The 57,671-nt window shown below is 70.5% G+C and carries 39 protein-coding genes, 5 pseudogenes and 1 riboswitch (2 of these 45 running past the window's edge); of the genes and pseudogenes, 32 read left to right on the top strand and 12 right to left on the bottom strand.

Translation table 11 applies throughout. The features are described from left to right. Positions 1-1,338 carry the 5' portion of a Re/Si-specific NAD(P)(+) transhydrogenase subunit alpha gene (locus ATK36_RS02685; RefSeq protein WP_245914230.1) on the bottom strand. The gene continues 201 nt to the left of window position 1, outside the view, so the window shows 1,338 of its 1,539 coding nt (coding positions 1-1,338); its start codon is at positions 1,336-1,338; the stop codon falls past the left edge of the window. Positions 1,339-1,614: 276 nt separating this feature from the next. On the opposite strand from ATK36_RS02685, the pseudogene ATK36_RS34545 reads away from it, so the two are divergent. The 14 genes and pseudogenes from ATK36_RS34545 to ATK36_RS02615 all read left to right on the top strand — a co-directional run. Then, a pseudogene (locus tag ATK36_RS34545) lies at positions 1,615-1,824 on the top strand (VOC family protein); the annotation flags it as partial. 40 nt (positions 1,825-1,864) lie between these two features. Further along, entirely contained in the window at positions 1,865-2,032 is a 168-nt protein-coding gene (locus ATK36_RS33195; protein WP_245914228.1) for a hypothetical protein, read from the top strand. A 588-nt stretch (positions 2,033-2,620) separates the two neighbouring features. Beyond that, on the top strand, positions 2,621-4,273 hold the full coding sequence (locus ATK36_RS02675; RefSeq protein WP_245914227.1) for an ABC transporter substrate-binding protein: 1,653 nt from the start codon (positions 2,621-2,623) through the stop codon (positions 4,271-4,273). A gap of 5 nt (positions 4,274-4,278) precedes the next feature. Next, positions 4,279-5,259, top strand: coding sequence for an ABC transporter permease (locus ATK36_RS02670; protein WP_098509660.1), 981 nt, complete (start codon positions 4,279-4,281; stop codon positions 5,257-5,259). Continuing rightward, positions 5,256-6,113, top strand: coding sequence for an ABC transporter permease (locus tag ATK36_RS02665; protein ID WP_098509659.1), 858 nt, complete (start codon positions 5,256-5,258; stop codon positions 6,111-6,113). Before ATK36_RS02670 ends, ATK36_RS02665 begins: the two co-directional genes overlap by 4 nt. Next, positions 6,110-7,783, top strand: a complete 1,674-nt coding sequence (locus ATK36_RS02660; RefSeq protein WP_098509658.1) for a dipeptide ABC transporter ATP-binding protein — start codon at positions 6,110-6,112, stop codon at positions 7,781-7,783. Before ATK36_RS02665 ends, ATK36_RS02660 begins: the two co-directional genes overlap by 4 nt. A gap of 8 nt (positions 7,784-7,791) precedes the next feature. Continuing rightward, complete coding sequence (locus ATK36_RS33190) at positions 7,792-9,990, top strand: LLM class flavin-dependent oxidoreductase (protein WP_245914225.1); 2,199 nt, start codon at positions 7,792-7,794, stop codon at positions 9,988-9,990. Further along, the gene (locus ATK36_RS02645) at positions 9,987-11,168 is read left to right on the top strand and encodes an acyl-CoA dehydrogenase family protein (protein WP_098509657.1); all 1,182 of its coding nucleotides are present in this window, start codon (positions 9,987-9,989) and stop codon (positions 11,166-11,168) included. The genes ATK36_RS33190 and ATK36_RS02645 overlap by 4 nt, the downstream gene beginning before the upstream one ends. 46 nt (positions 11,169-11,214) lie before the next feature. Beyond that, positions 11,215-12,240, top strand: coding sequence for an aldo/keto reductase (locus ATK36_RS02640; RefSeq protein WP_098509656.1), 1,026 nt, complete (start codon positions 11,215-11,217; stop codon positions 12,238-12,240). Between the two features lie 17 nt (positions 12,241-12,257). Beyond that, the gene (locus ATK36_RS02635) at positions 12,258-13,277 is read left to right on the top strand and encodes an aldo/keto reductase (protein ID WP_098509655.1); all 1,020 of its coding nucleotides are present in this window, start codon (positions 12,258-12,260) and stop codon (positions 13,275-13,277) included. Next, complete coding sequence (locus tag ATK36_RS02630; RefSeq protein ID WP_098509654.1) at positions 13,274-14,338, top strand: LLM class flavin-dependent oxidoreductase; 1,065 nt, start codon at positions 13,274-13,276, stop codon at positions 14,336-14,338. The genes ATK36_RS02635 and ATK36_RS02630 overlap by 4 nt, the downstream gene beginning before the upstream one ends. A 5-nt stretch (positions 14,339-14,343) precedes the next feature. Next, a complete protein-coding gene (locus tag ATK36_RS02625) occupies positions 14,344-15,660 on the top strand; it encodes an NtaA/DmoA family FMN-dependent monooxygenase (RefSeq protein WP_211291805.1) in 1,317 nt (438 codons plus the stop codon). After that, on the top strand, positions 15,657-16,745 hold the full coding sequence (locus tag ATK36_RS02620) for an LLM class flavin-dependent oxidoreductase (RefSeq protein ID WP_098509652.1): 1,089 nt from the start codon (positions 15,657-15,659) through the stop codon (positions 16,743-16,745). The genes ATK36_RS02625 and ATK36_RS02620 overlap by 4 nt, the downstream gene beginning before the upstream one ends. 75 nt (positions 16,746-16,820) lie before the next feature. Continuing rightward, a complete protein-coding gene (locus ATK36_RS02615) occupies positions 16,821-17,573 on the top strand; it encodes a hypothetical protein (RefSeq protein ID WP_141544348.1) in 753 nt (250 codons plus the stop codon). On the opposite strand, the gene ATK36_RS02610 is transcribed toward ATK36_RS02615, so the two are convergent. From ATK36_RS02610 to ATK36_RS33185, 3 genes are all read right to left on the bottom strand, one after another. Beyond that, positions 17,570-19,177 carry an aldehyde dehydrogenase family protein gene (locus ATK36_RS02610; RefSeq protein ID WP_141544347.1) on the bottom strand — a complete coding sequence of 536 codons (1,608 nt, stop codon included), beginning with the start codon at positions 19,175-19,177 and terminating at the stop codon, positions 17,570-17,572. The two genes, ATK36_RS02615 and ATK36_RS02610, sit on opposite strands and share 4 nt — an antisense overlap. A 5-nt stretch (positions 19,178-19,182) precedes the next feature. Further along, positions 19,183-26,445 carry a type I polyketide synthase gene (locus ATK36_RS02605; RefSeq protein ID WP_170069559.1) on the bottom strand — a complete coding sequence of 2,421 codons (7,263 nt, stop codon included), beginning with the start codon at positions 26,443-26,445 and terminating at the stop codon, positions 19,183-19,185. A gap of 328 nt (positions 26,446-26,773) precedes the next feature. After that, positions 26,774-27,157, bottom strand: a complete 384-nt coding sequence (locus ATK36_RS33185) for a hypothetical protein (RefSeq protein ID WP_245914223.1) — start codon at positions 27,155-27,157, stop codon at positions 26,774-26,776. Between the two features lie 461 nt (positions 27,158-27,618). Here ATK36_RS33185 and ATK36_RS02595 point away from each other — a divergent pair, with 461 nt between their 5' ends. Then, a complete protein-coding gene (locus ATK36_RS02595) occupies positions 27,619-29,337 on the top strand; it encodes a SulP family inorganic anion transporter (RefSeq protein WP_098509648.1) in 1,719 nt (572 codons plus the stop codon). Between the two features lie 68 nt (positions 29,338-29,405). Beyond that, on the top strand, positions 29,406-31,616 hold the full coding sequence (locus ATK36_RS02590) for a protein kinase domain-containing protein (RefSeq protein ID WP_098509647.1): 2,211 nt from the start codon (positions 29,406-29,408) through the stop codon (positions 31,614-31,616). A gap of 236 nt (positions 31,617-31,852) precedes the next feature. Here the strand turns inward: ATK36_RS02590 and ATK36_RS02585 are convergent, their stop codons facing one another. Beyond that, positions 31,853-33,181: an outer membrane protein assembly factor BamB family protein gene (locus ATK36_RS02585; RefSeq protein WP_170069558.1), complete on the bottom strand. Its 1,329-nt coding sequence runs from the start codon at positions 33,179-33,181 to the stop codon at positions 31,853-31,855. Positions 33,182-33,577: 396 nt separating this feature from the next. On the opposite strand from ATK36_RS02585, the gene ATK36_RS02575 reads away from it, so the two are divergent. The 5 genes and pseudogenes from ATK36_RS02575 to ATK36_RS02555 all read left to right on the top strand — a co-directional run bounded on the left by ATK36_RS02575 (position 33,578) and on the right by ATK36_RS02555 (position 39,277). Next, positions 33,578-36,535 (top strand): AfsR/SARP family transcriptional regulator, encoded by a 2,958-nt coding sequence (locus tag ATK36_RS02575; RefSeq protein WP_098509644.1) that lies wholly within the window; start codon positions 33,578-33,580, stop codon positions 36,533-36,535. A 350-nt stretch (positions 36,536-36,885) separates the two neighbouring features. Continuing rightward, complete coding sequence (locus ATK36_RS02570) at positions 36,886-37,713, top strand: class I SAM-dependent methyltransferase (RefSeq protein WP_098510290.1); 828 nt, start codon at positions 36,886-36,888, stop codon at positions 37,711-37,713. Between the two features lie 51 nt (positions 37,714-37,764). Beyond that, positions 37,765-38,394: pseudogene (locus tag ATK36_RS31195) on the top strand (alpha/beta hydrolase); the annotation flags it as partial. 38 nt (positions 38,395-38,432) lie between these two features. Next, positions 38,433-38,606: pseudogene (locus ATK36_RS02560) on the top strand (IS5/IS1182 family transposase); the annotation flags it as partial. A 146-nt stretch (positions 38,607-38,752) separates the two neighbouring features. Further along, positions 38,753-39,277: a hypothetical protein gene (locus ATK36_RS02555; RefSeq protein ID WP_098509642.1), complete on the top strand. Its 525-nt coding sequence runs from the start codon at positions 38,753-38,755 to the stop codon at positions 39,275-39,277. A gap of 47 nt (positions 39,278-39,324) precedes the next feature. Here the strand turns inward: ATK36_RS02555 and ATK36_RS02550 are convergent. Beyond that, a pseudogene (locus tag ATK36_RS02550) lies at positions 39,325-40,124 on the bottom strand (transposase family protein). A 356-nt stretch (positions 40,125-40,480) separates the two neighbouring features. Beyond that, complete coding sequence (locus ATK36_RS02545) at positions 40,481-41,020, bottom strand: FkbM family methyltransferase (RefSeq protein ID WP_281258993.1); 540 nt, start codon at positions 41,018-41,020, stop codon at positions 40,481-40,483. Positions 41,021-41,709: 689 nt separating this feature from the next. Here ATK36_RS02545 and ATK36_RS31190 point away from each other — a divergent pair. Then, on the top strand, positions 41,710-42,264 hold the full coding sequence (locus tag ATK36_RS31190) for a hypothetical protein (RefSeq protein WP_141544345.1): 555 nt from the start codon (positions 41,710-41,712) through the stop codon (positions 42,262-42,264). Between the two features lie 604 nt (positions 42,265-42,868). Here ATK36_RS31190 and ATK36_RS02540 read toward each other — a convergent pair. From ATK36_RS02540 to ATK36_RS02525, 4 genes are all read right to left on the bottom strand, one after another. Beyond that, positions 42,869-43,762 (bottom strand): L-tyrosine/L-tryptophan isonitrile synthase family protein, encoded by an 894-nt coding sequence (locus tag ATK36_RS02540; RefSeq protein WP_098509640.1) that lies wholly within the window; start codon positions 43,760-43,762, stop codon positions 42,869-42,871. 71 nt (positions 43,763-43,833) lie between these two features. Continuing rightward, entirely contained in the window at positions 43,834-45,054 is a 1,221-nt protein-coding gene (locus ATK36_RS02535) for a cytochrome P450 family protein (RefSeq protein ID WP_098509639.1), read from the bottom strand. Positions 45,055-45,071: 17 nt separating this feature from the next. Then, complete coding sequence (gene asnB, locus ATK36_RS02530) at positions 45,072-46,889, bottom strand: asparagine synthase (glutamine-hydrolyzing) (protein WP_098509638.1); 1,818 nt, start codon at positions 46,887-46,889, stop codon at positions 45,072-45,074. Between the two features lie 11 nt (positions 46,890-46,900). Next, positions 46,901-48,247, bottom strand: a complete 1,347-nt coding sequence (locus ATK36_RS02525; protein ID WP_170069557.1) for an MFS transporter — start codon at positions 48,245-48,247, stop codon at positions 46,901-46,903. A 188-nt stretch (positions 48,248-48,435) separates the two neighbouring features. On the opposite strand from ATK36_RS02525, the gene ATK36_RS02515 reads away from it, so the two are divergent. The 3 genes from ATK36_RS02515 to ATK36_RS02505 are packed head-to-tail and all read left to right on the top strand — an operon-like array spanning position 48,436 to position 51,280. Continuing rightward, the gene (locus ATK36_RS02515) at positions 48,436-49,443 is read left to right on the top strand and encodes an ABC transporter substrate-binding protein (protein ID WP_245914221.1); all 1,008 of its coding nucleotides are present in this window, start codon (positions 48,436-48,438) and stop codon (positions 49,441-49,443) included. Continuing rightward, positions 49,440-50,513, top strand: coding sequence for a FecCD family ABC transporter permease (locus ATK36_RS02510; RefSeq protein ID WP_098509635.1), 1,074 nt, complete (start codon positions 49,440-49,442; stop codon positions 50,511-50,513). Before ATK36_RS02515 ends, ATK36_RS02510 begins: the two co-directional genes overlap by 4 nt. Beyond that, positions 50,510-51,280, top strand: a complete 771-nt coding sequence (locus ATK36_RS02505; RefSeq protein ID WP_098509634.1) for an ABC transporter ATP-binding protein — start codon at positions 50,510-50,512, stop codon at positions 51,278-51,280. Before ATK36_RS02510 ends, ATK36_RS02505 begins: the two co-directional genes overlap by 4 nt. Before the next feature lie 367 nt (positions 51,281-51,647). Here the strand turns inward: ATK36_RS02505 and ATK36_RS02500 are convergent, their stop codons facing one another. Next, positions 51,648-52,214: a sigma-70 family RNA polymerase sigma factor gene (locus ATK36_RS02500; protein ID WP_098510288.1), complete on the bottom strand. Its 567-nt coding sequence runs from the start codon at positions 52,212-52,214 to the stop codon at positions 51,648-51,650. Positions 52,215-52,392: 178 nt separating this feature from the next. On the opposite strand from ATK36_RS02500, the gene ATK36_RS02495 reads away from it, so the two are divergent. From ATK36_RS02495 to ATK36_RS02460, 7 genes and pseudogenes are all read left to right on the top strand, one after another. Continuing rightward, positions 52,393-52,779 carry a hypothetical protein gene (locus ATK36_RS02495; protein WP_141544344.1) on the top strand — a complete coding sequence of 129 codons (387 nt, stop codon included), beginning with the start codon at positions 52,393-52,395 and terminating at the stop codon, positions 52,777-52,779. 27 nt (positions 52,780-52,806) lie between these two features. Next, positions 52,807-53,028, top strand: a pseudogene (locus ATK36_RS34540) (ATP-binding cassette domain-containing protein); the annotation flags it as partial. 591 nt (positions 53,029-53,619) lie between these two features. After that, positions 53,620-53,736, top strand: a riboswitch (cobalamin riboswitch). Between the two features lie 24 nt (positions 53,737-53,760). Next, positions 53,761-54,453 carry an energy-coupling factor ABC transporter permease gene (locus ATK36_RS02485; protein WP_098510287.1) on the top strand — a complete coding sequence of 231 codons (693 nt, stop codon included), beginning with the start codon at positions 53,761-53,763 and terminating at the stop codon, positions 54,451-54,453. Continuing rightward, entirely contained in the window at positions 54,446-54,775 is a 330-nt protein-coding gene (locus ATK36_RS02480) for an energy-coupling factor ABC transporter substrate-binding protein (protein WP_098509632.1), read from the top strand. Before ATK36_RS02485 ends, ATK36_RS02480 begins: the two co-directional genes overlap by 8 nt. Position 54,776: 1 nt before the next feature. Then, complete coding sequence (cbiQ, locus tag ATK36_RS02475) at positions 54,777-55,556, top strand: cobalt ECF transporter T component CbiQ (RefSeq protein ID WP_098509631.1); 780 nt, start codon at positions 54,777-54,779, stop codon at positions 55,554-55,556. Further along, the gene (locus ATK36_RS02470; protein WP_245914212.1) at positions 55,541-56,401 is read left to right on the top strand and encodes an energy-coupling factor ABC transporter ATP-binding protein; all 861 of its coding nucleotides are present in this window, start codon (positions 55,541-55,543) and stop codon (positions 56,399-56,401) included. Before cbiQ ends, ATK36_RS02470 begins: the two co-directional genes overlap by 16 nt. Before the next feature lie 443 nt (positions 56,402-56,844). Beyond that, positions 56,845-57,671, top strand: the 5' portion of a protein-coding gene (locus ATK36_RS02460; protein WP_098509630.1) for a tyrosine-type recombinase/integrase. Its footprint extends 304 nt past the window's final position; 827 of the gene's 1,131 nt are visible here — the first part of the coding sequence; its start codon is at positions 56,845-56,847; its stop codon lies beyond the right edge, outside the window.

Here is a 57,671-nt window from a genome sequence, read left to right as displayed (position 1 = left end):
CACGTGCCCGATCACGTAGAACCCGATCACCACGGCCAGCGCGAACACCGTCAGGTGCCCCTGCAACGCCGCGGGTGAAGCGGCGACCAGCAGGAACAGCAGTGCTCCCGCCACCCCGATCAGCCCGATCCGGGCCGCGGCAGGCAACGTCTTCTTCGGCTCCGGCTCGGCTGCCGCGGCCGGCTCGGCTGCCTTCGGGGCCGCCGAAACCTGCGCCGGCGGTGGCGGCCACAGCAGTTCCCCGTCGCGCACGACCGTCATCGACCGGATGACGACGTCTTCGAGATCGAACACCGGAGCGCCGTTCTTCTCCGGTGTCACCAGCTTCATGAGATTGACCAGGTTCGTACCGTAGAGCTGCGACGCCTGGGCCGGCAGCCGTCCGGCGAGGTCGGTGTAGCCGATGATCGTCACGCCGTTACCGGTCGTGACCACCTGCCCGGCCACCGAACCCGCGACGTTGCCGCCGTTCGCCGCGGCCATGTCGACGATCACGCTGCCCGGCCGCATCGAGGCGACCATCTCGGCGGTGATGATCCGCGGCGCCGGGCGGCCGGGGATCAGCGCGGTCGTGATGATGATGTCGGTCTCGCGGCACTGGTCGGCGTACAGCCGGGCCTCGCGCGCCTTGTAGTCGTCGCTCATCTCCTTGGCGTAGCCGGTCGAGGACACCGCGACGTCCGCCGCCTCGATCGACAGGTACTCCCCGCCCAGGGACTTGATCTGGTCGGCCACCTCCGGGCGGGGATCGGTCGCGCGCACCACCGCACCCAGCGAGCCGGCCGCGCCGATCGCCGCGAGCCCGGCCACGCCCGCGCCCACGACCAGCACCTTCGCCGGCGGCACCTTCCCGGCGGCGGTCACCTGCCCGGTGAAGAACCGGCCGAAGGCGTGCGCGGCCTCGACGACCGCCCGGTACCCGGCGATGTTGGCCATCGAGGAGAGCACGTCCAGCGACTGCGCCCGCGAGATCCGCGGCACCGCGTCCATCGCCAGCGCGGTGATCGGCCGGCGCGCCAGGTCCGCGACCAGATCCTTGTTCAGCGCCGGGCTCAGCAGACTGATCACGGTCGCGCCCGGCGCCATCGCGTCCAGCTGCGCAGCCGTCGGCGCGTTGACCCCGAACACGAGATCCGCTCCGGTCGCGTCCCCGATCGACGCGCCCGCTTCGGCATACGCCTCGTCGGAAAAACTCGCCGCCACACCGGCGCCGGGTTCGACCACCACCCGGTAACCCAGCTTGAGCAGCTGGGCCACCGTCGCAGGTGTCGCGGCTACCCGGGTCTCCCCCGGGACGGCCTCCTTCAGCACCCCGATGGCGCGTTCATCGTCAGCCACGAAAACCTCCTCGTCGCCCGGCGCGACGGCCGGGACCCTGCATCTCACCATCCTGGTGAACGCACGTGCGAACGCCAGTGTGAACTCAGCCATCTCGACCGGTTACTCAATCGGTTCAGTCCCGTTGACCACGGGAATATTCCCACCGATCGGCGATACTGGTCGTTCTCGGCTTCCGTTCGGCTCGGTTCGGTTCGAGGCCGCTCTCGCGCAGGCGCACGGCACAGGGTGTCGGCAAAGTCGGTGTGAGGTGCCCAGCGCCGACTGTGGAGGTCCGTGAAGGACCCCTTCACAGACTCGAAACCGGTCCGGCGCTATCGCGGACAGCCCGGCACGTATTCGATGCGGCTCGCTTTGGCCGGCAGTGCTCCACAGATCGAATTCATCCAGCCACTCGAAGGCCCCAGCATTTGTCACGACTGGATCAGCGAACGCGGATACGGACCACACCACGTCGGAGTGCGCGTGAAGCCGGCCCAGGACACCGCCGCATCCGCCCGCAGCCGCCCGCGATGCCGGAATCACCGTGCTGCAAAAGGGATTCGGCTACGGCCTCGGCGGCGACGGCGATTTCGTCTATCTCGACACGCTCGACAGGTACGGAGTGATCGTCGAAGCCATCGAAGTACCGGCGGTCCGGCGGCCGTCCGAGGTCCTTCGTCACGAAGGAGTCACCCTGGCGACGGCCGGCTGAGACCCGGTGCCCTGAGCCGAGTTCCGGGCATGGCGGCCCTCGGTCCGTCCGGCCGCTCCCCAAAAGGACTCACCCTGGCGACGGCCGGCTGAGACCCGGTGCCCTGAGCCGAGTTCCGGACATGGCGGCCCTCGGTCTGTCCGGCCGCTCCCGCATGCTGTGAAGGGGCCCTTCACGGACTCAGAGTCCGTGAAGGGCCCCTTCACGGACTTGTGCCGTCGGCGGGCAGCGGGCAGCGGGCAGCGGGCGGATTCGAGCACGCAGGGCACAAAAAGGCGGTCGTCCCGGCGTCCGGGATTCCTTGGACCTGCCCCGGACCCGACCTATAGTCCGATTCGTGAGCAGGTCCTCTTCGATCCGGATGCGGCGGCAGGCGCCGCGCGGGATCTGCGCGTTCTGTCGCCGCTGAGCGAACCCCTTTCCCCCGGATCCGTGCCCGCACAGGCGAGGCGCGGGCCGCTGCTTCGACGTGCCCGTTGCCCGCCCGGGGCAACGGGGACGCCGCCGACCCCGAACGCGAGAGCAGACATGTCCGATCTTCGCAGTGTTGTCGAGAATTCCGTGCCCCCACGGAGAAAATGGCCCTGGGTGGCCGCCGGCCTGGTGGCCGTCCTGATCGCCGCCGTCGTGGTCGCGCTGGTGCGCGGTGGAGGTGCCGATGCCGAGGCCGGCGCGAGCACGCCCGTGCGCGGTGGCACGCTCCGGTTCGCGCTCATCGACTACCAGCGCAGCCCCGATCCGCAGTGGGGCACGAACTACGCGGAATCCCTCATCGGCAACAACATCACCGACAAGCTCACCTGGCAGGACCCCGCGACCGGGGCGATCACACCGTGGCTCGCGCAGTCGTGGGAGTACACCAAGGATCTCACCGAGTTCACCTTCCACCTGCGTCCCGATGTGACCTTCAGCGACGGCACGCCGTTCGACGCCCAGGCCGTGAAAGCCAACTTCGACCAGTACGTGCACGGCGACCCGGCGCTCGGCATCCTGCCCAACGGGGCGCCGCTGCTGGCCGGGTACCAGGAGACGAAGGTCGTCGACGAGCACACCGTGACAGTGCGCTTTGCCAAGCCCAGCGCCAGTTTCCTGCAGGCATCGTCGTTCACGGCGAACGCGCAGCCGGGGTTTCTCTCCCTGTCGACGCTGAAGCTGAGCGCACAGCAGCGGACCGACCCGAAGAAGATCATCGGCACCGGGCCGTTCGTGTACGAATCGTGGGAGCCCCAGGTGAAGACCGTGCTGGCCCGGCGCCAGGGTTATCACTGGGCGCCGCCCGCGCTGCACCACGACGGTGAAGCCTACCTCGACAAGGTCGTGTTCAACACCGTCCCCGAGGCGAGCGTCCGCACGGGATCGCTGGCCTCGGGCGCGATCGACGCCACGCTCGACGTCAGCACGACCGACGAGAAGCCGTTGGCGGATCAGGGTTTCCAGATCATCCACCGGGGCGTTTCCGGTACCGCGATCCACTTCGCCTTCAATTCCTCGCTCTTCCCCACCGACGATCTCGCGGTGCGCAAGGCGATCCAGCTCGGCTGGAACCGGCAGACGATCGAGAAGACCGTGCTCACCCCGTCGTACTCGATCGCCAAGTCCATCCTCGAACCCTCGGTGCCCGGCTACGCCGACTACAGCGGCTCGGCGCTGAAGTACGACCCGGACCAGGCGAAGCGGCTGCTCGACCAGGCAGGCTGGGTGCCCGGTCCCGACGGCATCCGGGTCCGGGACGGCCGGAAGCTGACGGTCAAGCTGCTCGGCATCAACAACCTCGTGGCGAACAAGCCCGCCTACGAATCCGTCCAGCAGGACCTGCGCGCGATCGGCATCGACCTGCAGCTGACCGTGGTCCCCATTCCCGACTACGCGGCCCAGCAGGCCAAGGCGAAGGACAGCTGGAACATCACCGCCGCCAACCGCTCGCGCAACGACCCCGCCGTGCTCAAACTTCAGTTCAGCCCTGCGAGCGGCAACACCTCGTACCTGTCGCAGGCGTCCCCCGGCGTCGACCTGAACGAGGTCACCCAGACGCTGGGCAAGCTGGAGACCACGCTCGACCCGGCGCAGCGGGCGCAGTACACCAAAGCCGCGCAGGACCTCGTCGTGGACAAGTACGCACTGGTCAACCCGGTCTACAACCCGTCACAGGTGATCGCGCAGGCGCCGTACGTGCACGGCATCCTCTTCGACGCCCAGTCGCGCAACCACTTCGTGGACGCGTGGAAGAGCGACGGGAAGTAGGGCCGGTGCTGCGCTACGTCCTGCTCAAGCTCGGCCGCGCGGTGTTCGTCGTGTGGGCGGCGTTCACCCTCACCTTCATCCTGCTGTTCGTGCTGCCCGCCAACCCGGTGGACCTGCTCTTCGACCCGGCCGAGCTCAACTCGGTGCCGCCCGAGGTCCGCGCACAGGTGGCCGACGGCTACGGGTTCGGCGAGCCCGTGGTGGTGCAGTATCTCGACCGGCTCGGGCACGCGCTGCGCGGCGACTTCGGTACGTCCGTCCAATCCGGACGGTCGGTGAGCGCGTCGATCGCCGACGTGCTGCCCTACACTCTGCTGCTCGCCGCCGGGGCGCTCGTCCTTGCCGTGCTGATCGCGTTCGGCGTCGCCGTGGTGGCTACGTCGGCGCGGCGGCGGTGGCTGCGCACCCTGGTGGAGTCGCTGCCGACCGCGGCGGTGTCGATCCCGGTGTTCCTGTCGGGAATCCTGCTGCTGCAGGTGTTCTCCTTCCGGCTCGGCTGGCTCCCGCCGTTCGGCGACGCCGGGTGGCAGAGCCTGGTGCTGCCGCTGGTCACGCTGGCCGTCCCGGTCGCCGGGCCGATCGCGCAACTGCTGGTGCGGTCGTTCGCGACCGAGTTCCGGGCGGGGTATGTCACCACGGGCCGGGCCAAGGGCGCCACGCGCGGCCGCATCCTCACCGGGGAGGTGTTCCGCAACGCGAGCCTGCCCGCGCTCACCATCGCGGGGGTCACGTTCGGCAACCTCGTCGCCGGTTCGGTGATCACGGAGACGGTGTTCGCACGCAAGGGGCTGGGCCGCATGACGCAGAACGCGATCAGCACCCTGGATTTGCCGCTGGTGCAAGGGATCGTCGTGTTCGTCGCCGCGTCGTTCGCCGTGCTCAACCTCGTTGTCGACCTCGCCTACCCGCTGCTGGATCCGCGGCTGCGGGCCGCGCTCACCACCGGCCGGACCACGGCCGTGGCGGCGGAGAGGAGCATCGCATGACCGTCGCGGCCCTGCCCGGGGCGCGCCACCCGGCCGTCCTCGCCCGCCTAGCCGGCTTTGCGCGCACGCCAAGCCTGGTGCTGGCGTGGGTGATCGTGCTGATCGCGATCGGCTGGGCGCTGTTCCCCGCGCTGTTCACCGCCTACAGCCCGGTTGTCGGCAACCCCGATGAGGGGTTCGCCGCACCGGGCGCCGCGCACTGGTTCGGCACGGACCGGCTCGGCCGGGACCTGTTCGCCCGCAGCGTCTACGGCGCGGGCACCACGCTCACCGCCACGCTGTTCGCCGTGCTGACCGGGTTCGGCTTCGGCTCGCTGATCGGGCTGGCCGCCGGATTCACCGGGGGCTGGGCGGACACCGTCATCATGCGCGTGGCCGACGTGTTCCTCGCGATCCCGAACCTGCTGCTGGCCATGGTCCTGGTGTCGGTGCTCGGCTACTCGACGAACAACATCGCGCTCGCGGTCGGGATCTCGTCGATCGCCTCGTTCGCGCGGGTGATGCGTGCGGAAGTGCTCGCGGTGTCCGGCCGCGACTACGTCCGCGCGGCCTACGGCCTCGGCGTGCGGCGGTGGGGTGTGGTGCTGCGCCACATCGTGCCGAACGCGGTCAGCCCGGTGCTGGCACTCGCCGCGCTGGAGATCGGCAGCGCGATCCTCGCCGTGGCCGGGCTCGGTTTCCTCGGCTACGGCGCACCGCCGCCGACGCCCGAGTGGGGTCTGCTCGTGGCGGAGGGCCGGGACTACGTGGCCGTGCACCCGTGGATCTCGCTACTGCCGGGCGCCGCGCTCGCGGCGGTCGTGCTCGCCGCGCACCGCATCAGCACCTCGTTCAGGAAGGACCACGGCCGATGACCCTCACCTCAGCCGAAGCGGCCGCGGCCGGCGCGGCGGAACACGACGAGCCACTGCTGCGGATCAGCGGCCTCACCGTGGACTACCCGGCCGCGCGCCGCGGCCGGGCCACCGCGGTGCGCGAGGCCACGCTGCACGTCGAGCCCGGCGAATTCGTCGCGCTGGTCGGCGAGTCCGGATCCGGCAAGACGACCGTCGTGCAGAGCGCGCTCGGCCTGCTGCCGGACAGCGCGCGGGTGCGGGCCGGATCGATCGCCTACACCGGCGTCGACGTCACCGGGTGGGACGACCGCCGGATGGCGCTGGTGCGCGGGAACTACGTCGGGTTCGTGCCGCAGGACCCGAACACCTCGCTCAACCCGGCGAAGAAGATCGGCAGGCAGGTCGTGGAGGCGGTGCGGTTCAACGCACCGGGCAGGCAGTCCGCGCAGCGGCACCGCGAAGCGGCGCTGGAAAGCCTGCGCCACGCCGGGCTCGCCGACGCCGAGCGCGCGGCCGGGCAGTACCCGCACGAGCTGTCCGGCGGGATGAAGCAGCGGGCGCTGATCGCGATCGCGCTGGCCGGGAAGCCACAGCTGATCGTCGCGGACGAGCCGACGTCGGCACTCGACGTGACGGTGCAGAAGGTCATCCTGGACCACCTCGCCCGGCTGCGTACGGAGCTGGGCATCGGCATCCTGCTCGTCACGCACGACCTGGGAATCGCACTCGACCGGGCGGACCGGATCGTGGTGATGCAGGGCGGCCGGATCGTCGAGGACGGCCCCGTCGCCCGGCTGCGGGAGCACCCGGCACACGAGTACACGCGGCAGCTGCTCGACGCCGCGCCGGCCCGGCACAGCGAACGGCTGGAGCCCTCGTCCGGGCCGCGTCCTGATCCTGTAGCGGCACCGGCCGCGATGCGCGCCGAAGGGCTGGCGAAGACCTACCGGCTCCGCAGCGCACGGCGGGAGCTGCGGGCGCTCGACGACGTGGACTTGGTGGTCCGGGAGGGCACCACGCACGCGATCGTCGGCGAGTCCGGAGCGGGCAAGTCGACACTCGCGGGCATCCTCGCCGCGTTCACCACGGCGGACCGGGGCACCGCCCACCTCGGCGACCGGGTGCTGACCGGGCTGCGCCGCCGCGAGCTGCGCGAGGCGCGACGTGAGCTGCAGTTCGTGTTCCAGAACCCGTTCACCTCGCTCGACCCGCGTTTCACCGTGCGGCGGCTGATCGCCGAACCGTTGCGCGCCTTCGGATTGGCCCGCGACGAGCGGAAGCGGGTCGTGGAGCTGCTGCACGCGGTCGCGCTCGACGAGAGCCACCTCGACCGGCTGCCGGGACAGCTCTCCGGCGGGCAGCGGCAGCGGGTCGCGATCGCCCGTGCCCTCGCGCCGAGCCCTCGGGTACTGGTGCTCGACGAGGCCGTGAGCGCGCTGGATGTCGTGGCGCAGGCCCAGATCCTGCAGCTGCTCGTCGATCTGCAGGCCGAGTTCGGGCTGAGCTACGTGTTCGTCACCCACGACCTCGGCGTGGTCCGGCTGATCGCCCACGACGTCACGGTGATGAAGGACGGCGCCGTGGTCGAGACCGGTCCCGCCGGGCGGATCCTGCGCTCCCCCGGCCACGACTACACCCGCAGCCTCCTGGCCGCTGTTCCCGGGGCGATCCTCGCCCCCGCACCCTGAGGAGTCTCATGCCCCGCCAGCTGCACCTCAACGTCAACATCCTCAACGCCGGCGTGTTCGGCGGGTCGTGGCGCTTCCCCGGCACGGATCCGACCGCCGCGTACCGGATCGAGCACTACACGGACATCGCGAAGAAGGCGGAGCAGGCCCGGCTCGACGCCGTGTTCCTCGCCGACGGCCCCTCGCTGGACCCCAACGCCGAACACCGCACCGGCAACAACCTGGAGCCCACCACCGTCCTGGCGCGGATCGCCGCGCAGACCGAGCGGATCGGCCTCATCGGCACGCTATCCTCGACCTACAACGACGCGGACGAGCTGGCCCGGCGGCTCGGCGATCTCGACCACCTCTCCGGCGGACGGTTCGGCTGGAACGTCGTGACCACCGCCGGGTCCGCGGCGGCGCGCAACTTCGGGCGCGCCGGGGAACCCGAGCACAGCTCCCGGTACCGGCGAGCAGCGGCGTTCACCGGGCAGGTGGTGCAGGCGTGGGCGGCGCGCACGCGTCACGCCTCGCCGCAGGGGCGGCCCGTGATCGTGCAGGCGGGTGGCTCAAGCGACGGGCGGGAGCTGGCCTCGAAGGTCGCCGAGGTGGTCTTCTCCGCCGACCAGGACATCGAGCACGCGCGGGCGTTCCGCATCGGGATCCGCGCCGGAGCCTTCCGCCACGGCCGGGACCCCGACGCCGTAGTAGTCCTTCCCGGACTGTCCACTGTGGTCGGAAGCACCGAGGCGGAGGCCAAGGCGCGCCGGGAACTTCTCGACGACCTCCTGCCCGATGCCTACGGCCGGAGCCGGCTCGCCGGGCAGCTGGGGATCTCCCTCGACGGCCTGCGCGACGACGAGCCGATCCCGCGCGAACTGCTGGTGCCACCGGACGAAGCCGGCGGGTCGCAGACGTTCTACCGCCTGGTCAAGCACATCATCGACGGCGAGAACCCGACGCTCGGCGCGCTGCTCAAGCGCCTTTCCGGCGGCGGCGGGCACCGGATCGTGACCGGCACGCCGGAGCAGATCGCCGACGACATCGAGACCTGGTTCCGCGCGGACGCGGCCGACGGGTTCAACGTGATGCCCGATGTCCTGCCGTCCGGGTTCGACGACTTCGCCGACCAGGTGGTGCCGGAGCTGCAGCGGCGCGGCCTGTTCCGCACCGACTACGCGGGTACCACGCTGCGCGAGCACCTCGGCCTGCCCGTCCCCTCCCCCCAGCTCGCCCGGATCCCCCAGGCCCGCGCGACGGTGGCGGCCCGGCTGCCCGACCGGTTTCGGGTCCGTGAAGGGGCCCTTCACGGACTCAGGGTCCGTGAAGGGGCCCTTCACAGCCCTCCGCATCCGTTGAGCACGCACGTTCTGCTCTCGCTGCGGGTCGGCACCGCGGACGGGGTCTCCCTGGCCGAGGCGGTCGCGCTGGCGGGTCTGGCGGCAGAGTCCGGCGTCACCGCGATCCGGCTCGCCGACACCGGTGCGCTCGACCCGACCGTCGTCGCGTCCTACCTCGCCGGGCGGCACCCCGGGATCGGGTATCTCGCGGAAGTCCCGACGACCGGTAACGCGCCGTACAACGTCGCGCGCCGGATCCTGTCGCTCGACCGCGCCACCGGCGGCCGGGCGGGGATCGTGCTGCTCGCCGGGGACGGTGACGAGGTCAGTGCCACCGCGGTGCCCGACCCGACCGCCACCCACCCGGTACAGCGGTGGATCGAGTACGCCGGCGTGCTGACTCGGCTGTGGGAGTCGTTCCCGCGCCAAGCGTTGATCGGCGACCGCGAGAACGCACTGGTGGTGGATACCGCGCTGGTCGAGCCGATCGGCCACGAGGGCGCGTTCTACCGGGTCGCCGGGCCGCTCGACGGGCCTTCGTCGGTGCAGGGACGGCCGCTGGTGGCAGCGGATCTCGGCGCCCTGACGCCGGAAGCGGTGGTGGCATCCGCGGACGTGCTGGTGGCCGACGAGGCCGAAGGCGCGGACGCCAGGGTGACCGAGGCACTGCACCACGTGGGCCGCGCTCGCACGGAAGTGGCGCTGCTGGGCCGGATCACCCCCGGGACCGACCCCCGTGCCTGGATCGCGGAACACCGGCTGGACGGCGTGGAGCTGGTCCCGGAAGGCGGCGCGGACGCCACAGCGGCACTGCTGCGGGACTGGGCCGGGCCACGGCCGGACGCCGGGACCCTGCGCGCGGGCTTCGGGCTGGTGCGCGCATGACCGCCGAGCTGATCTCCGCCGGCTACTCCGTGGCCGGGATCCGGGAGGCCATCGCGCCGGTGCTCACCCGGCTCGCCGCGGGTGCGGCCGAGCGGGAGCGGACCCGCACCTACGCGTTCGACGACGTCCGCGACCTGGCCGGGCAGCGGATCGGGCTGCTCGGGATCGCGGTCGCCGACGGTGGTGCGGGCGGCTCGCTGCGTGAGGTCACCGAGCTGATCGTGGCGCTCGCGCGCGCGGATTCCAATGTGGCACAGGCGTTACGGCCGACGTTCCTGATCGCCGAACGGGTGCGCCGGCCGGATTTCCCGCACCGCGAGCGGATGCTGCGGCGGCTGCGCGAAGGCGACCTATTCGCGGGCAGCGGCAACGAACGCACCGGCGGCGCCAGCGGCTCGGTGCACGCGGCCATCCGCCGCGACGGGGACGGATACGTGGTCAACGGCGAGAAGTTCTACTCGACCGGTGGCCTGTACGCGACGTGGTTCAGCACCTCGGCCACCGGCGAGGACGGGACCGTGGTCGGCTTCACCGTGCCGTTCGACCGCGAAGGCGTGCACCGGCTCGACGACTTCGACGCGGTCGGCCAGCGTCTCACCGCCAGCGGGACCACGCGGCTGGTCGACGTGCGGGTGCGCCCCGACGAGCTGACCCCGCCGGACACGCAGCCGGCCACTCCGTGGCGCGGGTCGTTCGCCCAGCTGTACCTCGCGGCGGTCGAGGCGGGGATCGCGGCTGCGGCGCTCGACGACGCCGTGCGGTTCGTCCGGGCCAAAGCACGGCCGATCAAGCACAGCACGGCGACGCACAGCGTCGACGACCCGTACGTGCGCGAGACCGTGGGCCGGATCGGGGCACACGCCCAGGCGGCGCGGTCCGCGGTGCTGGTCGCGGCGGAGGTACTGGAGTCCGCGCGGGACGGCGACCGGGCCGTGGCCGCGGAAGCCGCGGTGACCGTGGCGCAGACCGGCGTGATCGCGATCGAGGCGGCGTTCCGCGCCGCGGAGCTGCTGTTCGACGTCGGCGGCGGCTCGGCGACCGACCGCGATCTCGGCTTCGACCGGCACTGGCGCAACGCGCGGACCGTCGCCAACCACAACCCGCGGCAGTGGAAGGCCGCGGTGGCCGGGGCGTTCCACCTCACCGGCGAGGACCCGCCGACCACCGGACTGTTCTGAGATCCCCTGAGATCCCTGAGATCCCCCGAGATCACGAGGAGCCACGATGACCACCGACTCCGGGCGGGTGCTCGGCCGCACCGGCGTGCCGATCACCCCGCTGACCCTCGGCACGATGAATTTCGGCCGCTGGCAAGAAGAAGACGAGAGCATCCGGATCATCCACGCGGCGCTGGACGCCGGCGTCACGTCGCTCGACACCGCCGACGTCTACGGCCGGGGCCGGAGCGAGGAGATCGTCGGCAGGGCGCTGCGCGGCCGCCGTGACGAAGTGTTCCTCGCGACGAAGTTCCACGGCCGCCTCGGCGACGACCCGCGCCACGCGGGCAGCTCGCGGTACTGGATCCTGCGCGCGGCCGAGGACAGCCTGCGCCGGCTCGGCACCGACCACCTGGACCTCTATCAGGCGCACCGGCCGGATCCGCGCACCGATCTGCTGGAGACCCTGCAGACGTTGAGCGATCTGGTGCGCCAGGGCAAGATCCGCTACTACGGCACGTCGGCCTTCCCCGCGCACCGGCTCGTGGAAGCCCAGTGGCTGGCCGAAAAACACGGCCTCGTCGCGCCGCACACCGAGCAGCTGCCGTACTCGCCGCTCGTGCGCGGCGCGGAACGCGAGGTGCTGCCCGTGGCGCGCAAGTACGGCATCGGCGTGCTCAGCTACGGGCCGCTGGCCGCCGGATGGCTGTCCGGGAAGTACCGGCTCGGCGGACCGCAGCCGGAGTCCGCCCGCGCCGATCTCGTGCCCGGGCGGTTCGATGTGGGCCTGGCCCGCAACCACCGCAAGCTCGTCGCCGCGGACGCCCTCGCCGGACTCGCCGAGGCGCACGGTCTGTCCCTTGTGGACCTGTCGGTCGGGTTCGCGCTGAGCCATCCCGCGGTGAGCAGCGTCATCATCGGCCCGCGCACGCAGGAGCACCTCGATGCCTACCTCAAGGCCGCGACCACCGAACTGGGCACCGAAGTGCTCGACCGGATCGACGAGATCGTCGACCCCGGCACCCAGTTCCTCGAACGGGACACCGGGCAGGACACGCCCGCCCTGCAGCCCGCCGCGCGCCGTAACCCTTGACCGGAAAGGAAACCCCCGTGAGCACCCCCCTCCACACGCCCGCCTCGGACCGCTACGAACACCTGCCCTACCGTCGCGCCGGCCGGTCCGGGCTCGACCTGCCCGCGTTCTCCTTCGGGCTGTGGCAGAAGTTCGGCCCGGACCACAGCTACGAGAAGCGCCGCGAGATCGTGCTGCACGCGTTCGACCTCGGGATCACGCACTTCGACAACGCCGACCGCTACGGCCCGCCCCCGCGTGGTGCGCAGAAGTTCTTCGGCCGGGTGCTGGCGCGCGACCTCGCGCCGCACCGGGACGAGCTGATCCTCTCCACCAAGGCGGGCAATCCGATCGGCGCGAGCCCGTACCAGAAGGGCGCGTCGCGGAAGTCGCTGCTGGCATCACTGGACCACAGCCTGCGCGATCTCGGCACGGACTACGTCGACGTGTTCTACAGCCACAGCCCGGACCTGAGCACCCCCATCGAAGAGACGGTCGGTGCGCTGGTGAGCGCGGTGCAACAGGGCAAAGCGCTGTACGCCGGCGTCTCCAACTACCTGCCCGACCGGGCGGGTGAGGCCACGACGCTGCTGCGGGATGCGGGAGTGCCGCTGCTGCTGCACCAGCCGCGGTACTCGATCTTCGACCGCCGCCCCGAGCGCAACGGCCTGCTGAAGCTGGCCGCCGGGGAGGGTTTCGGTGTGATCGTCTACTCGCCGCTCGCGCAGGGCCTGCTGACCGACAAGTACCTGATCGACATTCCCGAGGGGGCCCGGGCGCAGGCGAGCGCGTTCCTCTCCCCCGACGTCATCGACGCCACCTACCGTGAGCGCGCGGCCGCGCTGAACAAGCTGGCCGGGGAACGCGGGCAGTCGCTCGCGCAGCTGGCGCTGCAGTGGGTGCTGCGCCGGCCGGAAGTGACGTCCGCGCTCATCGGCGCGAGCAGCACCGGGCAGCTGGACCACAACCTGCGGGCGCTGGACTTCGCGCCGCTGACCGGTGAGGAGCTGGCCCTGATCGACGAGCACGGCGTGCACGGCACGGGGCTGAAGCTGTGACCGCGCCGATCGGCGCCGGGCTCGGGGACGGGCGCCCGTTCCGGCTGAACTTCCTGCTGCACCTGGACACCGACGTGCCGCCCGCGCGGGCGTACCGGCAGGCGGTGGAGCTGTTCGTGGCCGCGGAGGAGCTGGGCTACGACTCCGGCTGGGTGATCCAGCGGCACTTCCGGCAGGGGAAGGAGCACGTGTCGGCTCCCTTGGTGGTGCTCGCCGCGATAGCGCAGCACACGCACTGGATCGGCCTCGGCACCGGCGTGCTCGTGCTGCCGCTGGAGGATCCGCTGCGGGTCGCCGAGGACGCGGCCACGCTCGACGCGCTCAGCGCCGGGCGACTCGAACTGGGCGTCGGGTCGGGCCCCTTCCCCGGCGCATGGGAGGCATTCGGGCGGGACCTGGGCGAGCGGCACACGCTGTTCGACGCGTCCGCCGCGCGTCTGCACGAGGTGCTGGAAGGCAAGGCGCTCAACGATTCCGGCGAGGTGCTGCACCCGCCGGGCACGGGCGTGCGGCACCGGCTGTGGCAGGCGACCACGAGCGCCCCGGACCACGCGCACCGTGCCGCAGCCGCCGCCGCACGGGCCGGGGACGGGCTGCAGCTGTCCCGCGCGACCGCGTGGAGCGGCTCGACCGTGGCCGAGGCCCAGCGCGCGCAAGCCGAGTGGATCGCCACGTACCGCGAAGCGTGGACCGAGCCAGACCGTGCGCCTCGCGTGCAGGTCTCGCGCGCGGTGTACCCGCACCCGGACCGCGCGGTCGCGCGTGAGCTGGTCACCTCGGGCGTACGGCGGTGGCAGAGCTGGCAGTCGCACCGGCGGGACGCGACGGCGCTCGGCGTCGACGACTACCTCGCCGCCGACCACGCGCTGATCGGGCCGCCGGACGACCTGGCAGCCGAGCTGACGCGTGATCCGGCGCTGCGGCACGCCACGGACCTGCTGGTCAGCTTCGTGCCCGGCGTGCCGGACTTCGACGAGCACCTGCGGCTGCTCACCGACACGGCACGGCAGCTCGCCCCGGCGCTCGGCTGGCGGCCCGCGGCCGAGGTGGTGCCGTCGTGAGCCGGATGCACCTGAACCTGTCGCTGATGACGCCTGGCCACTTTCGCCACGCCTGGCGGCTCCCCCACGCGGATCCGCTGGCATACCTGGACATCGACCACTTCCAGCGGCTCGCGCGGATCGCCGAGGCCGCGAAGATCGACGCCGTGTTCCTCGGCGACGGCCCCGCGCTGCGCGGGGAGATCGAGGACGCACCGGGAACCGGGCTGGACCCGTTGGTACTGCTGGGAAACCTCGCCGCGGTCACCACGCACCTGGGGGTGATCGCGACCAGCTCGACAACATACAACTCCCCGTACAACTTCGCGCGCCGGTTCCAGGCGCTCGATCACGTGACGAAGGGCCGCGCCGCGGTCAACGTCGTCACCACCGGCACCCCCGCCGCGGCGGCGAATTTCGGCCTCGCCGAACACCCGGCCAAGGCGGACCGGTACCGGCGGGCGCACGAATTCCTCGACGTGGTGACCCGGCTGTGGGACGGCTGGGAGCCCGGCGCCGTCGTCGCGGACAAGACTACCGGCCGCTACGCCGATCCCGCGCGGATCCACCGGATCGACCACCACGGCGAGTTCTTCTCCGTCGCCGGCCCGCTGCCGGTCGGCGCCGGTCCCCAGGGGCGGCCGGTGATCGTGCAGGCGGGCGGCTCCGAGGACGGCCGGGACCTCGCCGCCCGGTTCGCCGACGTCGTGTTCACCGTCGCGCAGACCCTCGACGGCGCGGTCGCCTTCCGCGAGGACATCCGGCGGCGGGCCGAAGGTGCGGGCCGGGATCCCAATGACGTCAAGGTTTCCCTCGGGGTCGTCGTCCTCACCTCGGCCACCGAAGGCGAGGCACAGCGCCGGGAGCGGGAGCTGCACGCGACGTTGCCGATCGACCGGCTCGCGGGCGTGCTGCTGGGCAATCTCGGCCTGTCCGCAAAGGATTTCGGCCCGGACGACCCGATCACCGCCGCCGACCTGCCGGACGCGGTGCCCGGCGGCGCGTTCTCCACCGGGTTCGCCACGGCCGTCCGCGCGCTGATCGCGCAGCGCCCGCATACCGCAGGTGAATTGGTCCGGGGCAGCGCCGGGGGCGCCGGGCACCGGCTGCTCACCGGGTCCGCCGTCGCGGTCGCGGACGACCTGCAGGCGTGGTTCGAGGCCGGCGCGGCGGACGGGTTCACGGTGATGCCCGCGGACACCGCGGCCGACTTCGGGAACTTCGCCCGGCTCGTCGTGCCGATCCTGCAGGATCGCGGTCTGTTCCAGGCCGAGTACCACGATCCCACCCTGCGCGGCCGTCTCGGTCTCGCGCCCGCCCGACCGATCGGAGCCCTGCCGTGAGCGAACAGTTCCTGTGGTACATCCCCAACCAGGCCGAACCGGGGCACCGCGGCGACGATACCGTCGAGGGCCACAACAGCCTCGCCACACTGACCGGTCACGCGCTCGCCCTCGAAGACCACGGCTGGGACGGCGCGCTCCTCGGCGCAGGATGGGGCCGTCCGGACACCTTCACCCTCGCCACCGCGCTCGCCGCGCGGACCACGAGGTTCCAGCCGCTCATCGCGATCCGCCCCGGCTACTGGCGCCCCGCGAACTTCGCCGCCGCAGCCGCCACTCTCGACCACCTCACCGGCGGACGGGTACTGGTGAACATCGTGTCCGGCCTGGACGACCTCGCCGCCTATGGCGACACCGAAGGCGACCAGGCACACCGTTATGGTCGCACCAAGGAGTTCCTGCAGATCATCCGTCGCTTGTGGACGGAGGAGAACGTCACCTACCGCGGTGAGCACTTCTCCGTCACCGGTTCGACGATCACGCCCCGCATCGTGGTCCACGGCGAACGACGCCACCCGCGCCTGTATTTCGGCGGCGCGTCCCCCGCGGCCGAACGCGTCGCCGCGACCGAGGCCGACGTCCAGCTGTTCTGGGGCGAACCCCTCGACGGCATCGCCGAACGCATCGACCGGTTACGCGGGCTGAGCACCCGGCTGGAACGCCGCCACGCGCCACTGGAGTTCGGCCTCCGCATCACGACGGTGGTCCGCGACACGACCGAGCAGGCGTGGGCCGACGCGGAGGCGAAGGTCGCGGCGATGGCGAACGGCAAGCTCGCCCGCGACCCCCTCCGGCGTGCTGCCACGGGCCAGCAACGCCTCCTCGATCTGGCTGCCCGCGGCGAAGTCCTGGACGACAATCTGTACACCGCCCCGGGCAAATACGGCGGCGGCGGCGCGGCGACGACCTGGCTCGTGGGGACGGCCGGGGAAGTGGCGAAGTCGCTGCGGAAATACCGGGAACTCGGGGTGACGCATTTCGTGCTGTCGGACACGCCGTACCTGCCGGAGATCCGGCGGCAGGGGGCGGAACTGCTGCCCCTGCTGCGGGAACGCCCCGCTTTCGTGCTCGGTGAAAGGCTGTGAAGGGGCCCTTCACGGACTCTGAGTCCGTGAAGGGCCCCTTCACAGCCAACCGACCTGGCGGCGGGCAGCTGACGCATGGGGATGGCGCACGGGAATGGCGCGTGGTCGGCCTCCTTCTTTCGAGCTAATTGCGGCGGGAAATCCGGCAGAATGGCGGACACTGGGTGTATGGCGATCATTCGGCGAATATTTGCCAGCGGGGCAATGGCGACGTCCCTGCTCCCGTCCGGCCGCGATGCGGGCGTGCAGGTGGGCGAACAGACGTTCACATATCTCGAGGGGCTGGGCGAGCTGCGGCTGACCGACTTCGCGCGCAAACAGCTCGCGACGCAGAATATCGTGGTTCAGGCCGTCGCTCCGGCCACCGCCATCACGGGATCCGACGGGAAAACCGTGGTCGGCATCAAGACGAAACCCGAGTACGGCACCGGTACGGTCACGGTGACCAAGAAGCCGTCGAAAGGGTCGGGCCGCGGCAGCGGCGGCGCGGTCCTGAAGAACTCGAAAGCGCGGATGGAGATCGCGAGCATCCGCGGCTCGGTGCCGGACGGCCGGATTTACGCGTTCCTGAAGGTGAACGATCAGTGGCTGGGTGAGGTGCCGCTGTATTCGACCGACCCCAGCGCGGTGCAGCTGTCGATCGGGCTGGAAGTGCCCCCCAATCCCGTGACGATGAAGGCCGGCGGGATCGAGGTCAAGCCCACTCAGGAGGGCGTGGACGCGTTCACCAAGGCCTTCGGGACGGCACTGTTCACCCCCAAGGACATCGTGTTCACGGCTGCCGCGGACGGCCTCGTGTGGCCGTTGCCGTCCCTGCCGGGCGCCTAGACCTCCGCGGAAGGCGCGCCGACCGCGGCCTCCCAGGGGTGCGCGCGGGAGGTCGCGGTCGCGACCGCTTGCAGACGGCTGGTGCGCAGGAACGGGTAGGCGAGTTCGCCGTGGGTACCGCCGCTGTGGCCGGTGCCGCCGAAGTCGGGCAGGCAGCTGACATGGCTCACGTGCGAGTCGTTGACCTTGAGCAGCCCGCCGTTGGCCACGGCGACGGAAAAGCGTTCGATCACCTTCGGGTCTTCGGTCCACAGCGAGTTGCGCAATCCGTACTTGTTGGCGTTGAGGAACGCGATGCAGCGGTCGAGCAGGCCGGGGCCGTCGCCGGGCACGACCACCGACAGCAGCGGGAAAAAGGTCTCCTCGCGGACCGCCGGGACGTTCTCCGCCTGCTCGAAGCCCTCGACTCGCACCACCGTCGGTTCGATGAACAGCCCCTGCGGATCGGGTTCGCCGCGCAGATCGATCTGGGTGCCGCCGCAGATCTTCGTCGCGCCCGCCGCCAGTGACTCGGCCAGGCAGCGGTGGAACGCGGTCGCGCGCAGGACCGGGCTGAGGACCGTGTCGGAGCGCTCGGGGTCGCCGGGGCGCAACGCCGCCGCGGCAGTCCGGAGCCGATCGAAGAGCTGGTCGGCGATGGCCGGGTGGGCGATGGCGTACTTCGGAATGATGCAGCCCTGGCCGGAACCGTAGAACGACTCCAGCAGCGCCGCGGTGGCGTGGTCGAGGTCGGCGTCCTCCCACACCAGCACGCCGTCGTTGCCGGAGAGTTCCAGGATCGCCTTTTTTCCCAGCGCCACGCACTTGCGTTCGAGCGCGAGACCGCGCTCGCTGGAGCCGAAGTAGTAGATGGAGTTCGCCAGCGGGCTCTCCAGCCACTGCTCCATCAGCACCTCGTAGTCGCCGCAGAGCACGTTGAGCGCGCCGGCCGGGAGGCCGTGTGCTTCGAGCACCGGGATGAGGATCTCGTGGAGGGCGTAGCTCAACGAGCTGGCGCAGCTGCGCGGCACGCGGATGACCAGCGCGTTCCCGGCCAGCAGGGCGAGCGCGGCGACCAGCCCGGTGCCCGGGGTGTTGGCCGGTGGGTCGATGCAGACCACGCCGTCGGGCTGGCGCTGCAACACGATCGTGTGCCGGGGCGTGGTGATCTCCTGACGCAGCAAGGACCGCGCGTGCGCCAGGCTCTCCGGCCGCACGAGGTCGAGCAGCACGTGGGACTGTGCCTCGGCCAGTCGCTTCGGGCAGCCTTCCATCCGCAGGATGTGCGAGAGTTCCTCGCGATGGTCCAGGAAGGCCTGGTGCAGGTCCTGGACGCAGCCGATCCGGGCCTCCAGGGGGATCTCCCGCAGCCGCGGTACCGCCGCCGCGGCGGCGCGGAGCGCGTCCTGTCCGTGCTCCGGTGCCGCCAGCGCGGCCGAGCACAGCACGTGGGGATTCGCGTGCAGTTCCGCTTCGCTGCCCTCCCGCAGCAGGTGCAGCAGCCGCACCGTGTCGGCGCTGCCGGGGTCCAGGACCGTGCGGACGCTCAGGCCGTAGGCCCGTTCCCCGGTGTCGATCCGTTCCCCGCCGATGTAGAGCGGAAAGTGCCGGACGGCGGTGGACATCGGTGTCACGGTGACTCCTCAGCCTTGAAGTAGGTGACCAGCGAGCGGGCCAGATCGTCGATTCCGGTGCTGGCGATCAGCCGCATGACCGGGATCTCCCGCCCGATCCGGCGCCGCATCTTGCTGAGCAGTTCGGCGGCCATCAGCGAATCCACGCCGAGCTGGTCCAGCGGCCGGTTGCGATCGATCCGCTCCGGGTCGACGCTGAGCACATCCGCGAGCGTCGAGACGATCGTGTCGGCGGTGATCGCGATCGCCTCCTCGGCCGACGCGCGGCGAAGGGTCTCGGCCAGGTCGTCGTACTCGTCGCGCTCGGTGCACTCGTCGCCGACGAGTTCGCCCAGCCGCGGGCTGCGCAAGTGCGGGAAGAGCCTGCGCAGGAACTCCCCGTCGTGGCTCCAGACCACCGCGACATCCGGGCCGCCGACCAGTTCGTCCAGTGCCTGCCGGACCTGGCGCAGCGGCAGGAGCGCCTGGCCGCTGCGGACCATCGTCCGCGCGACGTCCTCGTTCCGCGCGACATATCCGGCCTCGCCGAGCACGCCCCACGCGATCGTCTGCCCGGCCAGCCCCCGTGCCCGGCGGGCGCGGGCGAACGCTTCCAGGAACAGGTTTCCCGCGCAGTAGGCGGCCTGCCCGGCGTTGCCGAACAGCGCGGTGGCCGAGGAGAACATCAGGAACAGGTCGAGGTCATGGCCGCCGGTGACGCGGTCGAGGACCAGCGCGCCGGCCATCTTCGGCGCGAGTACCGCCTGGAACCGTTCGGGAGTCAAGTCGGAGATCAGGACGTCGTCGAGCACCATCGCCGCGTGCACGACGCCCCGGAGCGGCGCGCCGGCGCCGTCGATCGCTTCCACCACCGCACGCATCGCCGATTCGTCAGTGCAGTCGGCCGCGTATACGGACGCGTCGACGCCGTGCGCGGCCAGCTCGGCGACGAGTTCGACGGCGCCGGGAACGTCCGTACCGCGGCGGTTGACCAGCGCGAGGTGGCGCGCGCCGCGATCGGCCAGCCAGCGCGCGATCTCGGCGCCGATACCGCTCGCGCCGCCGGTGATCAGGTAGGTGCCGTCCGGGTCGAACGCCGGGGCCGGCGGTGCCGCCTGCTGCACCGGTGGCCGTTCCCCGTGGTCGACGATCAGCTTGCCGATGTGGCGGGAATGCTGGATCGACCGGAATGCCTCGGTGATCTGGCCGGCCGGGAACACCCGGTGCGGAATCATCCGGTAGATGCGGATGGCATTCTCGGCCAGCTGCTCGTAGTCGCCGCGCACCAGCTCGTGCCGATGCCGGCCCAGCTGATCGACGTCCACCGCGAAGTAGCTGATGTTGTTCCGGAACGGGTACAGCGAGATGTTCCGGTCGCTGAAGATGTCGCGCTTGCCCAGCTCGACGAACCGGCCGCCGAAGCGCAGTACTTCCAGGCTGCGGCCGATGAACGCGCCGCCGAGCGAGTTGAGCACGACGTCGACGCCCCGCCCGCCGGTGGCCGCGAGCACGTCGGCGGCGAAGCCGAGGCTGCGGGAGTCGAAGACGTGCTCGACCCCCAGCAGCCGCAGGAAGTCGCGCTTCTCCTCGGTCCCCGCCGTGGCGATGGTCGTGGCACCGGCGACGCGGGCACTCTCGAGTGCCGCCAGCCCGACGCCGCCCGCCGCGCCGTGCACCAGCACCACCTCGCCCCGCGCGAGCCGGGCGAGGTGGATCAGGCCGTACTGGGCGCTGACGAACGCCATCAGCGCGCCGCCGGCGACGAGGAAACCGATCCCGGCCGGGATCTTTCCGACCAGGTCCTCGTCGACGACCACGTGCGAGTCGAACGTTCCGGGGAACATGCCCGCGACCTCGTCACCCGGGTGGACCCGGGTCACGTCCGGCCCGACGGCGGTGACCACACCCGCGCCTTCCAGGCCGAGCCGGGTGCCGGCGATCCCGTCCGCCACGACCCAGTCCGGCAGCATCCCGATCGCGATCAGCGGATCGCGATAGTTGATGCCGGTCGCGCGGACGTTGACCACCACCTCGCCCGGGCCGGGCTCGGGTGCCGTCGCGGCTTCCCACGCCAATCGGTACGACGCTCCCTTGTCCGCCACGACCAGCCGATACGGAGTGGACGGGTCCGCCTCCGGACGCGGGCGCAGATCGCCAAGGCGGGGGACGAACCGGCCCGATCGGGTGAGCACCACCTCGTCCTCGGCGGCGGGGTCCAGTATTTCCCGCGCGAGGTCGTCGATCGGTACCTCGGGTTCCCGCGAGATCCGCCGCAGTCCCAGCGTGCCGCACTCGGCGGCGACCGTGCGCGTGGCACCCCAGAACGCCGCGTCGACCGGCGCGATCGGCCGTTCCGGGGCGGGGTTGACGCCGCTGGGACGGCTGATCACCCACAACCGTGCCGTGGTGCCGGCGGGCAGCTGGGCGACGCGGACCGCGAGACCCCGGGCGAACTCGAACCGCCGGCCGGTCGCCGCGACGGCGTCGGCCGGGTCGGTTCCGGCGTTGGCGAGCAGGAACACCACGTCGGTCGCGGGCGTGGTGAACCAGCCGTCGGGGCCGGTGTCCGGCGCGACGCGGACCGCATCGGCGCCCAGCTCCGTCAGGCTGGTGATCAGGGCGGCGGCCGGCCCGGCCTCGGTCTCGTCCTCCGCGACGACCAGCACCCGGCTCCCCAGAGTGGAGGGCGGCGGTGGCGGCAGTGGCGCCGTCCTGGCCGGGCGCGTGGCCGTCGTCACCGAGCACGGCCCCTCCTCCGACCAGGTCCGTGTCTGGAGAAAACCGGCGCCGTCCAGGAGTTCCCGGCACTGCTGCGCGGTCAGCAGGGGGGATGCCGGGCGCAGCCGCCGATCGGTCATCGACCAGTACTCGGGGACCACGCCGAACAGCAGCGCCATCCACGGCGCGTCGTGGGTCTCGACGACGAGCAGCCGTCCGTGGTCGGCGAGCAGGTCCGAGATCGCGGCCAGCGCTGCCCGCACGTCCTTGACCGGGTGCAGGGCGTTTCCGGCGAGCACGACATCGAAACTGCCGGGCTCGATGTCCGGCGCGTCCAGATCAAGCGCCCGGTACTCGACCCAGTCGTACGCGGCGAACCGGGCTGCCGCGGGCGCGAGGAAGGACGGTAGAACGTCGGTGAACAGGTACTGGGTGCGCTCCGGCGGCAGCAGCGGCAGCACCTCGGCGGTCAGCTCTCCGGTACGGGCACCGAGTTCCAGAATCCTCAATGGACGGTCCGCGGGCCACGCGTCCACGAGCGGGCGGAGCAGCTCGGCCACGGCCTGGTTGTAGGGGCGCAGGATCGGTGACAGGCCGAGGAAATGGGCGAAACTGTCGCTGCCGTGCGGCGGAACGACGATGTCCCACGCCTTCCGCTCGCCACGCAGCAGCTCGGCCAGGTGCAGGCCGCAGCGCCCGAACAACGTGAGCTCGGGGACGTACTCGGGAAAGTCGGTGATCAGGGCGGCGAACGCGGGATCGGCGCCGGGCCGCAACAGCCACCGGGACCGGCCCTGGAACTCACCGCACCACCGCAGGTGCCCGTGCTCGGCGGCCAAGTTCATCAGCAGGTCGAGGAGCTGGGTGAATTCCGGCCGCACCCCGGCCGCGAACAAGTCCTCGGTGAAGAACGCACCGGCATCGCCGAGGATGGTCCCGAACGCACGAGCCGCGTACGCGGCCGTCGCCGCCACGCGTCGTGGCCTGAACTCCGCATGGCGCGGATCGACCCGGACAGTGACCTGTGGTGGCGCGCAAACCACCTTCCCGCGCGGAGCGGGGCCACGCGCGGCGGCGCGTAGCTCGACTCGCTGCCGCTGGACGGTGTGCCGGCTGGGCAAGGTGATCCGCACGTAGCGGACGTCGAGCAGCTCGACGAGGACGGTGCCGGCGTCGTCGGTGATGGTGATGTCGGCGGTGGCCGAGATGTCCGAGACGGTGCGGCAGCGCCAGTGGACGGCACCGGTCGCCGTGGGCGCGGACCACAGCCGCGCCGTGCCGATCCCGATGGGCAGATAGGCGTGCTCGGTCGAGACGAGGTCCGCGACCAGCCGGCCGAGCTGGACCGCCAGCTGCGGCGCCGCGTCGGTCCAGGCGGGATGCGCGTGGAAGCCGGTGAAATCCAGGTGGCTGCCGTCCACCTCGGCCAGGATCTCCATCCCGTGCGACCAGAGCTGGGTGATCACCAGGAATTCCGGCCCGTAGCCGAGGCCGAGCCGTTCGCAGTCGGCGTAGTGCGTGGCGTGGTCGACGTGTTCGCCGTGCTCGGCGAACGTGGCGCGCAACGCCGCCAGATCCAGCGGCGGCGGCGCGGGCGCCACCCGGCGCCGCACCCGTGCCCGCGCGTGCGTCTGCCACAGCGTGCCGTCCGCCGCGCGGGTCGCCACCCGGAGCACACCGTCCTCTTCGGACAGTGACACTTGGAGCACCGGCAGCACGTCCTCGTCGTCCGGCGTGGGCAGCGGCTTGACGATCTGGAGTTCGTGCACCTCCACCGGCCCGTCCAGGGCGAGCTGGCCGGCGGCCCAGCCCATCTCGAGGTATCCGACCGCGGGCATGATGGGCGTCCCGAGCGCCCGGTGCCCGGTCAGCCAGGGCAACCGCGCGGGATCGACGGTCGAATGCCAGGTCGGGTCGGAGACCATGGCACGGGTGCCGAGCAGCACGTGGTCGGGCGCACCGGTCACGCTGCTCCAGCTGTAGCGGTCGCCCTGGAAGAAACGCTCGCGCTGCCACGGGTACGCAGGCAGGGAGACCACCCGGCCGCGATGCGGGAAGTAGTCCTCGCCAGGGCCTGCCCCGCCCGCGGCCAGCACGGACTCGATCGTCGTACGCAGCGCTTGCGGCCCGGGGGCGGTCATGGTCAGCGTCGGCAGTATCGCGAGCACCGCGTCGTCCTTCGCGGCCCGCTTCAGGTAAGTCTGCAGCACCGGGCGTGGCCCGATCTCGATGATCGTGTCGTACCCGGCGGCCACCAGGTGATCGGTGGCCGCGGCGAACCGGACCGGTTCGCGGACATTGCGCCACCAGTACGCCGCGTCCAGCCGATCACCCTCCAGCGGCCGGCCGGTGACCGTGGAGACGAACTCGACCGAAGACGGCTTGGGCGTCAGGTCGGCCAGCGCTGTCGGCAACGAGGCCCACAGCGGGTCCATCGCGGCGCTGTGGAACGGATAATCCACGTCCAGCACCCGGCAGAACACCTCGCGCTCGGCGAGCCGATCGGCCAGGTCCCGCAGGTCCTCGCGAGGACCGGCGACCGTGACGTCGGTGGCGCTGTTGACGCCGGCGATCTCCACGCGCCCGTCATAGCGCGCGAGCAGCTCCGCGGCCTCGGCCGGGGCGAGGTTGACCGCGGCCATGGTGCCGGTGCCCGCGGTGCTCGCCTGCGCCCGGCTGCGGGCGACCACCAGCCGCACGGCCTCGTCGACGTCGTACACGCCCGCGACGAACGCGGCGGCGATCTCGCCGACGCTGTGCCCGTACACCGCCTCCGGTACCACGCCGTGCTCGGCCAACGTCGCGGCGATGCCCGCCTGCACCGCGAACAGAACCGGCTGGACCACCCTGGTGTCCTGCAGTCGTGGCTCGGCAGCGCGCAGTTCGTCGGCCACCCGCCACCCCGCCGCCGGCTCCAGCGCGGCGTCGATCTCGCCGATGGTCCTGGCGAACACCGGGTCGGCGTCGAGCAGATCGACGGCCATGCCCGGCCACGTCGACCCGTGCCCGGAGAATACGAACGCCACCCGGCCCCGCTCGGTACCGCGTTGCGGCGCGACCTTGTCGGCCAGACGGCTCCGTGCCTGCTCCGCGGTGGCGGCGAGGACCACGCGCCGGTATGCGTGGCGGCCCCGGCGCAGCCAGCTGGTGTAGGCCAGATCCGGGAAATCCGGGCAGTCCTTCAGCCGCGCGTCCATGCGGGACACCGCTTCGGTCAGCCCCGCCTCGGTGTGCGCCGACACCACGACCGGCACCGGCGACCCGCCCGGCGCGCTCGGCGGCGGAGCGGGCGGAGCGGCCAGCACCACATGCACGTTCGTCCCGCCGAAGCCGAACGAGCTGACCCCCACCAGCCGGCCGGTGCCGGCCGGCCGCGCCTGCTCCACCGGGATCAAGGCCAGGCCGTCGAAATCGATGTCCGTGCTGCGCGGACTCGCGTGCGGCGCCGGCGGTATCTCCCGGTGCCGCAGCACCAGCATCGCCTTGCACAGCCCCGCCATTCCCGACGCGGGCTCCAGATGCCCCAGGTTCGCCTTGACCGATCCGACCGGCAACGGCCCACCCGTTCGGCGCTTGCCCAGCGCGTTCCCGATCGCGCGGCACTCGGCGGGATCGCCGATCGGGGTCCCCGTCCCGTGCGCCTCGACGTACGCGAGGTCGTCCGGATCGAGCGCGAACCGCTCGTACACCTCCCGGAGCAAGGCTTCCTGCGCTTCGCCGCTCGGCAACACCAGCCCGTTCGTGTGCCCGTCGCTGTTGGTGCCCGAGCCCTCGATCACGGCGTGCACGCGGTCGCCGTCGGCGACCGCGTCGGCCAGCCGCTTGAGGACCAGCAGACCCGCGCCCTCGGCACGGACGTAACCGTCGGCATGGGCCGAGAACGGACGGCAATGCCCGGTCGGCGACAGAAAACCGGCCTTGGCGAACCCGATGAACGACATCGGGCTGAGCAGGATGTTCACCCCCGCCGCGAACGCGACCCGGCCCCCGCCGTGCCGCAGATGCTCGCACGCCAGATGGACGGCGTTCAGCGCCGACGCACAGGCGGTGTCCACCTTCAGGCTCGGCCCGCACAGGTCGAGCTGATACGACAACCGGTTCGCCGTATTCGACAGCGCCAGCCCGGAATTCGAGTACGGGCCGATCATCGACGGCGGCACCATCATCTGCCCCGCGTAGTCCATCACAGAGGCCCCGACGAACACCCCGGTATCCGATCCCGCCAGCGACCGCGGATCGATACCGGCGTCATCCAGCGCCTCCGTCCCGAGTTCCAGCAGCAGCCGCTGCTGCGGGTCGATGTTCACTGCCTCGCGCGGACTGATCCCGAAAAAGTCCGCGTCGAACCCGGCGACATCGTCGAGGTAGCCGCCCGCGAAGGTGTAGGACTTGCCCGGCCGCATCTGGTTGGAATCCTGGTATTGCGCCAGATCGAACCGGTCCGGCGGGGGCGGGCCGACGACCTCGCGCCCCTCGGACAGCAACGCCCACAGGCCGTCCAGATCGGCAGCCCCACCGGGAAACCGGCACGCCACACCGACGATCGCGATCTTGTTGGGCACGCTCGGATGCTGCCCGCGGCGCCGGTCGCCTGTCGAGGCGGCCACGACGGATTCACCCGAATCACAGGCCGGATTCCGATAATCACGCCACCGTCGCCCCCTCGGATTATTCCACTCGGTCTCACGTTCCCCGAATCGGCCATTCCCGAATGACCCAATCCACCCATTCTCGGTGACGTGCGGCCATCCCTGTGAGGCGTCGCGTAACTCCCTTGGGGCACTGGGAATACCCATCCGGACCGTCGCCGTAGTCAACCGATTCGAGGGACACTCGTCAGGGGCCGTTGTCCTTGATTTCCGATACCCACACCCAAGCCGAGAAATACTCTCATCTACCCGGCTGCAGCAGTCGCCAGTGCAGGGTCCCGGCAAAGTCGGTCGAGGCCCCGTGATCAGCAGAGAAAGCCGTGGCTGCCCCGTCGTCATCGACAGCGCCTGCCCTCTTCATCGATTTCGCCCGGCAGCAGGCGATGCGGAGGTGTTCGAGATCCGCGACCACTCGTGGTGGTGTGTGCGCCGGACCGGTTTCGGATCTGGCGGCCACGGTGACGAAGCCCAGCGCCACTGGGCTGCTGGTGCTCCGCAACGCCAGCAAAGGCAACGCGGCGGCGTGCATGCCCGTGCCGATGGCCGACACGAGCGTGGCGCCGAAGAGCCGATGGAAGCGATTTCCCAGCCGCACCTTGACGTTGTCGGATTCCTTGGTGGACACGAAAATTCCTCCGGCCAGACGGTCACCCGATGATCACCGCGGCGGACCGCCCGCGCGAAGGGGTTCCAGACGATCTTTCGGATGCTCCAGACCGTATTGATCAGACCGAAGCGCGTCCTGCGGTGCGGGATCCCGCACCGCAGAGCACGGCCACCGCCTCCTTCAGTTCGCCGGTGTCCGTACCGGCTGCGGCAGCCGCGTCCCCCGCCGACGCCTGCTCCACCCGGGGCGGTGTGAGCAGCCCCACGCCCACCCCCGATAGTTAAGGAGTTGCGAAATTTATTACATTGTCAAGCAAGGTTTGTGGCAAGTAAGGAGTGAGCCGTGGGTGCTTTCGTGGCCGGGTTGCGCGCACGAGCGGCACAGGCACAGAGAGCAGTCCCCCGCTCAGCCGAGGCCGTCGAGCGCGGCGTCGTCCTGACCACGGCGAACGGCTCCGAGACGCCGAACGGGGCGGCCCGATGACCGCGGAACCGTCCCGTGGACGTCGCGCCGTGGCTGGGCGAGTGCGCGGGCTGCTGCCCTCGCGGGCGGACTGGCACACGGTGCGGCGCTCGCCGCGGCGGGATCTGGTGGCCGGGGTGACCGTGGCCATCGTGGCGTTGCCGCTCGCGTTGGGGTTCGGCGTGTCCTCGGGCCTGGGGGCTGAAGCGGGGCTGGTCACCGCGATCGTGGCGGGGGTACTGGCCGCGGTCTTCGGCGGGTCGAACCTGCAGGTGTCCGGGCCGACCGGGGCGATGACCGTGGTGCTGGTGCCGATCGTGCACACCTACGGCCCCGGCGGCGTGCTCACGGTCGGGCTGCTGGCGGGGCTGCTGCTGATCGTGCTCGCCGTGGCCAAGGCCGGCCGGTACATGCGGTACGTGCCGGCCCCGGTGGTCGAGGGGTTCACCCTGGGTATCGCCGGGGTGATCGCCCTGCAGCAGGTCCCCGCCGCGCTCGGCGTCCCCACGCCCGAAGGCGAGAAGGTCGTGGTGGTCGCCGCCCACGCGCTGGCGGCCTTCGCAGACCACCCGAACTGGCCGGCGATCGGGCTGGCCGCGGGGGTCGTGGCGGTGATGCTGCTCGGCGCGCGGTGGCGGCCCACGATCCCGTTCTCGCTGATCGCGGTCGCCCTGGCCACGATCGTCACGGCGGTGGCGTCGCTGCCTGTGACACGCATCGGGGCGCTGCCCGCCGGGCTGCCCGCGCCGTCACTGACCTTCCTGCACCTGGGCGATCTGGGCACGCTGGCGCCCTCTGCGGTCGCGGTCGCGGCCCTGGCCGCCCTGGAGAGCCTGCTGTCGGCCACCGTGGCCGACGCGATGAGCGTCAACGAACGCCACGACCCCGACCGCGAACTGTTCGGGCAGGGCTTGGCCAACGTTGTCACGCCGTTGTTCGGCGGAGTCCCGGCCACGGCCGCGATCGCCCGCACCGCCGTCAACGTCCGCTCCGGCGCGCGCTCCCGGCTCGCGGCCTTCACCCACGCCGTCGTGCTCGCGCTGATCGTCCTGATCGCCGCGCCCCTGGTCAGCCGGATTCCCTTGGCCGCGCTGGCCGGAGTGCTGCTGGCCACCGCGATCCGCATGATCGAGGTCGGGTCGGTCCGCGCACTGATCCGCGCCGGACGCGGGGACGCGCTGGTCCTGGCGCTGACCGCCGCGGCAACGCTGGCACTGGACCTGGTCACCGCCGTCATCGTCGGCCTCGTGGTCGCCGGGGCACTGGCACTGCGCGCGGTCGCCCGCTCCGCCCGGGTCCAGGAAGTCCCGCTGGAGGTGGGCGACCACCACGAAGAAGAGCAGGCGCTGCTGGCCGAGCACATCGTGGCCTACCGCCTGGACGGGCCACTGCTGTTCGCCGCGGCGCACCAGTTCCTGCTGGAACTGTCGGAAGTCGCCGACGTCCGCGTCGTGATCCTGAGGATGTCGCGGGTGTCGGCGGTCGACGGCACCGGCGCGCTGGTCCTGAGGGACGCGATCGAGCGCCTGGAACACCGCGGCATCACCGTGCTGCTGTCCGGCATCCGCCCGGGCCACGAACGGGCGCTGGACGCGGTCGGCGTGATCGACCGGCTGCGCGAGGACGGCCGCGTGTTCGCCACCACGCCCGAGGCGATCGCCTCGGCCCGCGACCGTCTCCACGACGCCGGGCTGCTGCCCGGCCGCACGCACGATCCGGAGCACAAGCGAGTGTGAGGCGATTGCTAGGCGAGATCGTCCTTTTCGGTGGCATGGGTTCCCGGTTGGTGATCTGATGATGCGCTGTGAGCGAAACGTGGCAGGTGCCGGGATTCAGCGAGGTCGACGTACTCGGCACCGGCGGGTTCGGCCGGGTCGTGCTCGCGAAGCACGAAGGCTCGGGACGACTTGTCGCGATCAAGTACCTGCATGGTGAGTTTCTGACCGAGGCACGGATCCTGGACGGGTTCCGGCGGGAAGCATGGCTGCTGCACGGGGTCATGAGCCCGCACGTGGTGCGGCTGTTCGAGTTCATCGAGTCGCCGCAGGGCGCGGCCCTGGTGATGGAGGCCGTCCCGGGAGTGTCGCTGCGAGCGTTGCTGGCCGCGGAGAAGACGCTGGCGCCGGAGTCGGCGCTGGCGATCCTGAAAGGCTCCCTGCTCGGGCTCGCCGCGGCGCACGGGGCCGGGGTCGTGCACCGCGACTACAAACCCGGCAACGTGCTGGTCTCCCGCGAAGGCGAGTCGAAGCTGGTGGACTTCGGTCTGGCCACATTGGACGGCCAAAGCGGACTGACCGCGGGCTCACCGTCCTATATGGCCCCGGAGCAATGGGCGGGCCGGCCGGGCATCCCCGCGACCGACGTGTACGCGGCGACGGCGGTGTTCTTCCAGTGCATCACCGGTCATCTGCCTTTCGAAGCCGAGACCACCGAGCAGCTCCGGTCCCTGCACGAGCACGCCTTCGTACCGCTCGACGCGGTACCCGAGCAGCTGCGTCCGCTGATCGCCCGGGGCATGGCGAAGGATCCGGCGTGGCGGCCGGCCGGCGCGGAGGCGTTCGTGGCCGAACTCGAAGCGACCGCCCGCGCGGCGTACGGAAAGGACTGGGAGCGGCGCGGCTGGAAGCGGCTCGCCACCACGGTCGGCGCCCTGACCGCGCTGACCCCGCTCGCGTTACTGGCCACCGGGGGCGTTGCCGCCGCACCGGTCACCGCGGCAGGCGCGACGGGAACGGGCGTGGTGGCTGCGACCGTGGGCAAGATCCTCGTCGCGGTCCTCGCGATCGCCGCCCTGGTCACCGGCGGGCTGTGGATTTTCTCCGGCAACGACGACCCGCCACCGCAGGCCGCGGTGTCCGTCACGATGCAGACGGCGGCCGGGCAGGATCCCGCGCTGCCCATCACGTACTCGCTGCAGTATCCCCAGGTTTCCGGACACGCGGACGCCGCGGCGCAGCAACGCATCAACGACACGCTGCGCGCACCCATCGACAAGCGGCTGCAGAGCCTGCGGCAGGAACTGGCGGACCGCGACATCCTGGCCATGGTGCGGGAACGGGGTGACGTGCTGAAGGCGAACACGACGGCGAAAGTGCTGCTGCAGACGCCGCGCCTGCTGTCCGTCCGCTACGAGCACACGCTCGACTCGGCCGTGATCGCGCATTCGAGCTGGCAGTTCGCCGAGACGGTCACCGTCGACCTGGCCACCGGCAAGGTGCTCGGGCCACAGGATGTGTTCCGGCCCGAGATCCGCACCGCGTCCGGAATGGACACGCTGACCTCCCGGCTGAGCCCCCACACCAGAAACGGCTTCTGCCGCACGCCGGCCATCGGCAGTTACGGGGGCGACCAGGTCTCCATCGACGCGGCCAAGCGTCCCGGCGGTGGCGACCACGTGCCGCGCGCGGACATCGGGTTCACCACGACCGGGGTCGATTTCGTGATCAAGTGGTACGAACTCGGGTGCGATATGGCGTCCGGACAGGAAACGGTGACGCTTCCCTATGCCGAGGCCGAGGACCTCCTCCAGCCGCAACTGCTGACGATGCTCGACCGGCAGGCGCCCTCGTCGTCCTCTCCTCCCCGGCCGAGCGGGAAGACGTATACCCATCCCCGCTTCGGTTTCAGCACGCTCGTGCCCGAAGGCTACGCCGCCGCCCCGTATCGCCCGGCGAACGGTGAGGGCATCCAGTACACCAACGCCGGCTTGGGTGCGACGCTCACCGTGTGGGGCAGCAACATCTCCCGGACCGCCCAGGAAATCCTCAGCGAGACGGCCCGGGACACCGCCACCAAGGGCGGTCAGGTGACCCATCAACAGGTCGAAGGGACCACGTACTCCATCTCCGGCTACGATTCCGGCGGCCAGATCTTCTACGAACGCGGTTACACCGGGCCGGGCTCGCTCGCCCGCATCCGCTGGAGCTATCCCCGAACGCACAAAGCCGAACTCGACGCCCCGGTCGAGACCACCGTCGGCGCCTTCCGCCCCGGAGACCTCACCCAGCCCCATTGACGCAGGTGCGCGGAAACCAGGCCGCAGGCCGGGCTGAACGCGGCCACCGCCGCGTTCAGCCTCCACTCCGCCAGGGTGTCGGCAAAGTCGGGTGTGGAGGTCTGTGAAGGGCCCCTTCACAGACCCGAAACCGCGCCGGCGCACGCCACGAGGTGGTCGCACACACCTCCGCAACGCCCACTGCCGGGTCCCCGACCACCTTTGCCGGAACCCTGCTCTACTCCGCTTTCACGCCGCTACTTCGTGACCGGGTACGCCATGGGCTCGCCGCCGTCGGAAACACCGATGGCCGCGTACTTGCTCACCCACCACGGCGTGACACCGACCTCAGTGGACACGTCCTTGCCGGTCTTGGCGTCGAGCGCGATCGGCTTGCCGCCCCGGGTATCGCCGTAGAGGAGGCCGTGCCAGGCGACCGTGACGTCGGGAGCGACGCGATTGGTGGCCTTGTCCGGCAGGCTCCAGAGCTTCTGCGCGGTCGCGGCGTCGTAGCCGGTCAGCACGCCGTCCGAGGCGCAGATCAGCGCGGACTGCTCGTCGTAGAAGCAGTCCCCGTAGTCGGGAGCGGAACCGAAGACACTCTTCGGGCCGGCGAGCCTGGCCTTCTCGGCGCCGGTGGCGGGGTCCAGGAACACCAGGAACGAGTCACCGTGCTCATTGTTCTTCTGCTTGATCACGACCAGGGCGGGATCTGCGGAGACGAAGCCGAGCGAACGGGAGGACTCGACGTTCCATTTCTGCTGCCCGGTCGCGACGTCGAGAGCGAGGGCCTGGACCTTGTAGCTCTCGACCGTGGTGTAGTCGACTCCGACCAGCGTGTCTCCGTGGACGCTGGCGCCGCTGTAGGCCTTGCGCGTCCAGAGCGTCTTGCCGGTGGCCGGGTCCAGCGCGACGGTGATGTGGTCCCCGGTGGCCCCGGGGTACCCGCCGTCCCGGTCGTAGGTGGCGATGACGGCCTTCTCCGTGATCGCGACGACCTTGGTGACGGCGTTGCTGGCGCCGGAGTACTGGTCGTCGGAGACCTTGGCGTCGGCTTGCCACGCCTTCTGGCCGCTGGTGGCATCGGCGGCGAGCACCGTGAGCGTGATGTAGGACGGCGTGCTGCCTTGTTCGGGCTTCTCGACCGGGAGGGCCGCGGCCGCGAGCTTGTCGGTGACCACCGGTGGCCGCGGCCCGGTGGTGTTCACGAACGGGCCTTTCTGGTTGTTCGGGTCGCCGGGGGCGCCCTCGACCGGAGTCGTCCACAACTGCTTGCCGGCCAGGACGTCCACGGCGACCAGCCCGGTCGGCGCGGCGATGTAGGCGATGCGATCACGCAGGGTCATGAACCTGGCGGTGACATTGCCCGCCACGTTGGTGCTGAACCCCTTCACCGCCATCGGAACGCCCGCGGCCCGGTCGAACGCGGTGGGTGGGTCGGCCGTCTTGGCGGCCGGGCCGGTGGTGGGTGCCCCGGATCCGGTGCCCACGCCCGGCTGTGCCGGCTGCGGGATGGACCCGCCGCTGCAGCCGCCGACGGTGATCACTGCCGCAAGGCAGGTCATGGTGGCCAGTACTCGCCGCATCTGTCTGTTTCTCCCCATCGCGTCGGTCCCCTCGGACGCCGTGCGGATCGGCTCTCCCCCTGGCAGACCGCACAGATCGGCATGACCGTACGAACAGGGGGCAAACGACTTCCTCACACTCCGCAGCCGCAGGGCGTCGGCAAAGTCGGTGTGAAGGGCCCTGCACAGACCACGGAGGTCCGTGAAGGGGCCCTTCACGGACTCTGAGTCCGTGAAGGGCACCTTCACGGACCCGAAACAGGTCCGGCCGACAATGACGCGGCAGCCACCGCTCTCTGCTGATCACAGGCCCTCGACCACCTTTGCCGGGGCCCTGCTCTGCAGCCGGGTCCACTGTGGCCTGCGGACCGATCGGCCGGACCGGATCCGTGCCGTCGCGTAAGGTACGACGCGGTTATGGACTTCTCAGTGCTCGGACCAGTGCGGGCGTCCGTGGACGGGCGCCCCGTCGACGTCGGCGTCCGCAAGCAGCGGTTCGTTCTCGCGGTGCTGCTGCTGGAAGTCAACAAGCATGTGCCGGCGGACCGGCTGATCGAGCTGGCCTGGCCCGAGGGCGAAGCGCCGGACACCGCGCGCACCGTGATCCATACCCAGATCAGCCGCCTGCGCGCGACGTTCGCCGGGAGCGAGGACGTCGCGCTGGTGCGCGAAGGATCCGGCTATCAGCTGCGCGTCGATCCCATGCGGGTGGACGTCTTCCGGTTTCACGCTCTGTGCGCGCAGGCGCGGGCGGCGACCGACGAATGCCGGATAAAGCTGCTGGAGGAGGCACTGGCGCTGTGGGCGGGACCGGCCCTCTCCTCGGTGGCCAGCGAGGAAATCCGGCTCCGGATGGCCGCGCCGCTGGAGGAGGCGCGGCTGGGCGCGCTGGAGGACAGGTTCGAGGCGTACCTGCGGCGCGGCGAGGAGGCGGGGATTCTCCCCGAACTGGCCGAAGCGGCCGCCGAACACCCGCTGCGCCAGCAGCTGGTGGCCAAGCTGATGCTCGCACTGCACCGTCTGGATCGGACCCCCGAGGCGCTGGCGGCCTACCAGCGGCTCTACCGGCGGCTCGACGAGGAACTGGGCATCGAACCGGCGCCCGCGGTGCGCCAGCTCCAGGTGCGGATCCTGCGCGACGACCCGTCGCTCCTGCCGTTCACCGGACCCCGCCAGCTTCCGCCGGAGGTCGACCACTACACCGGCCGCCACGACCATCTGGACACCCTCGCCGGCCTGTTCGGCCTCGGCGACCGGGTCCCCGCCGTGGTCGCGATCACCGGCAAGCCCGGCCTGGGCAAGACCGCGCTCGCGATCCGCGCCGCCCACGGCCTGGCTTCGCGGTTCCCCGACGGGCAGCTGTTCGTCGACCTGCACGGCGCCGGTCCGCGCCCCCGTGACCCTGCCGAGGTGCTGGCACGGTTCCTCCGCGACCTCGGGGTGGCGGGCGCCGACCTGCCGGCCTCCCTGGAGGAACGGATGGGGCTGTTCCGGGACCGCACCGCGACCCGCGGCATCCTGGTGGTCCTCGACAACGCGGCCGACGAAGAGCAAGTGCGCTCGCTGATTCCGGGAAACCCGGAGTGCGGTGTGCTGATCACCAGCCGTCGCCGCCTGACCGGGCTGGACCTGCGTGGCCTGATCGATCTCGACGGGCTGGCCGACACGGACGCGTTCGCGTTGCTGTCCGGCCTGGCGCCCCGGGTCCGGGCGGAGGACGAGGCCGCCGGTGAGGTCGTCCGGCTCTGCGGCGGTCTGCCCCTGGCCCTGCGGATCGTGGGCGCGAAGCTGCGGTCCCACCCGCACCAGACGGTGGCCGACCTGGCCGCGCGGATGACGGACGAACGCGATCGCCTGGACGAGCTGGTCGGCGGCGACCGGGAAGTCCGGGCGAGCTTCCTGCTCAGCTACGACGGTCTGACGCTCGCCCAGCAGCGCGCTTTCCGGCTGCTGGCCGCCATGCCGGACACCGGTTTCGCGGCCTGGGCGGCGGCCGCGGCGCTCGGCGAGGATCTCCGTACCACGCAGCGGGTGCTGGACAGCCTGGTGGACGTCAACCTCCTGGAGTGCGGCCGGGGCGAGTTCACCGCGACCAGATACCACTTCCATGATCTGATCCGCTTGTACGCCAAGGAAAAGCTCTCGCCACCGGAGGGCGCGGCGGTCTGGTCGAGACTCACCGACGCCTACCTGTACCTGGGCAAACGCGCGGACGCCCAGCTGGAGTTCGGCGGCCTGCACCAGTTCACCCCGCCGCCGCTGGCGGTGGACGCACCCCGGCTGGCCGAGGACGTGGACCGGAACGCGGCGGCGTGGCTGGCCGACGAACACACGTCGATCGTGCAAGCCGTGGAGCTGTCCGCGGCAGCCGGCGACGATGCGACGACCTGCCGGCTCTCGGCGACCGTCGCGGCCTTCCTGGAACTGCGTGCCCAGTGGCGCGATTTGCAGCGGGTGGCGGAACTCAGCCACATCGCGGCGACCAGAATGGACAGTCCATACTGGACTGCCTATGCCCTGTTCGCGCTCGGCCTGGCGGCGCGGGAGACCCGGGATTTCGCCACTTCGGCGCGTTCCTTCCGCGCCGGGCTGGAAATCCTGCCGCGCGCGGACGACCCGTTGCTGGAGGTCGTCGTCCTGTTGTCGGTGGGCGTATCGCACCGGTTGCAGGGGCGGTGGGACGAAGCCGCGGCCCACTTCGCCGGTTGCCTGTCCAGATTGGACTCACTGGCCGCACCACGATGGCGCGCCTACACCCTGCGGGAATACGGCGTGCTGCACCGTTATCGGGGTGAATGGGCGAAGGCGAAAGAGTGCCTCACCGAAGCCATCGCGGCCTACCACACACTCGGCGACGTGCGATGGGAGGCCGCCAGCGGACGCGAACTCGGCATCGTCCACCAGGACGAGGGCGATCACGCAGCGGCCGTCGAACAGCTGACGGCCAGCCGCGAAGCCCTCCGGAACGCCGGCGACGACAGACGGGAAGGCGCCGCGCTCCGGTGCCTGGGCTGGGTGGCGCTGGAAGCAGGCAACCTCGCCGAGGCCCTCGCGTATGCCCGGCAAGCCCGGGAGATTCTCGATCAGGCGCGCGACCCGCACGGCTTGGCCTGCGCGGAAGTCCTGCTCGGCGACGTCCACCTCGCCCTGGGCGACTCGGCGACCGGACGCGCCCACCTGGACCGCGGCGTGGCCTACCTCGACACCTCGGGCGATCCTCGGTGGCGCGGAAAGTCCGTGCTCAGCCTGGGCCGCCACCTGGCCGCGGCCGGCGACCTGCCGGGCGCCCGCGCGGCGTGGGAGAAGGCGTGGGCGGACCTGTCCCGAATCGGCGCACACGAGGCAGCGACGGTCCGTGCGTTGCTGGACGGGTGAGCGAGCCCTGGGGGCCGGTCGTGGACGGAGGATCCCAGGCGCCGATCACGGCTCATCCAGTAACTGCGGACGGGGCCGTGGCAGCGCGCGAACAGCCCGGCCAGACGGTTCCCGCGCGCACGTCAAGGCAAGGCAGATGTTTGCCGAGCACCGGCGCCTGTCCGTGGCCACGGCGTGGGCGGATCCCGGCGTGTCGTCGCAGAGGGTGTGGTCGCGGAACCAGCGATCTTGGTCGCTGATCACCGGTAGTGCGGCACCATGACTCCTTACGCCTACGCCACAACGGTCAAGACCGGCTGGTTCGCGATGCTGACCTTAAATCACTGGCCAGGACCGCTACGGTGATGATCATGAACATGATCGACGTGGCGGCGGTCGCGCGCGCCATGGCCACCGGCGTGGCCAACCCCGGCATTCAGCTCGTGCAGACCCGCTTCCGCGCCGGACTCGTCGAAAGCTGGGACATCCAGCCGGGTGACCGCGTGCTGGAGATCGGTTGCGGGCAGGGCGACATGACGGCCGTGCTCGCCGCCGCCGTCGGCGAGCACGGCCAGGTCACCGGTGTCGACATCGCCGATCCGTCTTACGGCGCCCCGATCACGCTCGCCGAGTCGGCCGAGTTTCTGCGCGCCACCCCGTTCGGCGACCGTATCGACATACGCTTCGGTTTCGACGTACTCACCGAGACCTTCCCGGACGACGAGTTCGACCACGTCGTGCTCTCGCAGTGTTCCTGGTACTTCGCCTCGCTCGACCAGTTGCGCGCCACACTCGCCCGGGTCCGCCCCTGGGCGCGGCGGCTGGCCTTCGCCGAGTGGGACCTGCGTCCCACGTCGCACGGCCAGCTCGCGCACCTGCTCGCAGTCCAGATCCAGGGCATGATCGAAGCTGCCGGCGAACGTGGCGACGGCAACGTCCGCACCCCGTTTTCCTACCAGCGCCTGCTCGCCGTCCTCGAAGAGACCGGGTGGCAGGCGTCCGGCGCACGCACCATCGACACCACGGGCATGCACGACGCGGCATGGGAGATCACCATCTGCCAGGACGTGGTGAAAGGACGCCTGCACACCGTGCCTGCCGCGATGCGCGACCTCATCCAAAGCCACGTCGACGTGCTGGAGACCGTCACGCCGAGCAACGAGGCGTTACCGGTCTACTCGGTGACCGCCGCGCGTTGACCGCCGAACCGGTGCCGTCGCCCTGCCGGACAAACTCGACGTGCCGCCGCGCACATCGTCGGCCTGTCACTGGGCGGAATGACCGGCCTGTGGCTTGCCCAGCCGTGTCCGTACCCTCACCGCCACATTCACCTCGGCCCGTCCAGGCACGAACAGGCGTGGCGCGACAGGATCGAGCAGGTCCCCACGCAAGGCATGGCCGCGATCGCGGACGGCAGCATCGACCGCTGGTTCACCCCGTCGCGGATCGAGGCGAATCCCCTGCTGGCAAAGAAAATGCGGGAGATGACCGCCGCCACGCCCGTCGAAGGATACGTCGCGTGCTGCCGGCCGGGCTGGACCTGGGTGCCCAACCTGGCGAAGGTCACCGCGCCAACGCTGGTCATCGCCGGCGCGCAGGACAAGTCGCTACCGCCCGAGCACGGCAAGCTGATCGCGGCCAGCGTTGCGAGCGCTCGCTTCGAGAAACTCAGCCCTGCCGCCCACCTGGGTCAACCGCGCCGTGAGGGGACCCTTCACAGCCCCAGATTCCGTGAAGAGTCCCTTCACAGCTGCTCCCCGCCGAGCTCACCACAACCGGCCCCATTCCGCGTACATCGCACCGACCTGCGCGGATATCGCCCGCCCGACAACCACCCCACACGAGATGCGGTCTCAGCGAAGATTTGGGCTTGCGGATGACCAGCTTCCCCTCCAGCCGGCGAACAGGTAGCGGGGGCATCATTGCCCGGATCGCCCGCCGGGGTATCGAGTCGGCCAAACGGCTGGGGCGTCATCGGTACGTCATCGAGCGGACCTTGGAGTGGGTTTCCCGGTTCCGGCGGCTGGCACGCCGCTATGAGCGCATGGCCGCCCACTTCACGGCATTCGCCCAGTGCTCGATATCCGCGTGATGGCGCCACTCCGAACTTGCGACCGGATCGACCAGCCCGCGCATCGACGTCGTGGCGAGTCCGCGACCGAGGCGCTCGGTGGTACGGGTGAGAGCCGCAGACGAACAGCCCGTAGGCTCGGAAGCCGATCACGAAAGCGAGTCAGCATGCACTTCACCAGCACCCGCACTGTCGATGACGGGTACTACGGCGAACTGAAGATCCGCACCAACGCCGAGCGGGGCGTGGTCGAGGTCTCCGGGAAGCAGGTTCCCACGGTCGTCCTCCAGCGTTGTTCGGATGCGGAGCTGAACAAGTTCGTGCCGATCGGCACCAGGAACACCGATCACTTGACCATGTCAGTCGACGGCGCCGAGGCCGAGCTGCGACCTGGTCCAGGAAAGCTGACTCGTCGCTCGTACCGAGTCGAGCTGACTCTCGCCGGAACTCACTACGAGTTCACGCCGGACGACGATGACGACACGCGGCTCAGGCGGAATGGTGCCGCGATCGCCTCGTTCGCCATGGACGTCGAAGGTCAGTTCACCGTGCACTGGCAGGCCGAGCGCGACGACGCGCAACCCGCCGACGCCGCCATCGGATACGCCTTGTCAGTGGCCTTCCGCACGGGCGCCAAGGGGATCGTCTCAGTACTGCTGAACGGCTCCGAGAACGTGCCGTGGGGGCACTGAGCCTTTCCGGGTAACCTTTCGTGGCGTTGTGTGACCAAGACTGTTGATCATGCGGTGCGGTGGTGTTCTTGGTGGAGTAAGACAAGTGCGGCTGCGACGATGGTGCCGAGGCGCCAGGGCAGCCGCGGTTGCGGCGTAGGGCTTTGCAGGTGGTTTTGAGCAGCGAGTTGGCGCGTTCGCCAAGGCAGCGCAGGGCGCTGTGGATGGCGTTGCAGGCCTGTTGGCCGGTGGTGAGTTCGCCGTTTTTGGGTTTCTTGATCGGGATGGTGGAGGTTTCGGGTTCGCCTCCGTACCCCAGATCGGCCAGGGCGTGGGCGCCGTCGCTGATCCAGTCGGTGATCCGGGCCGGTAGGTCGGGGTCGGTGCGGGCGGCGCTGGTGTCGTGTTCTCGGCCGGGCCGCATGTCGGAGGTCCACAGTGGCCACCCGTCCGGGGCGGAGACGACCTGGATGTTCCCGCCGTGATGGTGATGCCTGCCGCTCCACCACAGGTCCACGCCGGTTGTGGGGCCGGGGATGGAGATCCGGTCGGCGTGGATCAGCGTGCCGTCCACGATCACGTGCGAGTGGCCTGCTGCCTTCGCCGCCAGCAGCGCCCCGTGCAGGGATGGTTTGCGTGCGGCGAGTACCGCGATGCCTTCATCTCGGTAGTCGTACGCGGTCGACATCGCGATGTCGTTGTCCCTGGCCAGGGCCGACATCCGGGTGCCGTCCAGGAACCAGCGCAGCACCAGGACGGCCTGCCTGCAGGTCCCCAGTGCACGCCGCCCCGCGCGGGTGCCCCGCCGCAGGCGTTCGGCGTGTGGCAACGCGGACAGCAACAGCACACTGTCCTCGGACACCTCCAGGACGGCGGTGTATCGACACTCATCAGGCGCGGGACCCCTATGAAGTTGATCTGTGGTAGGACCAAATTCATACCGGGGTTCCGCGTCTTTCCGTTGCACCACAACAGATCGGGCGTGTCGCCAACCATCGCTACCCACGGTCACCGATGGTTACACGGAAACACTCACTGCGAGGCCACGCTCTCTTCGCCGACTCCCGCCCATCCACCCCGGTCGCCCTGCTCACCAGGAGCCGGATCTGACGGCGTCGCCGGTGGACACCTTCACCCACCGCTCCGGCCGTTGGTCGGACCTGATATTTCCGCCCCCGATCCTGCATTCAGGGTCGACGCTCTGCAAGAAGCCGGGTGGGCACGTCAGCGCCGCGCGGTGACGTAGTAGAACTTCAGTTCCTCCCACATGAACGGCACCGGTTCGCTCGGGACCTCCAAGCCCTTCTCCTTCAGCAAGGTCTCGACCTCCGCGAGAGCGCCGTCGGCGTCGCTCACCTCCAGCAGGACGTGGCGGACCTTGGCCCAATCCGCGTCGTCGATGCCGCGCAGCACCTCGAGCTCCGCGCCCTCGACGTCGATCTTGAGCAGGTCGATCGTGGTGACCTCCGGGTGGTGCTCGGCCAGGAACCGCGACAGCCGGTCGACCTGGACCGTGATCGTCTCGGCATCGAACAGCCCGTCGACCTGCTCCGCGCCGAGGCATTCACCCATCCGGCGCTTCTGGAGCTCCTTCTCCTCCGGGTGGAACGTGGAGTTCCCCGGCATCGCCGGGTAGTAGGTGAAGGTGGCCTCGCCGACCTCGCCCCCGTTACCCGAGATGCGGTCTAAACGAAGATTTGAGCTTGCGAATGACCAGCTTCCCCTCCAGCCGGCGAACAGGTAGCCCCGTTTGTGGCGCGACAACCCGTAGGGGGCTCAGGATAAGAAGATCCTTGGTCAAGTGCCGCTTTCGGGTGAAAAATCGAGACAGCATGGGAGGTTGGATCACTGTTGATGGGTGCGGTGAAGCGAAGGTTTTTAGTTACGCTTGCGAATGATAGAGCTAACCGGAGGTAATCGACCAATGACCTTGACCGTCTGATCGAGTTATTGATAGAAATAAAGTGGAGGGTGTCATCTGGCAGTTGTCCATGACAATAGGGGGTTTCATGCTTCGCTTTATTCGCATTTTCGCGACCACTACTATAGCGCTCGTCGCTTCCGCTTCCATTGCTACGGCAGCACCGCTGCCGGACCCTCCGGCCAAGCCGAACTGCGGCAGTGATATCGAGTCGGTGTTCGTCAAGGGCGGCCGCAGTTCCACCAGCTTCAGGGTTGTCGGCACAAACTTGTGGCGATGGCTGGGGCAGGACGGGGGAGGAATCGTCCACACTTACGTGAACGCTCCAGGAATGAGCCAGAAGCACTTCCAGTCGGGAGCTTCAGGTCGGGGCGGAGCCCGGTCCGGATTAATTTCCGTGACAACGGCGCGTCAAAATATCAGCCTGTATGTAATGCTCAATAATGACCACAACGATACGTTGTGCACCAAGTCCATGGGAGTTTAGAGCACTCCACTGCGCGCATGCCGGACGAGGTGTAGATTGTAGCTTATGACAGATGACACCCTGGGCAGGGTTAACGCTTTGCGTATCATCAACGCGCTGACCCTGCCCGTTCCACTTGCCTTTGGCCTGCCGCCGAATCGACGTGTTGACCTCACGCCTGGCGACTGGGCGGAGATTAAGGAGACCACGCCGGTCGATGGATATTTGGAAATATCGGTAGACAGTATTGAGGGTACCTCAATCTGGGTTCACGAATGGGAGTCGGGGACAACCGAAGTATCACTTAATGGTTCTCCGCATCCATTTGCTCCTGCGGTCCGAAATAACAATCCGGAGCTTCGCCAGCGTGGCTGGCCGGCGGGAAGTGCCCAAACTATGTCCAGCAGTTCCTCGGTTGGTTTGCTCCTGGACGACAGTCGTCTGGATGGGACGCTCTTGCGCGTCGAGCACCAGGGTGGAACCAAAACCTACAGAGCATCCGGTCGTACGCCCATCTGGTATTCAGGGATTGGAATTGAAGGCACCCCACCAAAACTATTTGTCGAACCCGATGGGTTGCGGATTGTGGCGAGCGAGAGTCATACGGTTTTGGATTTCTGAGCAAGGCCACGGGGAATATTTGGAGGTCTGTGACTGTACGCCTCAACCCCCTCGGTAAACCGGCGATGCGCCCTCGGAACACCGACCCCGAACCAGGCCGGCAGCGCTGTCGGACCGGCACGGCGAGGCCGCATCCCGCACCGCACGCCCTGGTGCAGAACGCTCGATGCGACCGCGAGATCATGGACGACTGCATGAGCCGGGCGAACGTGGAACACCTGCGCCACCGCAGGGCGGCGACGCTGTCCGGCGGCGAACGGCAACGCGCCCTGCTGAGCCGCTGACGCAGGCAGCGCCGGTCCTGATCCTCGACGAGCCTGCGAATCGCCCGGATCTGGCGAGCCAGGACAACCGCTCGAGCTGGTCCACGACCACGACGGCACCAGCCGGCACCCTCCACGACCTCAACCTGGCGGCCGAGTGCTGCGTCCGCATCGTGGTCGTGAACGAGGGCTCGGTGGTCACGACCGGCGGGCCACGGACGTCTTGTCCTCGGAGTTGCTGCTCGACGTTTCCGGGTGCGGGCACACGTGGTCCCGTACCCGGAAGGCGGCCGTCCGTACGTCATGACCGGCGCTCGCCGTGCCGGGTGGAGTGAAACCGATCAGCGGGCCAGGACGTAATCGGGACGCCCGTCCCGGTGGACCACGGTGCCGAGCAGCTCGGCCTGTGTGAGGGGAAGCAGCTCGGTGCGGCCGTCCGCGTGCTGGACGAGGCACGAGTGCCATGGGGTCGTCCAGATGTCGGGGGCGTCGAGCAGGCGGATGCCGAACTTCGGCGACCCGGCCGGCTGCGGGTGGATCGACAGCCGGACGGCATCCGGGTAGTGGTGCTCGACCACGCGTGCCCAGGCGGCGCTGCGCCGAACGACACCGTACGCGCGGTCCCGGCACCGGCGTTGCAGGGCCGAGCGGCTGCCGTCGAAGTCCGCGCTGTCTTCGAAGAGGAACCGGGTGATGCCGCGATAGAGCCGCAAGGCATCTTCGTCGCGTTTGACCTCGGCGCGGACCTCATCGACGGTGGGGGCGTACTCGGCTTCGATCCGGACACGTTTTTCGTCGCAGGAGGCGTCGCCGAAGACGTCGCGCAGGTCGAAGGTGCCGAAGTGCTCGGTGGTCACGAGCGTGCGCAGCTCGGCTGAGTAGGCGTCTATGTGGTCGTCGGGGACGCCGATCAGATCGCCGAAGACGTGACCGTCGGAGCAGATCAGCATCCAGGCACCCGGCGGGTGGAGTTCGGTGATCCGCGTGCAGAGCGTGTCGAGGAACTGCAGCGCGAGGCGTTCGCCGGCGTCGGGGAGCCGACCGAGGACCTTGGCCGGGTTGGGGGACTTGCAGGGGAAGCCCGGCAGGGTGAACACGATCGGCTCGTCCGCGTCGACGAACCCCCGGATCCGGTCGAGCTGCGGGGTGAACGCGGACCGCGGCGCGTCGTCGGTGCCGCGACGATGGGGCAGGAGAAGGTCGAGGACGTCTTCGGCGAGCGTGGTGGTGAGCATGATGGGGGCTCCAGGAGGGCAGGGTGGTATGGCGCCGCGAGGGGTTCGCGGCGCCATACCTGGGTGGCGGCTCAGTCGGTCGTGACCGGCAGGCTGCTCACGCCGCGGCCGAGGACGGCGGGAACCCACTTCAGGTCCGCGTCGGGGACGGCGAGGCGGAACCGGGGCAGCCGGGCGAGCAGCGTGCCGAGGGCGATCTGCAGTTCGGCGCGGGCGAGGGCGGCGCCGGGGCAGAAGTGGATGCCGTGGCCGAAGGCGAGGTGCGGGTTGGGGCTGCGGTCGAAGTCCAGCTCGTCGGGGTTGGGGAACTGGCCGGGGTCGCGGTTGGCGGCGCAGAGCGAAACGATGATCGAGTCGCCGGCGGGGACGTGGCGGCCGTGGAGGCCGTCGTCTTCGGCGAGGAAGCGCCAGGTGGTCAGCTCGAACGCGCTGTCATAGCGCAGGAGTTCTTCGACGGCTTGCGGGAGCAGCTCGGGTGCCGCGCGCAGCCGCGCGAGTTGCGAAGGGTGGCGCAGGAGCGCGACGAGCATCGTGGTGATCTGGTTGGTGACCGGTTCCTGTCCGGCGACCAGGAGCTGGAAGATCATCGAGTCCAGCTCTTCCTTGCTCAGGGCGCCCTGGGTGTGTGCGGTGACGAGTCCGGCGAGCAGTCCGTCGCCGCCGGTTTCGCGGTTGTCCGCGACGACGTCGGTGATGTAGGTCTGCAGCTCGTGCAGGAGCCGTTCGTACTCGGGGCGTCGCGGGTCCTTCGGGCCGACCGGGGCCACGACCTTGCCCCACTCACGGCGGAAGTCCTTGGCCAGCGCCGGAGACAAGCCGATCGTCTCGGCCAGCACGAGGAACGGGAACTTCGCGGCAAACAGCGTGACCAGGTCCAGTGGTCCGTCGGCGGGGAACTCGGTGACGAGGGTGCCGGCGATCTCCTGGAACCGCGGCCTCAGGGATTCCACGCGGCGCGGCGCGAAAGCGTCCAGGACGAGCTTGCGCATGGCCGTGTGCTTCGGCGGGTCCTGGTGCAGCAGGTGGACCTGCAGCTGGGAGTGCTGGGGTTCGGGCATGATCGACGCCAGCGCGCGCCAGCCGTCGTTGCCGAGGCGGTGGTTCTTGCCCAGGCGGCGGTCGTTGAGGGTGGCGTGGGCGGCGTCGTAGCCGGTCACGAGCCAGGCGTTGACGCCACTGGGGAATCCGACGCGGTGCACCGGGCACTTGTCCCGCATCGCGGTGTAGAGCGGGTAGGGGTCGGTTTTGTACTCGGCGCCGTACAGCGGGATGGGTTCTTCGGGCAGCGACATGGCTTCTCCGGGCGAGTTCACAGGGTGATCGCGGGGTTGTGGTGGTCGAGCCAGAGGGCCAGGTCGACGACGCGCTCCAAGCGCAGCCGCTGTCCCCATTCGAGACCTTCTGCGGGCGCGTCCAGCAGCGGCTTGATCTGCGTTTCGTCGACGATGTCGCGGACCTGACCGTCCCGTGTGGACAAGGCGGCTGCGGCCAGCGCTTGCAGGCCGCGGTTGTATTCGGGGTGGTGGGTGGCCGGGTAGTGGTTCTTGGGCCGGGTGAGCACGGACTCGGGCACGAGTCCCCGGCCGGCCGCACGCAGAAGGCTCTTTTCCCGGCCGTCGAAGCTCTTCAGCGCCCAGGGCGCGTTGAATGCGTACTCGACGAGCCGGTGGTCGCAGTACGGGACGCGGACTTCCAGGCCCTGGGCCATGCTGAGGCGGTCCTTGCGGTGCAGCAGCTGCCGCAGCCAACGGGTCAGGGACAGGTGCTGCATTTCGCGTTGCCGGTACTCTTCCGGCGTCTCGGCGTCGAGGTGGGGAACGGCGGCGAGGGCATCGCGGTAGGTGTCGTCGCGGAACGTGGCGATGTCCAGCTTCGCCGCGACGTCGGGGTGCAGCGGCACGGCGGCTTCGTCGCCGGTCACCAGCAGCCACGGGAACGTCGGCGAGGCAAGCGCTTTCGGGTTGTGGAACCAGGGATAGCCGCCGAACACCTCGTCGGCGGCCTCGCCGGAGAGCGCGACGGTGGAGTGTTTGCGGATCTCGCCGAACAGCAGGTACAGCGAGGTGTCCATGTCCCCGACGCCGATCGGCGAGTCCCGGGCAATGACGACCGCCGCGCGGTTCGCCGGATCCAGCAAGGCCATCGGGTCGAGGACGACGGTGGAGTGGTCGGTGCCGATGAACGCGCCGGCCTCGGCGGCGAACGGCGTGTCGTGCCCGGTGCGCAGGACGTCGCCGGTGAACTGTTCGGCCTGGTCGCTGTAGTCGACGGCGTAGGAGCGCAGGCGTTCGCCTTCGGGACGCAGCTCGCCGGCGATCAGGGCGGTGATGACGCTGGAGTCGAGACCGCCGGAGAGCAGGCTGCACAGGGGGACGTCGGCTTCGAGCTGGGTGCGGGCGGCGTGGTCGACGAGTTCGCGGACCCGCTCGATCGTGGCGTCGCGGTCGTCGTTGTGCGGCCGCGCGTCCAGCTGCCAGTAACGGGATTCGGTGATCCCGTTGCGGTCCAGCACGACCATGCCACCCGGCTCGACCTCGCGGACGCCCTGCCAGAGCGTGGCGCCGGTGGAGAAGAGCAGGCTGCAGGCCTCGCGCAGACCGGCGCCGTCGACGCGGGGTTCGAGCTCGGGGTGGGCGAACAGCGCCTTGGGTTCGGACGCGAACGCGAGACCCCCGTCGATTTCGGCCCAGTACAGGGGTTTCACGCCGAGCCGGTCACGGATCAACACGAGCTGCTGCCGGAATTCGTCCCACACGGCGAAGGCGTACATGCCTTCCAGCCGGGTGGCGACCTCCGGGCCCCATTCGCGGTAGGCGTGCAGGACGACCTCGGTGTCGCTGCGCGTCCGGAACTCGTGGCCGCGGCGGCGCAGCTCGACGCGGAGCTCATGGTGGTTGTAGACCTCGCCGCTGTAGCTGAGGACGATGTCGCCGGCCGTCATCGGCTGGACGCCGCCTTCGAGGTCGAGCACCGACAGGCGGCGGTGCCCGAGCGCGGCGGTCGGGCTCATCCAGGTGCCACCGGCGTCCGGTCCGCGTGGGGTCAGCGTCGCGGTCATCGCGTCCAGCACGGGCGCGAGTGGTGTGGTGTCCCGGTGGTAGGACGCCCAACCGGTGATTCCGCACATGGTGGTTCCCTTCAGGAGTGAGCCGGCACAGCCGGGCGAAACGCAAGCAAAGGAACGGCCGCGCAGGCGGCCACGGCGGCGAAGACGAGTCCCGCCAGGACGTTCGGGCCGTAGCCGCTCAACGCCCAGGTCGTCGTGGCGAGGGCGGGGCCGAGGGTGAAGCCGAGGCTGCGGCCGAGCTGCACGACCGCGCCCGCGGTGTTCATCCCCCCAGGGGCGGCCGAGGTGAGCACGAGCAACTGGGCCGGGCCTCCGTAGAGACCCAGGCCTGCGCCGGCGATGGCGAGCCGCCACGCGACGTCCGCCGGGTGCCAGGTCTCGCCGAGCGGGAGCAGGAGGAGCAGTCCGGCCGCGGTGAGGGCGGCGCCGGCGACCGCGGTGCGGCGGGTGCCCCAGTGGTCGGCGAGCCTGCCGCCGACCGGCCCGAGGACCGCCATCGCCGCGGAGAAGACCAGCACGGTCAGTCCCGTCTGCGCGGCGCTGATCCCGTCGGCGCGTTGCAGGTGCAGGGCGACGAGGTAGTTCATCGCGCCGAACGCCGCCGCCAGGGCCAGCACCGCGATGGTGACGCGGCCCGGGCCCGTATCCCGAAGCAAGGCCCGTACCGGTCCGGCGCCCGATCCCTTGAGCCACCACGCGAGCGGTACGACGGCGACCGCGAGCAGGAGCAGCCAGCGCTGGTCGGTTCCGCCGAAGGTCAGCGCCAGCAGCACCGCGGTGAGCGCGGCGGCGGCCAGGCCGCCGTTCACCCAGGCCCGCCGGTCGGGTGCCCGCAGTGCTCCACCGTTCGGCGCATGGCGCCGCGCCAGCAGGAAGGCCAGGACGCAGAACGGGATCTTGACCAGGAAGATCGATCGCCAGCCGAACGCGTCCAGCAGCAGACCGCCGACCGCGGGACCGGCCACGGCGCCCAACGGGCCGAGCGTCGCCGGGACGCTCATCGCCCGCCCGCGGGTCTCGGCCCGCACGGCCCGGGCGGCGACGACCGGCATGAGCACGAACAGCACCGCGCCGAAGATCCCTTGTCCCACGCGGGAAACGAACAGCCACGCGGGCCACGCCGAGATCGCGGACGAGACGCTGAACACCGTGAAGCCGGTCAGCGCGGCCAGCAGCGCGGGCCGCATACCGACCTGGTCGAGCCAGCGCCCGGCCGGTAGCAGCAGCGCGACCACCGGCAGCTGGTAGCCCAGTGCCGCCCACTGCGCGGCACCGGGCGAGATCTCGAACGCGGCGGCGATGTCGGCCAGGCCGACGTTGACGATGTTCATGTCGAGCATGGCGACGAAGGACACGAGCCCGGCGACCGCGACCAACGGCCAGCAGTCCTCGTCGGGCAGGCGTGAGCGTGACGGCATGGCGGATGTCCTCCCAGTGGGGCCCGGAACCGGGCCTCGAATCCAGAAGTCGGTCACTCCATGGAGTGAGTTCCAGGCCGCCCGTTGTGACTTGGTTCACCGAGCAATCGGGACGGCGCCGGGAACCGGGTCACCCTTACGTGCGACCACTGGTCCGGAACACGTCGATGACGCCGAGGGAGATACCGGTGAGAGCACTGCGCTGGACGGCCACCACCGTGGCCGTCCTCTTCGGACTGACAGCGTGCGGCAGCGCTGATCCGGCCACGCCCGCCGCGGCGCCGTCCTCGGCACCGCCCACCTCCATGAGCATGGACGGGCACCCGCAGGCCCCGGCCTGCCCGGAGCCACCGCAGCTGTCCTCGCCGCCGCGGCGGGTGGTCACGATGGACGGCGGCGCGGCCGCGATCCTCGAGCGTCTGGGCGTCGGCGACCAGATCGTCGGAACCGCCGCGCCGGACTTCTTCAAGGCCTTCACCGGGGACGAAGCGGCGAAGCTGGCGAAGATCAAGGTGATCGACCCCGGCCAGGGCAACGCCGAAGCCGTGATCGCGGCCAAGCCCGACCTGGTCATCGGCATCTCCAGCTACAGCTTCGGCGGGTTCGACGGCACCCCGAGTGTCGATCAGCTCGCCAAGGCCGGGGCGAAGTCGCTGGTCGCCTGCGACACGAACAAGGGCACGGCGGTCAAGGACCTGGCCGCGACGACGACCTTTGTCCAGCAGGTGGCCAAGGTCTTCGGCGTCGAGCAGCGCGGCGCCGAGCTGGTTTCCCAGATCACCGCGGCGGTCGACAAGGTCAAGAGCACGGCGGGCACGCCGGTGCGGGTGCTCGCGCTGTCCACGCCACCCGCGGCCGGGCAGCCGGTGATGGCCCAGGGCGGGACCGGGCTGGCCAACGGCGTCATCACCCTGGCAGGTGGCAAGAACATCGCCGAGGACGCCTTACAGGACTTCGCGAACCTCAGTGCTGAGGAGGTCGTCAAGCGCGACCCGCAGGCGATCGTCGTGGTCTCCGGCTTCGCTCCGGGCAGCGACGAGGACCTGCTCAACTCCATCCGCAGCAGCCCGGTGCTCGCCGGGACGGTGGCGGTAAGGGAGAACCGGTTCGCTGTGGTGCCGCAGAGCATCCTGCTGTCTCCCAGCGTGCTCAACGGCGACGCGGTCGCGAAGATCGCCGAAGCGCTCCACAAGTGACAGTGCGTCCGGAGGTCCGGTCCCGGGCTAGCGGTGTGCTCGGCGGGATCCCGATCGCGGTGATCCTCGTTGTGCTCGCCGGGGCGCTGGTGGTCTCGGCGCTGGTCGCAGTCGGCCTCGGGCCGGTGGCCATCGCGCCCGGCGAGGTGACGTCCATCGTGGGTGCCCACCTCGCCGGGCGCGGCGGCCCCGGGGCGTCCGACTTCATCGTGTGGAACCTGCGCGTGCCACGGGTGCTGCAGGGCGTGTTCGTCGGCGCGGGACTGGCCGTCGCCGGTCTGCTGACCCAGGCGATGGTCCGCAATCCTCTCGGGGAGCCCTTCATCCTCGGGCTCACTTCGGGAGCGGGCGTCGGTGCTGTGCTCGTGCTGACCACGATCGGCGCCGGCGTAGCCGGGCTGCTCACCCTGCCGCTGGCCGCGTTCGGCGGTGCGGTCGCCACCGCGCTCGTGGTGTTCGGGTTTTCCCGCACGGCGGGGCGGATCCAGGCCGGGCGGATGGTGATGACCGGGATCGCGATCGGGCAGCTGCTGGCCGGGGTGATCTCCTTCCTGCTGCTGCGCACGCACGACGTCGACGCGCAGCAGCAGATCCTGTTCTGGATCCTCGGCAGCCTCGCCGGTGCCCAGTGGCCACTGGCCCTGACCTGTTCGGCGGTCGTCCTGGTCCTGGTGGTCGTGTCGGCCGCCGGTGCGGGCCGGCTGAACCTGCTGGTGCTGGGCGACGACGGCGCCGCCTCACTCGGGCTCGACGCCGCTCGCGCCCGCGCGGTGCTGCTGGTGATCGTCGCGCTGCTGACCGGGACGGTCGTCGCGGTGTCGGGCAGCATCGGGTTCATCGGGCTGATCGTGCCCAACCTGGCCCGCCTGCTCGTCGGAGCCGACCACCGCCGCGCGCTGCCGGTGACGGCGCTGCTCGGCGCGCTCGTGATCGTCTGGGCCGACACCGCCGCCCGGCTCGTGCTGGCCCCGACCGAGCTGCCGATCGGCATTCTGACCGCGGCTATCGGGGTGCCGTTGTTCCTGGTGGTCCTGCGCCGCAGCGCGGCGGGAACGGTGGGCTTGTCGTGAAGCTGGTCTTCGATGGCGTTTCCGCCGGCTACGCGGAAGTGCCCGCGGTCCACGACGTGACCTTGACGATCGCGGCAGGTGAGTTCGTCGCCGTCGTCGGCCCGAACGGCAGCGGCAAGTCCACGCTGCTCAAGACCGTCTACCGGGCGCTGCGGCCCAAGATGGGGGTGGTGCGGCTCGGGGACGACGACATCTGGGCCGCCCGCCACCGCGACGTCGCCCGCCGGGTCGGTGTGCTCGGCCAGGACCAGGCCGGCGGGTACGACTTCACCGCACGGGAAGCGGTCCGGCTCGGCCGCTACCCGCACCTCGGCGCATTCGACCGGCTTACCGCCGCGGACGAAGCGGTCGTCGCGGAAGCGCTGCGGCGCACCGGGGCCGAGGTGTTCGCCGATCGGCCACTGTCCACATTGTCCGGTGGCGAACGTCAGCGCGTGCTGCTGGCCCGCGCCCTCGCGCAGCAGCCGGAGCTGCTGGTGCTGGACGAACCGACCAATCACCTCGATCCGGCGCACCAGATCTCCGCGCTCAGCCTCGTCTCGTCGCTCGGCATCACGGTGATCGCCGCCCTGCACACGTTGGACCTCGCCGCCCGGTACGCCACGGCGATCGTTGCCCTCAAGGCGGGTGCGATCGCCGCGGCCGGCCCGCCGGAAGAGGTCCTGACCCCGGCCGTCTTCCGCGAGGTGTTCGAAGTGGACGGCCAGGTCGTGCCCGATCCGGTGGACGGACGTCCGCGAGTGCTGCTGCGCGAACTGGCCGGGTGATGCGGTCTCCGGCCGAGCCGGCGCCGCGCACGAACGGATCCCGTGCCGGATCGGTGTGTAGTTGCCGGCGTCGGCGCCGTGCAGGTGCCGGACGAGCGCGCCGTCCTGTCCATTCCGGCGGTCGCACCGGAAGGCCAGGCCGGTGAACCGGACCTCGAACAGCTCGGGCGCGGAACTCAGCAGGTCGACCGGGTCGAGCACGTCCAGCGCCGGAACCGCCGAACAGCGGCCAGGGTGAGCCGGAGACCACCGAGCGCGCCGGCCCGGGCCGGACGACGGGTTCGAGGATCGTCCTGACCGCAACGATCTCGACCCCGGCTCGCCGAAATCAACCGTGGAAGGCGGAGAAGGCAGAAGAGAAGGAAGATCAGCTGGCGGTGCCGCGCTCGTCCCGGGCGTCGAGGAGGTCTTCGCGGGCGCGGGCGACCCGGGAGCGGACTGTCCCGATGGGACAGTCGCAGATTTCGGCGGCTTCGGTGTAGGAGTAGCCGAGGATCTGTGTGAGGGTGATGGCTTCGCGGCGTTCGGGGTCGAGCCGGTCGAGGAGCAAGGTCGTTTCGACGAGGTCTTCGAACCCGGGGCCGCCGCGGCGGGCGGATTCCGTTTCGGCGGCGGTTTTCCAGTCCTGCCGGGAGATCTGGGGGCGGACCGACCGTGCGCGGAAGTGGTCGACGACCACTCGCCGGGCGATGGACAGTAGCCAGGTCCGGGCCGTGGAGCGTCCCTCGAATCGGGTGAGCGCGGTCACCGCGCGGGTGTAGGTCTCCTGGGTGAGGTCGTCGGCGACCGCGGTGTCGGCGAGGTGGGCGGTGAAGCGCCAGACGTCGGCTTGGGTGGCGCGGACCCACGCTTCGAACGCGTGCCGGTCGCCTTGGGCGGCGTCGAGCGCGAGCGCGGTGAGCCGTTCGTCGTCGCGGTCTCTGCCGGTGGTCACGAGCTGGACCGTAGCCGACACTCCGCGTTTCCGGGACCGCCTCCCGGGTGGTGCGCCCCGGATCCGGACCGTGCATCGGGGGTGAATCGCATTGGTGCCGGCTCCGGGGAACTGCTGAGCCTGCCCGGCCGACTTCTCCGACATGGACTGTCAGCGTTGCCGGGAGGTGCTCTCGGCCATGACCGACGGGCAGGCGGCGCTCGACGAGGAAGCCGCCGCCGGGAAACACCTCGCCCGCTGCCCGGCTTGCCGGGCAGCGGGCGAGCAGATGGCCGCTGCCACCCGCCTGTTGCGGGTTCGCCCCGCCCAGCCGTGCCGTGACTTCCTCCCGGACTTGATGGCCGTCTTCGACGCGCAGGTGGCCGGGCGACACGGCACGGCCGCGGGTGTCGTCGAACTGCTGACATCGGCCGTCGACCGCGAACGTCATCGCTCCCGGCCGCGTTGCGTGCCGGACCACATCCCCGTCTGGCGTGTCGGCACCGAGCGGTGCGGGTGCGTCGCCGGCTGCGCCTGCGGGTGTCAGGAAGGCGCCCCCTGTCAGTGCCACGCCTCGGTCGCGTGAGCGGAGAGCCCCCGGCCGCGTCCGCCGGTGCCCGGATCGAACTCGCGGGCGTCTCCTGCGGCACGGCCGGCGAGCGGTCGTCCGCTCGGTCGATCTGGTCGTGCGGCCGGGCAGCGGACGGCACTGACCGGAACCGACGGCTCCGGCAAGACGACGGTGCTCCGCGCCGTGCTCGGCCTGCACCAGACCGCCGACGGGGTGATCGTGGTCGACGGACGCACTGTACGCACGTCCGCGGAGTGGGGCCGGCCGCGCCGTCGCCTGAATCCCGCAGCCGCAGATGTCGGCCGGTTCCCGCTGCCGGCCAAGCAGCCGCAGTACGTGTTCGGCAACGAGGCCATGAGCACCGGCACCGTCCTGCCCGGCATATCCGCGAAGCGGGTCAACCTCGTGAAATACCGCGGTAGGACCTGGACCTCCTCGCCGTCTACCGGCAGAACGCGAAGCTGCTCACCGACGCCTTCGCATGCAGGGTCGCGGCAAAGTTGGTCGAGGACCCGTGATCAGCAGAGAGAGCCGTGGCTCCCGCGTCATCATCGACGACACCTGCCCTCTTCGTCGATCACGCCCGGCAACGCACGATGCGGAGGTGCTCGAGACGCCCGACCACCTCGCGGTGTGCGCCAGCCCTGTCCCGGGTCTGTGAAGGGGCCCTTCACAGACTCAGAGTCCGTGAAGGGCCCCTTCACGGACCTTCACGGACCTCCGCGGTCGGCGCAGGGCCCCGTCACACCGACTTTGCCGACACCCTGCCTTCGCCTGACCGGCCCGCGGGGCACCGGTCGCGCCCGGGCCCGGGTTCTCGTGGCATTCGACACTGTGGATCGGCGAAAACCGGTGCTACGCTCTCGCCGCCAAGCTACCGACGAGGAACCCGGTGCGAATCCGGGACGGTCGCGCCACTGTGAGCGGGTTTCACCGCGGAGTCAGGAACTCGGGCTTGGCCCCGATGGGGACGCGTCATCCCGGAAAGGTGTGCCGATGCACATTGCGGAAGGCTTCCTCCCGCCCGTTCACGCCGCCGCGTGGACCGTCGCGGCCGCGCCGTTCGTCGTCCACGGAATCCGTGAGATCAAGCGGACGGTGACCGAGCACCCGGAGTCCCGTCTGCTGCTGGGCGCGGTGGGAGCGTACTCGTTCGTCCTTTCGGCGATCAAACTGCCGTCGGTGACGGGCAGTTCCTCGCACCCGACGGGTACGGGAGAGGGGTCGATCATCTTCCGGCCGCCTGTGATGGCGGCCCTCGGGTCGGTCGTCCTGCTCTTCCAGGCACTCCTGCTGGCGCATGGCGGGCTGACCACGCTGGGCGCCAACGTCATGTCGATGGCGGTTGTCGGCCCCTGGGCCGGGTACGGCGTCTATCGGCTGCTCAGACGCGCACCGTGGAGTGTCGCGGTGTTCTTCGGCGTGGCGGTCTCCGACCTGGCCACCTACGTCACGACGGCGACGCAGCTGGGCCTGGCCTTTCCCGACCCGGCTTCGGGGTTCTTCGGCGCGTGGGCGCGCTTCCTGGGGCTCTTCGCCGTCACGCAGGTGCCGCTGGCGGTGGTCGAAGGGCTCGTCGGGGTGCTGCTGATGAACGCGCTGCGCACGTGGGCCGGCCCCGAACTGCGCCGCCTCGGCTTCGGCCGCGACCGCAACGAAGACCCGTCCCTGGGAGCGAAGCATGCCTAAGAAGACCGTGAACCTCCTGCTCGTCCTGGCGACCATCGCGGTCTTCATCGTGGCGCTGGTGATCGGCGTGCAGAAGGGGGAGTTCGGCGGGACCGACTCGGCCGCGACCGAGCAGATCCAGGCCTCCGATCCCGGCTACAAGCCGTGGTTCGAGCCCCTGTGGAACCAGCCGGGCGGCGAGGTGGAGTCGGGCCTGTTCGCCTTGCAGGCAGCGCTCGGCGCCGGGATCCTCGGCTTCGCGCTGGGGGTGTTCCGCGAACGCCGCAAGCACCTGGGCGACAGCGCGCCGGGGGAAAAGCCAGTAGCGCCAGGCAACTCCTGAGATGGCCCGGCTGGCACTGGACGACGCCGCATGGAGCAGCCGGTGGCGTGACCGCTCGACCGCCGAGAAGGTGGTGCTCGCGGGCGGTCTCGCCGGAGTCGCACTGACCGGCACCGGACCGGTCGGCGCGGCGCTCGTCGTGGTGGTCGCGACGGTCTGCGCGTGCGCGCTCGCCGGGGTGCGGCCGCGCACCTGGCTTGCCGCAGTGTCCGCTCCCGCCGTCTTCATCGTGCTCGGCGTCGCCGGGATCGTGATCACGACCGGTGCGCCGTCCGGTGACGTCCTGGTCACCTGGGGACCGTTCACGGTGACCAGTGCCTCGGCCGTGCGCGGGGCGGAGGTGGCGGCGCGAGCGCTGTCCACGTCGGCCGCCGTGCTGCTGCTCGCGACGACGACACCGGTGCCGTACCTGCTGGCGAGCCTCGCCCGGGTGCCCGGGCTCGCCATCCTGGCGGAGATCGCCGGCGTGGTCTACCGGATGCTGTTCGGGCTCCTCGACGCGCAGGCGCGCATCCGCGAGACGCAGGCGGCCCGGCTCGGTTACCGCAGCCCGCGCGCGGCGCGGCGCAGTCTCGGCATGCTCGGCGCGGCCACGCTGGTGCGGGCGTGGACGGGCGCGCAGCGGCTCGAAGCGGGTCTGGCGGGCCGGGGTTCGACGGCGGCGAGTTTCGGCTCTCCGCGGCGCTTTCCGGTCCGCCCCCGGTTCGTGGCGAGCAGTGTCGCGGTCGTCTTGGCCTGCGCCGCGATCGCGTGGGCGGAGCCGCGGTGGCCGGCCCGGTGACGGCCGAGGTCGCGCTGGAAGCGCGGGGGCTCACCGCCGGCTACCCGGGCGCTCCGCGCGTGCTGCGCGATGTAGCCCTCCGGATCGACCGCGGGGTCCGGCTCGCGCTCATGGGGGCCAACGGCTCGGGCAAGTCGACGCTGCTGCGCTGCCTGTCGGGCGCGTTGCGGCCGGACGCCGGGGAGATCGTCGCCGATGGCGCCGTGCTCCGCCGCGGCAAGCGCGCGCTGACCGGACATCGGCAGTACGTCCAGCTGGTCCTGCAGGACCCGGACGATCAGCTGTTCGCCGCCGACGTCGTCCAGGACGTGTCCTTCGGCCCGGTCAACCTCGGTCTCGGCCCGGACGAGGTCGCGGCGCGGGTCGAGGAAGTGCTGGCCGCGCTGGGGATCTCCGCGCTCGCCGGCCGTCCGGTCCACCACCTGTCCTTCGGCCAGCGCAAGCGGGTCGCGCTCGCCGGGGCGCTGGCGATGCGCCCGGCCGTGCTGCTGCTCGACGAACCGACCGCGGGCCTCGACCCGCGGGGTGTCACCGCCCTTTTGCGCACCCTGGACGCGCTCGGCGCGGCGGGGACCACGGTCGTGATGGCCACGCACGACGCCGACCTCGTGTGGCGGTGGGCGGACCAGGTGGCGGTGCTCGTCGGCCACGGTCTTCGTCAAGGTGATCCGGCGCAGCTGCTCGGCGACCCGGACGTGCTGGCACCGGCAGGCCTCGAGCCGCCGTGGCAGGTCCGTCTGCTGCGGGAAGCAGGGGCGCCGCCCGCCTCCGGCGCGGACCGTCCGCGCGAACCCGCCGACGTCCTCGCCCGGTTGCGCGTCTTCGCCACTGGCGACGGTGCTTGATCCGCGCGGTCAGCCGATGTCGTCGTGGCGGCCCTGCTCGCGGGTGATCCGGTTCCGACATTGTGCACCCCGGCCCAGGCAGCGAACCTGTTGCAGGTGCCGGAGTCCTGGCTACGCCGCCGAGCGGCCCGCCGCCTGGCGCCGTCCACGTTCCAGGGCAAACACCTGCGCTTCTCCCCCGCCAACCTCCACCAGATCATCACCGACGCAGCCCGCCCCGCCAGCGTGACCCAGCACGCGTCCGACACGAATACGACACCTCGTCGTCACGGCCGGCCGCCCCTGCGGACCGATTCCCGCCGACCCACTCGCTCATCCGCACCCATTCCCCTTGTCGCCGCTGAACACAGTTGGGTTGCGCTCGTCGGTGCACAGAGCGTCCATATGGCCGTGCCGCATTCCCGGCACGGCCATATCCACTCCTTTCCGAAAGGAAACCAACCATGGCATGGGCAGAAAAACATGGGGACGGATTCCGTGTCCGCTACCGACTCGACGACAGATCCATCTTCACCGAAACCGGCTTCGCCGACCGGAACGAAGCGGAAAACCGTGCCACCGACGTGGAGTCCGACCAACGCCGCCACCGCTTCACCGACCCACGACTGGCCGAAACCACCATCGACGAATGGATCCGCCAATGGTCGGACGCACACCGCGTCGCCGACATCACCTGGGCAACCTACGACTCCCACATCCTCCCCCGCTGGTCCGGCACACCCGTAGGCACCATCGCACGGATCGCAGTCAAGGGATGGGTGAACAAGACACTCCGCCCGAACATGGCCGACAAAAGCACCCAGGACATCCTCGTCCTGTTCTCCATGATCCTCGGCGAAGCCGTCGACGAAGGACTCATCGGCGCCAACCCCTGCCGCAAACTACGGATCACGTTCGAGGACCGGCCCGAACGCCCCCACGCCACCACCGACGAGGTCGACGCACTCGCCGGACGCATGTCACCCGACAACGGACTCATGACCATCACCGCCGCCTACACCGGACTCCGATGGGACGAGATCACCGGGCTGCAATGGACCCGCACCCACCTCGACGAGAACCCGCGGATCGAGATCGATCCGAAGTTCGGCGCGCTGCACGAGATGAAGGGCAGATTGGAACTCGGCCCGCCCAAGACCCCGGCCAGTGCCCGCACCGTGCACCTGCCGCCATTCCTCGCCGACGAACTACGAGCCCACCGGGACCGCAACCCCCACACCCGGTTCGTCTTCACCGGAGCCAACGGCGGCCTGCACCGACGATCCAACTT

The organism is Amycolatopsis sulphurea (assembly GCF_002564045.1).
GTDB classification, from domain to species: Bacteria; Actinomycetota; Actinomycetes; order Mycobacteriales; family Pseudonocardiaceae; genus Amycolatopsis; species Amycolatopsis sulphurea.
The sequence above is the reverse complement of the archived record's forward strand: the minus strand, read 5'-3'. Positions and strand labels throughout refer to the sequence as shown.

Bases quoted from the DNA above. Each gene is read 5' to 3' on its own strand.
- ATK36_RS02535 (WP_098509639.1), bottom strand. From the start codon at position 45,054: ATGTCGCTGCCCGAAGAACCCATCCCGCTGTACGGCGCCGAGTACAAA.
- ATK36_RS31190 (WP_141544345.1), top strand. From the start codon at position 41,710: ATGACAGATGACACCCTGGGCAGGGTTAACGCTTTGCGTATCATCAAC.
- ATK36_RS02555 (WP_098509642.1), top strand. From the start codon at position 38,753: ATGCACTTCACCAGCACCCGCACTGTCGATGACGGGTACTACGGCGAA.
- ATK36_RS02595 (WP_098509648.1), top strand. From the start codon at position 27,619: ATGACCGCGGAACCGTCCCGTGGACGTCGCGCCGTGGCTGGGCGAGTG.
- ATK36_RS02625 (WP_211291805.1), top strand. From the start codon at position 14,344: ATGCACCTGAACCTGTCGCTGATGACGCCTGGCCACTTTCGCCACGCC.
- ATK36_RS02540 (WP_098509640.1), bottom strand. From the start codon at position 43,762: ATGCTCACCACCACGCTCGCCGAAGACGTCCTCGACCTTCTCCTGCCC.
- ATK36_RS02615 (WP_141544348.1), top strand. From the start codon at position 16,821: ATGGGGATGGCGCACGGGAATGGCGCGTGGTCGGCCTCCTTCTTTCGA.
- ATK36_RS02570 (WP_098510290.1), top strand. From the start codon at position 36,886: ATGAACATGATCGACGTGGCGGCGGTCGCGCGCGCCATGGCCACCGGC.
- ATK36_RS02495 (WP_141544344.1), top strand. From the start codon at position 52,393: ATGACCGACGGGCAGGCGGCGCTCGACGAGGAAGCCGCCGCCGGGAAA.
- ATK36_RS02525 (WP_170069557.1), bottom strand. From the start codon at position 48,247: ATGCCGTCACGCTCACGCCTGCCCGACGAGGACTGCTGGCCGTTGGTC.
- ATK36_RS02645 (WP_098509657.1), top strand. From the start codon at position 9,987: ATGACCGCCGAGCTGATCTCCGCCGGCTACTCCGTGGCCGGGATCCGG.
- ATK36_RS33190 (WP_245914225.1), top strand. From the start codon at position 7,792: ATGCCCCGCCAGCTGCACCTCAACGTCAACATCCTCAACGCCGGCGTG.
- ATK36_RS02480 (WP_098509632.1), top strand. From the start codon at position 54,446: ATGCCTAAGAAGACCGTGAACCTCCTGCTCGTCCTGGCGACCATCGCG.
- cbiQ (WP_098509631.1), top strand. From the start codon at position 54,777: ATGGCCCGGCTGGCACTGGACGACGCCGCATGGAGCAGCCGGTGGCGT.
- ATK36_RS02660 (WP_098509658.1), top strand. From the start codon at position 6,110: ATGACCCTCACCTCAGCCGAAGCGGCCGCGGCCGGCGCGGCGGAACAC.
- ATK36_RS02610 (WP_141544347.1), bottom strand. From the start codon at position 19,177: ATGTCCACCGCCGTCCGGCACTTTCCGCTCTACATCGGCGGGGAACGG.
- ATK36_RS02485 (WP_098510287.1), top strand. From the start codon at position 53,761: ATGCACATTGCGGAAGGCTTCCTCCCGCCCGTTCACGCCGCCGCGTGG.
- asnB (WP_098509638.1), bottom strand. From the start codon at position 46,889: ATGTGCGGAATCACCGGTTGGGCGTCCTACCACCGGGACACCACACCA.
- ATK36_RS02585 (WP_170069558.1), bottom strand. From the start codon at position 33,181: ATGCGGCGAGTACTGGCCACCATGACCTGCCTTGCGGCAGTGATCACC.
- ATK36_RS02665 (WP_098509659.1), top strand. From the start codon at position 5,256: ATGACCGTCGCGGCCCTGCCCGGGGCGCGCCACCCGGCCGTCCTCGCC.
- ATK36_RS02640 (WP_098509656.1), top strand. From the start codon at position 11,215: ATGACCACCGACTCCGGGCGGGTGCTCGGCCGCACCGGCGTGCCGATC.
- ATK36_RS02575 (WP_098509644.1), top strand. From the start codon at position 33,578: ATGGACTTCTCAGTGCTCGGACCAGTGCGGGCGTCCGTGGACGGGCGC.